Source organism: Roseiflexus sp., from assembly GCF_057785375.1.
Genome location: NZ_JBYNRX010000024.1, coordinates 57672 through 115342, shown reverse-complemented (window position 1 = coordinate 115342; position 57671 = coordinate 57672). Strand labels below are relative to the sequence as shown.

Annotated in this window: 52 protein-coding genes (1 of these 52 only partly in view); 26 read left to right on the top strand and 26 right to left on the bottom strand. The window is 60.6% G+C overall.

Translation table 11 applies throughout. From position 1 onward, the window contains the following. Positions 1 to 10 precede the first annotated feature (10 nt). From AC3EA7_RS04570 to AC3EA7_RS04555, 4 genes are all read right to left on the bottom strand, one after another. Positions 11 to 2680: a penicillin-binding transpeptidase domain-containing protein gene (locus AC3EA7_RS04570; protein ID WP_488612853.1), complete on the bottom strand. Its 2670-nt coding sequence runs from the start codon at positions 2678 to 2680 to the stop codon at positions 11 to 13. Between the two features lie 108 nt (positions 2681 to 2788). Beyond that, a complete protein-coding gene (locus tag AC3EA7_RS04565) occupies positions 2789 to 3328 on the bottom strand; it encodes a hypothetical protein (protein WP_488612852.1) in 540 nt (179 codons plus the stop codon). Beyond that, positions 3292 to 4182: a rod shape-determining protein MreC gene (gene mreC, locus AC3EA7_RS04560; protein ID WP_488612851.1), complete on the bottom strand. Its 891-nt coding sequence runs from the start codon at positions 4180 to 4182 to the stop codon at positions 3292 to 3294. The genes AC3EA7_RS04565 and mreC overlap by 37 nt, the downstream gene beginning before the upstream one ends. A gap of 12 nt (positions 4183 to 4194) precedes the next feature. Further along, positions 4195 to 5271: a rod shape-determining protein gene (locus AC3EA7_RS04555; protein ID WP_488612850.1), complete on the bottom strand. Its 1077-nt coding sequence runs from the start codon at positions 5269 to 5271 to the stop codon at positions 4195 to 4197. Positions 5272 to 5514: 243 nt separating this feature from the next. Between AC3EA7_RS04555 and AC3EA7_RS04550 the strand changes: the two genes are divergently transcribed. The 7 genes from AC3EA7_RS04550 to AC3EA7_RS04520 all read left to right on the top strand — a co-directional run bounded on the left by AC3EA7_RS04550 (position 5515) and on the right by AC3EA7_RS04520 (position 11245). Continuing rightward, positions 5515 to 6522, top strand: a complete 1008-nt coding sequence (locus tag AC3EA7_RS04550; RefSeq protein ID WP_488612849.1) for an ABC transporter ATP-binding protein — start codon at positions 5515 to 5517, stop codon at positions 6520 to 6522. A 56-nt stretch (positions 6523 to 6578) separates the two neighbouring features. Beyond that, positions 6579 to 8030, top strand: a complete 1452-nt coding sequence (locus AC3EA7_RS04545) for a stage II sporulation protein M (protein WP_488612848.1) — start codon at positions 6579 to 6581, stop codon at positions 8028 to 8030. An 84-nt stretch (positions 8031 to 8114) separates the two neighbouring features. Then, positions 8115 to 9449, top strand: a complete 1335-nt coding sequence (ffh, locus tag AC3EA7_RS04540) for a signal recognition particle protein (protein WP_488612847.1) — start codon at positions 8115 to 8117, stop codon at positions 9447 to 9449. Between the two features lie 29 nt (positions 9450 to 9478). Next, positions 9479 to 9754, top strand: a complete 276-nt coding sequence (gene rpsP, locus AC3EA7_RS04535) for a 30S ribosomal protein S16 (protein WP_488612846.1) — start codon at positions 9479 to 9481, stop codon at positions 9752 to 9754. 6 nt (positions 9755 to 9760) lie between these two features. Next, complete coding sequence (locus AC3EA7_RS04530) at positions 9761 to 9988, top strand: KH domain-containing protein (RefSeq protein WP_488612845.1); 228 nt, start codon at positions 9761 to 9763, stop codon at positions 9986 to 9988. Positions 9989 to 9992: 4 nt separating this feature from the next. Next, positions 9993 to 10529 (top strand): ribosome maturation factor RimM, encoded by a 537-nt coding sequence (gene rimM / locus AC3EA7_RS04525; protein WP_488612844.1) that lies wholly within the window; start codon positions 9993 to 9995, stop codon positions 10527 to 10529. Positions 10530 to 10567: 38 nt separating this feature from the next. Continuing rightward, positions 10568 to 11245 carry a phosphatidylserine decarboxylase gene (locus AC3EA7_RS04520; protein WP_488612843.1) on the top strand — a complete coding sequence of 226 codons (678 nt, stop codon included), beginning with the start codon at positions 10568 to 10570 and terminating at the stop codon, positions 11243 to 11245. Here AC3EA7_RS04520 and AC3EA7_RS04515 read toward each other — a convergent pair. Continuing rightward, a complete protein-coding gene (locus tag AC3EA7_RS04515) occupies positions 11201 to 12238 on the bottom strand; it encodes a glycosyltransferase (RefSeq protein ID WP_488612842.1) in 1038 nt (345 codons plus the stop codon). The genes AC3EA7_RS04520 and AC3EA7_RS04515 overlap by 45 nt on opposite strands. Before the next feature lie 322 nt (positions 12239 to 12560). Between AC3EA7_RS04515 and AC3EA7_RS04510 the strand changes: the two genes are divergently transcribed. Beyond that, positions 12561 to 13283 (top strand): Rcas_1661 family thioredoxin-like (seleno)lipoprotein, encoded by a 723-nt coding sequence (locus tag AC3EA7_RS04510; RefSeq protein WP_488612841.1) that lies wholly within the window; start codon positions 12561 to 12563, stop codon positions 13281 to 13283. Between the two features lie 735 nt (positions 13284 to 14018). Here AC3EA7_RS04510 and AC3EA7_RS04505 read toward each other — a convergent pair. After that, a complete protein-coding gene (locus tag AC3EA7_RS04505; protein ID WP_488612840.1) occupies positions 14019 to 14465 on the bottom strand; it encodes a Fur family transcriptional regulator in 447 nt (148 codons plus the stop codon). Between the two features lie 205 nt (positions 14466 to 14670). On the opposite strand from AC3EA7_RS04505, the gene AC3EA7_RS04500 reads away from it, so the two are divergent. From AC3EA7_RS04500 to AC3EA7_RS04480, 5 genes are all read left to right on the top strand, one after another. Next, positions 14671 to 15252 carry a hypothetical protein gene (locus tag AC3EA7_RS04500; RefSeq protein ID WP_488612839.1) on the top strand — a complete coding sequence of 194 codons (582 nt, stop codon included), beginning with the start codon at positions 14671 to 14673 and terminating at the stop codon, positions 15250 to 15252. Between the two features lie 66 nt (positions 15253 to 15318). Next, complete coding sequence (locus tag AC3EA7_RS04495; RefSeq protein WP_488612838.1) at positions 15319 to 16044, top strand: NUDIX hydrolase; 726 nt, start codon at positions 15319 to 15321, stop codon at positions 16042 to 16044. A 17-nt stretch (positions 16045 to 16061) separates the two neighbouring features. Further along, complete coding sequence (locus tag AC3EA7_RS04490) at positions 16062 to 16307, top strand: hypothetical protein (RefSeq protein WP_488612837.1); 246 nt, start codon at positions 16062 to 16064, stop codon at positions 16305 to 16307. 46 nt (positions 16308 to 16353) lie between these two features. Further along, positions 16354 to 18837, top strand: coding sequence for a penicillin acylase family protein (locus AC3EA7_RS04485; protein WP_488612836.1), 2484 nt, complete (start codon positions 16354 to 16356; stop codon positions 18835 to 18837). After that, a complete protein-coding gene (locus tag AC3EA7_RS04480) occupies positions 18834 to 19331 on the top strand; it encodes a DUF427 domain-containing protein (RefSeq protein ID WP_488612835.1) in 498 nt (165 codons plus the stop codon). The genes AC3EA7_RS04485 and AC3EA7_RS04480 overlap by 4 nt, the downstream gene beginning before the upstream one ends. Here AC3EA7_RS04480 and AC3EA7_RS04475 read toward each other — a convergent pair. From AC3EA7_RS04475 to AC3EA7_RS04450, 6 genes are all read right to left on the bottom strand, one after another. Continuing rightward, positions 19300 to 20166 carry a purine-nucleoside phosphorylase gene (locus tag AC3EA7_RS04475; protein WP_488612834.1) on the bottom strand — a complete coding sequence of 289 codons (867 nt, stop codon included), beginning with the start codon at positions 20164 to 20166 and terminating at the stop codon, positions 19300 to 19302. The genes AC3EA7_RS04480 and AC3EA7_RS04475 overlap by 32 nt on opposite strands. Before the next feature lie 36 nt (positions 20167 to 20202). After that, a complete protein-coding gene (locus AC3EA7_RS04470; RefSeq protein WP_488612833.1) occupies positions 20203 to 20892 on the bottom strand; it encodes a PH domain-containing protein in 690 nt (229 codons plus the stop codon). Further along, positions 20879 to 21703: a DNA repair protein RecO gene (gene recO / locus AC3EA7_RS04465; protein ID WP_488612832.1), complete on the bottom strand. Its 825-nt coding sequence runs from the start codon at positions 21701 to 21703 to the stop codon at positions 20879 to 20881. Before recO ends, AC3EA7_RS04470 begins: the two co-directional genes overlap by 14 nt. A gap of 94 nt (positions 21704 to 21797) precedes the next feature. Beyond that, entirely contained in the window at positions 21798 to 23015 is a 1218-nt protein-coding gene (gene tgt / locus AC3EA7_RS04460; RefSeq protein ID WP_488612831.1) for a tRNA guanosine(34) transglycosylase Tgt, read from the bottom strand. Positions 23016 to 23107: 92 nt separating this feature from the next. Then, positions 23108 to 24592 (bottom strand): DUF5667 domain-containing protein, encoded by a 1485-nt coding sequence (locus AC3EA7_RS04455; RefSeq protein WP_488612830.1) that lies wholly within the window; start codon positions 24590 to 24592, stop codon positions 23108 to 23110. 58 nt (positions 24593 to 24650) lie between these two features. Beyond that, entirely contained in the window at positions 24651 to 25253 is a 603-nt protein-coding gene (locus AC3EA7_RS04450) for an RNA polymerase sigma factor (RefSeq protein WP_488612829.1), read from the bottom strand. Between the two features lie 639 nt (positions 25254 to 25892). Here AC3EA7_RS04450 and ychF point away from each other — a divergent pair. Together ychF and AC3EA7_RS04440 are read left to right on the top strand one after the other, a co-directional pair. Next, positions 25893 to 26975 (top strand): redox-regulated ATPase YchF, encoded by a 1083-nt coding sequence (gene ychF / locus AC3EA7_RS04445; protein ID WP_488612828.1) that lies wholly within the window; start codon positions 25893 to 25895, stop codon positions 26973 to 26975. Next, complete coding sequence (locus tag AC3EA7_RS04440) at positions 26951 to 28396, top strand: FtsW/RodA/SpoVE family cell cycle protein (protein WP_488612827.1); 1446 nt, start codon at positions 26951 to 26953, stop codon at positions 28394 to 28396. The genes ychF and AC3EA7_RS04440 overlap by 25 nt, the downstream gene beginning before the upstream one ends. Here the strand turns inward: AC3EA7_RS04440 and AC3EA7_RS04435 are convergent. Then, positions 28371 to 29534, bottom strand: a complete 1164-nt coding sequence (locus AC3EA7_RS04435) for a hybrid sensor histidine kinase/response regulator (protein WP_488612826.1) — start codon at positions 29532 to 29534, stop codon at positions 28371 to 28373. The two genes, AC3EA7_RS04440 and AC3EA7_RS04435, sit on opposite strands and share 26 nt — an antisense overlap. Before the next feature lie 8 nt (positions 29535 to 29542). Next, positions 29543 to 32227: a sensor histidine kinase gene (locus tag AC3EA7_RS04430; protein ID WP_488612825.1), complete on the bottom strand. Its 2685-nt coding sequence runs from the start codon at positions 32225 to 32227 to the stop codon at positions 29543 to 29545. A gap of 207 nt (positions 32228 to 32434) precedes the next feature. Here AC3EA7_RS04430 and argS point away from each other — a divergent pair, with 207 nt between their 5' ends. Next, the gene (argS, locus tag AC3EA7_RS04425) at positions 32435 to 34276 is read left to right on the top strand and encodes an arginine--tRNA ligase (RefSeq protein WP_488612824.1); all 1842 of its coding nucleotides are present in this window, start codon (positions 32435 to 32437) and stop codon (positions 34274 to 34276) included. A gap of 6 nt (positions 34277 to 34282) precedes the next feature. Continuing rightward, a complete protein-coding gene (locus AC3EA7_RS04420; protein WP_488612823.1) occupies positions 34283 to 35092 on the top strand; it encodes an HAD-IIA family hydrolase in 810 nt (269 codons plus the stop codon). Positions 35093 to 35120: 28 nt separating this feature from the next. Here the strand turns inward: AC3EA7_RS04420 and AC3EA7_RS04415 are convergent, their stop codons facing one another. After that, positions 35121 to 35456, bottom strand: a complete 336-nt coding sequence (locus AC3EA7_RS04415) for a hypothetical protein (RefSeq protein WP_488612822.1) — start codon at positions 35454 to 35456, stop codon at positions 35121 to 35123. A 305-nt stretch (positions 35457 to 35761) separates the two neighbouring features. On the opposite strand from AC3EA7_RS04415, the gene AC3EA7_RS04410 reads away from it, so the two are divergent. The 3 genes from AC3EA7_RS04410 (at position 35762) to AC3EA7_RS04400 (ending at position 39652) form a co-directional block, all read left to right on the top strand. Continuing rightward, on the top strand, positions 35762 to 38050 hold the full coding sequence (locus AC3EA7_RS04410) for an RNA-binding domain-containing protein (RefSeq protein ID WP_488612821.1): 2289 nt from the start codon (positions 35762 to 35764) through the stop codon (positions 38048 to 38050). A gap of 13 nt (positions 38051 to 38063) precedes the next feature. Continuing rightward, positions 38064 to 39008, top strand: a complete 945-nt coding sequence (locus AC3EA7_RS04405) for a hypothetical protein (protein ID WP_488612820.1) — start codon at positions 38064 to 38066, stop codon at positions 39006 to 39008. Between the two features lie 83 nt (positions 39009 to 39091). Beyond that, the gene (locus AC3EA7_RS04400) at positions 39092 to 39652 is read left to right on the top strand and encodes a tetratricopeptide repeat protein (protein WP_488612819.1); all 561 of its coding nucleotides are present in this window, start codon (positions 39092 to 39094) and stop codon (positions 39650 to 39652) included. On the opposite strand, the gene AC3EA7_RS04395 is transcribed toward AC3EA7_RS04400, so the two are convergent. From AC3EA7_RS04395 to AC3EA7_RS04385, 3 genes are all read right to left on the bottom strand, one after another. Further along, positions 39612 to 39866, bottom strand: coding sequence for a hypothetical protein (locus AC3EA7_RS04395; RefSeq protein WP_488612818.1), 255 nt, complete (start codon positions 39864 to 39866; stop codon positions 39612 to 39614). The two genes, AC3EA7_RS04400 and AC3EA7_RS04395, sit on opposite strands and share 41 nt — an antisense overlap. A 452-nt stretch (positions 39867 to 40318) precedes the next feature. Further along, complete coding sequence (locus AC3EA7_RS04390; protein ID WP_488612817.1) at positions 40319 to 40651, bottom strand: DUF5615 family PIN-like protein; 333 nt, start codon at positions 40649 to 40651, stop codon at positions 40319 to 40321. A gap of 151 nt (positions 40652 to 40802) precedes the next feature. Continuing rightward, positions 40803 to 40910, bottom strand: a complete 108-nt coding sequence (locus AC3EA7_RS04385; protein ID WP_488612816.1) for a DUF433 domain-containing protein — start codon at positions 40908 to 40910, stop codon at positions 40803 to 40805. Positions 40911 to 41220: 310 nt separating this feature from the next. Here AC3EA7_RS04385 and AC3EA7_RS04380 point away from each other — a divergent pair, with 310 nt between their 5' ends. Then, positions 41221 to 42588, top strand: a complete 1368-nt coding sequence (locus AC3EA7_RS04380) for a nicotinate phosphoribosyltransferase (RefSeq protein WP_488612815.1) — start codon at positions 41221 to 41223, stop codon at positions 42586 to 42588. Here the strand turns inward: AC3EA7_RS04380 and AC3EA7_RS04375 are convergent. From AC3EA7_RS04375 to AC3EA7_RS04360, 4 genes are all read right to left on the bottom strand, one after another. Beyond that, the gene (locus AC3EA7_RS04375; RefSeq protein ID WP_488612814.1) at positions 42570 to 44156 is read right to left on the bottom strand and encodes an ABC transporter ATP-binding protein; all 1587 of its coding nucleotides are present in this window, start codon (positions 44154 to 44156) and stop codon (positions 42570 to 42572) included. The genes AC3EA7_RS04380 and AC3EA7_RS04375 overlap by 19 nt on opposite strands. A 2-nt stretch (positions 44157 to 44158) precedes the next feature. Then, positions 44159 to 45199: an ABC transporter permease gene (locus AC3EA7_RS04370; RefSeq protein ID WP_488612813.1), complete on the bottom strand. Its 1041-nt coding sequence runs from the start codon at positions 45197 to 45199 to the stop codon at positions 44159 to 44161. Between the two features lie 12 nt (positions 45200 to 45211). Beyond that, complete coding sequence (locus AC3EA7_RS04365) at positions 45212 to 46327, bottom strand: ABC transporter permease (protein ID WP_488612812.1); 1116 nt, start codon at positions 46325 to 46327, stop codon at positions 45212 to 45214. Positions 46328 to 46500: 173 nt separating this feature from the next. After that, a complete protein-coding gene (locus tag AC3EA7_RS04360) occupies positions 46501 to 47571 on the bottom strand; it encodes a BMP family ABC transporter substrate-binding protein (protein ID WP_488612811.1) in 1071 nt (356 codons plus the stop codon). A gap of 1280 nt (positions 47572 to 48851) precedes the next feature. Here AC3EA7_RS04360 and AC3EA7_RS04355 point away from each other — a divergent pair. Further along, the gene (locus tag AC3EA7_RS04355; RefSeq protein ID WP_488612810.1) at positions 48852 to 49517 is read left to right on the top strand and encodes a hypothetical protein; all 666 of its coding nucleotides are present in this window, start codon (positions 48852 to 48854) and stop codon (positions 49515 to 49517) included. 259 nt (positions 49518 to 49776) lie between these two features. Next, positions 49777 to 49968 (top strand): hypothetical protein, encoded by a 192-nt coding sequence (locus tag AC3EA7_RS04350; RefSeq protein ID WP_488612809.1) that lies wholly within the window; start codon positions 49777 to 49779, stop codon positions 49966 to 49968. Between the two features lie 89 nt (positions 49969 to 50057). Here AC3EA7_RS04350 and larE read toward each other — a convergent pair whose 3' ends face one another. After that, complete coding sequence (larE, locus tag AC3EA7_RS04345) at positions 50058 to 50894, bottom strand: ATP-dependent sacrificial sulfur transferase LarE (RefSeq protein ID WP_488612808.1); 837 nt, start codon at positions 50892 to 50894, stop codon at positions 50058 to 50060. A gap of 244 nt (positions 50895 to 51138) precedes the next feature. Continuing rightward, entirely contained in the window at positions 51139 to 51852 is a 714-nt protein-coding gene (larB, locus tag AC3EA7_RS04340; protein WP_488612807.1) for a nickel pincer cofactor biosynthesis protein LarB, read from the bottom strand. A gap of 106 nt (positions 51853 to 51958) precedes the next feature. On the opposite strand from larB, the gene AC3EA7_RS04335 reads away from it, so the two are divergent. From AC3EA7_RS04335 to AC3EA7_RS04325, 3 genes are all read left to right on the top strand, one after another. After that, entirely contained in the window at positions 51959 to 53419 is a 1461-nt protein-coding gene (locus AC3EA7_RS04335; protein ID WP_488612806.1) for a glycosyltransferase, read from the top strand. After that, a complete protein-coding gene (locus AC3EA7_RS04330; protein ID WP_488612862.1) occupies positions 53301 to 54605 on the top strand; it encodes a glycosyltransferase in 1305 nt (434 codons plus the stop codon). Before AC3EA7_RS04335 ends, AC3EA7_RS04330 begins: the two co-directional genes overlap by 119 nt. A 763-nt stretch (positions 54606 to 55368) precedes the next feature. Then, positions 55369 to 56151: a tetratricopeptide repeat protein gene (locus AC3EA7_RS04325; protein WP_488612805.1), complete on the top strand. Its 783-nt coding sequence runs from the start codon at positions 55369 to 55371 to the stop codon at positions 56149 to 56151. 25 nt (positions 56152 to 56176) lie between these two features. Here the strand turns inward: AC3EA7_RS04325 and AC3EA7_RS04320 are convergent, their stop codons facing one another. Both AC3EA7_RS04320 and AC3EA7_RS04315 read right to left on the bottom strand, forming a co-directional pair. After that, positions 56177 to 57058 carry a slipin family protein gene (locus AC3EA7_RS04320; protein WP_488612804.1) on the bottom strand — a complete coding sequence of 294 codons (882 nt, stop codon included), beginning with the start codon at positions 57056 to 57058 and terminating at the stop codon, positions 56177 to 56179. Between the two features lie 15 nt (positions 57059 to 57073). After that, positions 57074 to 57671, bottom strand: partial view of an NfeD family protein gene (locus AC3EA7_RS04315; RefSeq protein ID WP_488612803.1) — the 3' portion only. The gene runs 797 nt beyond the window's last position; 598 of the gene's 1395 nt are visible here — the last part of the coding sequence; the start codon falls outside the window, past its right edge; its stop codon occupies positions 57074 to 57076.

Here is a 57671-nt window from a genome sequence, read left to right as displayed (position 1 = left end):
GAGGGTCATCTTATCGCCTTTGACCATTCGGTTGCGGGTTAGCAGCGGGTTCGGAGGATGGCGCACCGAAACGCGGCGGGAGCGGCGGCATACCCTGCTGGCAGCCGCGCGGCAGGGGATCAGGCGGCGTGACGCCAAAATACGCCTGCATAATCTGCGTCACCGCCGGCACCGCGATCGTGGCTGAACCATCATTCATATCACCGGCGCCCTCGACCAGCACCAGCACCTCGATTTCCGGGTCGTCGTAAGGAGCGAACCCGACAAACCAGGCATGGCTCTGGCGCACCTCACGCGTTCCTCTGCCATCGGGTGCGGGAATGGTGATCAGCGGACCAAATTCGGCAGTGCCGGTCTTGCCGGCGATACTGAGACCGGAACACTGATCACGAGCGGCGATGTTCGGTCCCTCGGTGACCGACAGGCGCATCCCTTCACGCACGACCTGGAAATGCTTCGGATCGATCGGGATGCGGCGGATCAGTTCAGGCTGAACCTCACGGATGACATTCCCGTTTGTATCGGTAATGGCGCGAACAATCTGCGGACGGTAAAGCCATCCATCGTTGGCAATCGCGGCTGAGGCCATCACCAGTTGCAGCGGGGTCACCTCCAGGTTGCCCTGCCCGATGGCGGCATTGTAGGTGTCGCCCGTGGTCCACGCCGAACGCAACACACGCTGCTTCCAGGCCGGAGTCGGCACACGCCCGGCTTCCTCACCCCGCAAACGCACGCCGGTCGGCTCGCCGAAGCCGAACCAACCGAGACCTTCTGCCAGAGTGGAAATCCCCAAACCCTTCTCGATCGTCTGATCTTCCGGTTTCAGGTTGATCACATTCTCGCGGTTGCCGCCCGCCACCGACATAAAGAAAATGTTCGACGACACCTTCAGCGCCTGACGCACATCGATCTTGCCGTTGTCGCGCGACGAGGCGTTGACATACTGGTAGACGACGCCAGGCACATACTGGTCTTCCACCAGCAATCTTCCGGGATCGCGGATCGTTGTATTCTCGGCGATCACACCCTGTTGGAGCGCGATGGCGGCATCGAACGGTTTGAGGGTCGAACCGGGCGGATACTGACCGCTGATCGCGCGGTTCGTTTGCAGCGACAGGCGCGCCAGTTCTTTCTGCTTCTCCGGATCGCGGGGGAAGAACAATTCCTGAAGTTCAGCACTGCGCGCCGGGTCCCAGATATTGTTGTCGTAAGCGGGCCAGTTGACCATCGCTAGAATGCGTCCGGTTTTCACCTCGACAACAATCGCCACACCGCTGCGGATCGGGTCGTAATTGCGCTTATAAGCGAAACGGTCAGGCATTGCCTGGCGACGACGCTCGCTTTCATCGATCCAGTTGCGCAGGATCCGCTCGGTCTGATACTGCAATTGCGCATTGATCGTCAATACCAGATTATACCCATTGCGCGGCGCTTTAATTGTCTGTGGCAGGCGAACGGGGCGACCGAGCGCATCCACCAGCACTTCCTGCATGCCGAGTTGCCCGCGCAACTCTTCTTCATAACTGGCTTCGACGCCGAACTTGCCGATGCGGTCATCGAGCAGATAGCGCGGCAACCCCAATTCGTAGGGATTGATCTGCTTTTGAATGATGCCACACTCAATCGAATTGCCAATCGAGTCAAGCAATCCGCTCATCCATGAGCGCGCCGGGTTCTGGCGCACCAGTTCACACTGATTCACGCGGCCGATATACCCCAGAATGTACGACAGCGACGGCGTTTCGGCGCTTAGCGGATAGCGTCGGCGGTAATCCTGTTCGATCACGACACCCGGCAGACTGGCAGCGTTCTCGATCAGCGCCAGTGCAATGGCATGAGGAATATCCTCTTGAATGGTCAATGTCTGATATCCTGGAATATTGGCACGCTCGACCATTGAGGCAACCGGGTTTTGCAGAGTTGTCACATCGCTATACGCCGTCGAGAGACGCAACGCATTCAGCGTCATCTGAGGCGACACGGCGACGCGCATCCACGCGACCGGCGGTTCCAACGGCGCGATCGTCTGTTCGCCGACGACCCGGATGAGTTCTTCGCGCAGCCCCAGATTGAATTGCAGCGCCGATGCCGGTGAAATCGTCAGCGTTACGGTGAGCGGAGAGGACGCCAATGCAGGAGATGTATCGAGCGTTGCCGACGGCGTGGCAATCTGTATCAGGCGATCATAGCGAGTAACCAGTTCATCGATTGCTGCGCGTTGATCGGGTGTGATTGCGAGTGATGCCGTCAGCGGCGGTTCGACACGCTGTGCGCGAGCGACGGCATCGGCGCCGAGACCCCGGATCAGATCGCTGCGCAGCACCGGGTCGCGGTCGAGTGCGGTTGCGGGAGAAACGATCAGGGTGCTGGTAATACCGATTGCCTGACTGAGGTATGCAAAGACCTGCGCCCGCGACGCAGGATCGGCAGGCAGATCGGCGGGACGGACGGCGACGGTGTAGATCGGAACGGTCTGCGCGAGCACGGTTCGTCCATCGCCGGCAAAAATCTCGCCGCGCAACGGGCGCATCGGCAGATAGCGTATAACGCGCACTGCTGTTGTATAACGGAACTGATCCGCCTGCGCCTCGACCAGTTGCAACTGATAGAGCCGCCCGACGAGGATAGCGAAGATCAGAATAACGGTGATCTGGAGAACGAGAATACGGTTGATTCTCATTGGGTATAACCCGTATTGCAGTACCTTGGGGCGCGGTCTCGCCGCCGGGCGCGGGGCGCTGCACCCCTACGTACACCCCTCTTGCCTCACGCCTTGCACCTCACGCCTCTAATACACATCCACCGGCACGCTCCGCCGCACCCGGTCTTCATACCGGCGAAAGAGCAGATAGACCGGCAGAGCGGGGATGGTCGCCATCAGGGTATCAGGCAGGAGCACGTACAGTACATACGCCTGAGGATCAACCGGCGCGACCAGCAGCGTGGAGAGGAGCGCATACACCCCATGATAGACTGCGCTCCCCAGCGCGACCCCGACGACCGGCACAAACCAGTTATCACGGCTCAGACGAACCAGCGCCTGGGTTGCCACAATGACACCTGCAAGCAACGCCAGCGTATGCAGACCGAGGAGCGTCAGGGCGCACAGGTCGAGCGCCAATCCCCCATAGAACGCCCAGCGCGCAGCAGAAGTCGTTCCGGCAATCAATCCATGGACGATCGTCAGCAGCAGGATCAGATTGAACGGTATTCCAAAGGGGCGCGGCAGCAACGCCGTCTGCACCAGCGCCACGACCAGCAAAGCCGCGAGCAACGCCGTTTCGTAGGCAATCACTTCTTCGATTCGTCGCTGGCGAGAATGACCCATGCGTAGCGCACCCGATCCGGATCGACAAACGGACGCACGCTGGCGATTCGATCGTGCCCGGTATCCTGTAACGTTTCGATAATCCCGACCGGCACATTTGGCGGCACGGACGCGCGCGGCAGATCGATTGACAATTCTGCCGAGAGGCCGGCTGTCACCACGGTATTGCCAACGGTCAGCGGCGCATCACGCGCAACCGAATGCAGCAGCAGGCGCGATCCGCGTTGCCACTGCCCCTGCACCACACCGCGCACCACATCGTTTTCGTGATACACCTGGGCGCTCAATGCGCTGCTGTAGTCTGTCACAAGCAGGACGGCGGCGGTACGCGGTCCAACCGCTTCGACGACGCCGATCAGGGCAGGCGGATTACTCCCTTCGCGCGCGATCACTGCCATTCCCGGCTGCACTCCCTGATCGGCGCCGGCGGCAATCAGCACCAGGCGGCGCCCGCTGTCGGGAGTGAGCGCAAGAACATCCACCCCCAACAACTGCCAGGGATATGCCTGCTCGATGCGCACCTGCTCGCGCAGCCGGGCATTTTCGAACTTCACCGCCTCCGCCTCGATCAGGCGCGCCTTGAGGTCGGCGATCTCGGCGCGCAGCGCCTCGTTTTCCGCCTGCAACGCCGGATCATCGTTCAGTTGCCGGGTGGCAGCGCGTATCCAATCACCAACCCCCTGCAACCTGCCCAACACCGGGCTGATGAACGTTTGCGCGTGGGTGCGCAGCGGACCCAGCAACCCCGCCTGATCGGCGGCCAGGATCGCCGCTGCCGCCAGCACGAGCAGAATCACCAGCAACGGCGAGCGCCGCGCCGGTTGGGACAGGCGATACGAGCGATCGCGCAGCATGGGCGGCTCTCATCAATAACGGACACGACGGGTGCGTTGCGTACTGGTCAGGATATCGCGATACACCGGATTTTCGAATTCCTCGACCATTTTCCCTGCGCCGCGCGCCACACACGAGAGCGGGTCCTCCGCGATATGCACCGGCATCTTGGTTTCTGCGGCAATCCGCCGTTCGAGACCGTGCAGCAGCGCGCCGCCGCCGGCGAGCACAATACCGTGCTCCATAATATCCGCCACCAGTTCGGGGGGGGTCTCTTCGAGCGCGGCGCGCACCTCGGCGACGATCGCATTGACCGGACCAGCAATGCCTTCCCGCAATTCGACGCTCGAAATCTCCACCGCTTTCGGCAAACCGGTCAGCAAATCGCGCCCGCGCAGCACAACCCGGATCTCTTCATCGAGCGGGTAGGCGCTTCCGGCGGTGATTTTGACCTTTTCCGCCATGCGCTCGCCGATCAGCAGGTTGTACTCGCGGCGGGCGAACTGGATAATCGCCTCATCGATCTCATCGCCCGCCGTGCGGATCGAGTGATTGATCACGATCCCGCCAAGCGAAATCACTGCGACTTCCGTCGTCCCGCCGCCAATATCGACGATCATCGAACCGACCGGCTCATCCACCGGCAAGCCGGCGCCGATTGCCGCCGCCATCGGCTCTTCCACGACATACGCCTCGCGCGCGTTGGCATTCAGCGCCGCATCGCGCGCCGCGCGCATCTCGACCTGCGTCACGCCCGACGGCACGCCGACGACCACGCGAGGGCGCGGCGACACGATGCCGAGCGAACGGTCGTGCGCCTTGCTGATGAAGTACTTCAGCATCTTTTCGACAACCTCGAAATCGGCGATGACCCCATCCTTCAGCGGGCGCACCGCGATGATATTGGCAGGCGTTTTGCCGACCATTGCCTTGGCTTCTGCGCCGACGGCTTTGACTTCTTTGGTCTTTTTGTCGATCGCAACGACTGATGGTTCGCTGATGACGATCCCCTTGCCACGCACGTGAACCAGGGTGTTGGCAGTTCCGAGATCGATGCCAAGGTCGCGGCTGAGCGCGCCGAAGAATGAATTGAGCGGGTTAAACCCCACGCGGCCCTCTTCCTGAATCTCTACCGGCTTACACCAGAATGGCTATGTTATGTCCATCCCTCTGCTGGCGCGCATTATACCACACTGCGTTGTTACAAGGTTGCATCGATATTGCAATCATCGACGCCTGTCGATCACACGCGCAGGCTGGTATACTTAGACATAGAGACATCGTCGGTGCGCCGGGCGCCCTGCGCGATGCCGTACCATCGCACTCCATTCGGGTTCCAGCCCGCATCAAGTATGATCGAAGCCTCCAATCTGCACAAAGTCTTTGGCGCATTTCACGCTGTGCGCGGCGTATCGCTCACCATTGATCCGGGCGAAGTCGTTGCCCTGCTGGGACCAAATGGCGCCGGTAAAACGACAACGGTTCGTATGCTGGGCGCGATCCTCCGGCCATCGGACGGGTACGCGCGCGTGGCGGGATACGACGTGGTGGAACAGGCGCGCGAGGTGCGCCGGGTCGTCGGATTGCTCACCGAGTTCCCCGGTCTTTATTTGCGCATGCGCCCACAGGAATACCTCTGCTTCTTCGGCGCATTGCAGGGCATGGCAGCCAGCGACAGCGCGCGGCGCGCCGAGCAGTTGCTGCGCCAGTTTGGGCTATGGGAAGCGCGCGACAAGCGACTCGACAGTTTTTCAAAAGGCATGAAGCAGAAGGTCGCCCTGATTCGGGCGCTCATTCACGATCCGCCGGTGCTCTATCTGGACGAGCCGACGACAGCGATGGACCCGCACAGCGCCCGTCAGGTGCGCGACGCAATGCTGGAACTGCGCGCGGCGCGCCGCACCATTTTGCTCACAACCCACAATCTGACCGAGGCGGAAGAACTTGCCGACCGGATTGTAATCATCCGGCATGGCGCGATCGTGGCTGAGGGCACGTTTGCCGAGTTGACCCGCCAATTCCTGGGAGCGCCACGCTGGGAATTGCGCCTGGGAATTCCCGCACAACGCGCCACAGCCGTACTCGATGGGCTGGCGCCGATCGAGCGCATCGATGGTGAATGTGTGTACTACCATACCGACGATGCACGGCACGTCAATCCACAGATCGTCGCGCGGCTGGCGGATGCCGGAATCCCAATCGTTGCCCTCAATGAACTGCCACGCCGCCTGGAAGATGTCTACCTCGAAATCGTCGCCGGCAACCGGCGCGCCGATGCAGCGCCCTTCGCGGAGCAACCTGCCGAATACAATGGCGCGCCGGTTGGCGGGGAAGCGGTAACGTTGAAGGTTGAAGGTTGAAGATTGATTGACCTCCGATGTTATTAAGGACCGCAGAGGATGCGGAGGTTGAACGTATGTCGGGAGCAAGCGCAATTCGCATCATTGTTCGCCGTGAAGTCAATGATACGTTGACCGACTGGCGCATTCTTGTGCCGATCTTTATTCTTACGTTTGTGCTGCCGCAGTTATTGATCGCCGCATCGAGCGTGGCGATCGAGTTCGTTGGCGATCGCGGGTCGGTCATTCGCCTCATTCCCTTCGCCATGCTGCTGGTCGGCTTCATTCCCGCATCGTTTTCGCTGATCACGGCGCTCGAGTCGTTCGTGGGCGAGCGAGAGCGCAACAGCCTGGAAGCGCTCCTGTCGATGCCACTCTCCGATAATGCGCTCTACCTGGGGAAACTCCTTTCCGCGCTCATTCCGCCGCTCATGTCGTCGCTGCTGGCGATGACGATCTTTGGCATCTCGCTGCGGGTGCGCGAACCAGACCTCTTCTTCGAGGGTCTCACATTTGAGTATCTGGTCGTGGTGCTGCTTCTGATCCTGATGAAGTCGGTGGTAATGGTCGCCGGCGCCGTGATCATCTCCAGCCATACGACGAGCATTCGCGCCGCCAACCTGCTGGCAAGCTTCGTGCTGCTGCCGACGGCGGCAACCATTCAACTCGAAGCGCTGCTGATCATTGCACGCCGCTGGGATGTGCTCTGGCTGGCAGTCGTGCTCCTGCTTGTCATCGCTGCGGTGCTGACGCGCACCGGGATGGGGGCGTTCAACCGCGAAGAAATCCTGTCGCGCGAGCACGAACAACTGAACCTGCGCCATATCGCCCAGACGTTCATGACATTTGTGCGCGAATATCGCCCGGCAGGCACGCCGCCGGAAACATATGCCGGAACGCCGTTCTCATTGCGGCAGTTCTACCGGCATGACCTGCCGGCGCTGCTGCGCGACTACCGTCTGCCGTTGCTGGTGGCATTGCTGGCGGCGGTCGCCGGCGCACTCTGCGGGCCGTTTCTCGGCGGCTTCTTTGACCGAATCGGACAGTCGCCGGGGCGCGTCGGCATCACGCCCGAACCGGATCTGGCGCTCGGCATCCTCACCGGCATTGCCAACAGCGCGCGCCTGCTGATCACGGCGCTGCTGGCAACCTTCACGTTTGGCATCTTCTCGCTGATGGTGCCGTTCTTTGCCTTCGGCGGCATCGGGTACGTCGCCGGGGCGCTGATGGCTGGCGGCGGCGATTGGCTGACGCTGGGATCCAACAGCCCGCTTCAGTTCGTGATCGGTTATGTGCTGCCGCATGGCCTCATCGAACTGCCGGCCGCCATCCTCGGTGCGGCGCTCGGCATCCGTATCGGCGCCGCCGTGATGGCGCCGCCGAAAGGATTCACCGTCGGGCAGAATCTCCTCTGGTCGCTGGCACAGTTCGGCAAGGTGTGGCTGTTCGTGATCCTGCCAATGTTTCTGCTGGCGGGAATTGTGCAGCAACTGATCACAACCCGCATCCTGGCGGCGCTGTACGGATGATTTGACGCAACGCCAAAATCTGACTACAATGTGCAAGTTAGAGCGGTGGAGCGCCGCTTTTTTGCGTGAAGTGCGAGTCGCGCCATGTTTGAGAGTCTCTCCGACCGGTTGCAGGCGGTCTTCCAGAAACTCGGCGGCAAAGGCAAACTGACCGAGGACGACGTGCGCGAGGCGATGAAGCAGGTGCGTATCGCGCTGCTCGAAGCCGACGTCAACCTCAAAGTGGTGCGCGAATTCGTCGCGCGCGTGACGGAGAAGGCGGTTGGCGAAGAAGTCACCAAGAGCCTGACGCCGGCGCAGCAGGTGATCAAAATTGTGCACCAGGAATTGATCGACCTGCTTGGTCAGGCGAATGTGCCGCTCGCCGAAGCGCGCCCGGGTCCGACGATCATCATGCTGATCGGCTTGCAGGGTTCCGGCAAGACGACGACTGCCGCCAAACTGGCGCTCTGGCTGCGCAAGAAGGGCAAACGTCCGCTGATGGTCGCCGCGGACATCTATCGCCCGGCAGCCATCACCCAACTCGAGTCGCTGGGGCGGCAACTCGGCATTCCAGTGCATTCGGCGGGAACTCAGGTCCGCCCGCCAGAGATTGCGCGCAATGCCCTGCGCCGTGCGCGTGACGAGAGCATCACGCACGTCATTATCGACACCGCTGGCCGGCTCCAGATCGATGAGCCGCTCATGGTGGAACTCGAGGAGATCAACGCTGCGGTCGAACCGGTGGAGCGCCTGCTGGTCGTCGATGCGATGATCGGGCAGGAAGCGGTGCGCGTCGCCGAAGAGTTCAACCGGCGCGTCGGGTTGACCGGCATTATCTTCACCAAGATCGATGGCGATGCGCGCGGCGGCGCCGCGCTGTCGGTGCGCGCGGTCACGGGCGTGCCGATCAAGTTCCTCGGAGCGGGAGAGAAAGTCGAAACCAGCACGATTGAGCCGTTCCATCCGGATCGACTGGCGTCGCGCATCCTGGGGATGGGCGATGTGCTATCGCTGATCGAGCGCGCCGAAGCGATCTACGATGAAGAGCAGGCGCGCAAGATGCAGAAGAAACTGACCAAGGGATCGTTCGATTTCGAGGACTTCCTGGTTTCGATACAGCAGATGCGCAAACTCGGTCCGTTCCAGCAGATTCTCGCCATGATTCCGGGGCTCGACAAACTGGCACGCGAAGAGATCGTCACCGAAAAGGACCTGAAGAAGATCGAGGCGATCATCTTCTCGATGACGAAGGAAGAACGCCGCAACCCGGACCTGATCAAGGGGCGACGCAAAGAGCGTATCGCGCGTGGCAGCGGCACAAAGGTGCAGGAAGTGACGCAACTGGTCAATCAGTTCCGCCAGATACAGCGGATGATGAAACGTATGGGCGGTAAAGGCGGCATCGACCCGCGCGAGTTGATGCGCCGACTGCGTTAGTCAACAGGAGTGGAGGAAGAATCAGCGCAATGGTTACTATTCGTCTTCGTCGCATGGGCAAAACCAAAAAGCCGAGTTATCGTCTGGTCGTCGCCGATTCGCGCTCGCCGCGTGATGGCAGGTTCATCGAAATTGTCGGGCACTATAATCCGGTGCGCCAGCCGAAAGAATTGAATGTGAAGGCGGATCGCGTGCGTTACTGGCTTGGAGTCGGCGCTCAGCCATCGGAAACGGTCGTGCGCCTGCTGAAACAGGTCGGGGTCCTTGATGCCGACGGCAAACCGGTCGCACCGGTTGAGGGGTGAATCCGTATGAAGGCGTTGCTGGAATACCTGGTGACCAGCCTGGTCGATCACCCGGAAGCAGTGACGATCAGGGAACGCACCGGCCGCTATACCGTGACCTATCAACTGACCGTCGCGCCCGACGAGACCGGCAAAGTCATCGGGCGCAGCGGGCGGGTTGCCAAAGCTATCCGCGACCTGATGAGCGTCGCAGCAGCACGGCGGCATAAGCGCGTCCACGTCGATATCGAATAAAACAATGGAAGATCGTCCGTCTGCTGATGAAGTGCTGCTGATCGGCACGGTGATCGATGCGTTTGGGCTGCGCGGCGAGATCAAGGTTCGATCAGCGACGGATCGCGTTGATCACCTGCGTCGTCACGTGCAGACCGTTTTCGTCGGCGCAGAGCGTCGCCCTTTTGCATTGCAGCACGTTCACACGCCCAAAGCCGGGGTGCTGATCCTGACGCTGGGCGGCGTGACTGACCGGACGGCTGCCGAGGCGCTGCGCGGCGCAGAGGTGAGCATCCGCGAAAGCGATGCCGCACCGCTCGATGTCGATGAGTACTTCATTCATCAACTGTATGGCTTGCGGGTTGTCGAGAGCGGTGGCGCCGAGATCGGCTTTGTGCGTGAGGTGCTGCAAACCGGCGCCAACGATGTGATCGTCGTCGAACGACGTGGGCGCTCCGATACGCTGCTGCCAATGATCCACGAGGTGGTCGAGCGTCTCGATGTGGCCGCCGGGCAGATTGTGGTGCGTCTGTTGCCGGGATTGATCGATGATGACGGTTGACCTCTCGCCGATTTGCCGACCCGAAGGGTCCACCCGCTATGAGCAACAATGACCGCGCGCCAGAGGCTATCCTGCGCATCCCGGGTTTTGATCCGGCAGCGACGCCCATTGTCAGCCTGGGATTAGGTATTGCGGGCGTCCTGCTGCGCTTCCGCCCGCGCCTGGCGCCATTGCCGCTGGCGCTTACGGCGGTTGCGGCGCTCCTCTGCCGCGATCCTGAGCGCGCAACGCCCGAAGACGCCGATGCGCTCTTCGCACCTGCCGACGGGATTGCACACGGCACGAATGAACTCTACGAGCATCGCTTCCTGCATACCGACGCCGTTCAACTGACGATCGACGTCTCGCCGTTCGATGTGGCGGTGCAACGCAGCCCGGCATCGGGCATTATCGACTATCTGGAGCATCACCCGACAGACCTGCTCCCCCTGCGCATCCCACACGACGCGGCCCGACGCGCTGAACGACTCTTTCTTGGCATTTCAACGGCGTGGGGACCGCTGCTGCTCGTCATTACCACGCACCTCCCCGGGCAACATATCACGCCGCTGGTGCGCCTGGGCGATCGGGTGCGCGCCGGTCAGCGATTGACGCGCGTGCGCTTTGGCAGCCGTGTCGAGCTGCTGGCGCCACGTGACCTGATCGAATGGCAGCCTGCGCCTGGAGCACGACTACGCGCCGGAGTGTCGCTCATCGGGCAGGTCGTGCTGCTGTAGCGCGCCGCTCTTCCAGTATTGCGCGACCGCCCTGCGCAACGATGCCGAACGCAGACGTTGCGCCACACCAACCGGGTAGCCAATCATCTTGGCAACATCGCCGACCAGTCGGATCACCGGAATGAGCAGCGCAACCCGCAGCGCACCGGTGGCATCCAGTGCAGGCGCGCGTCGGTGGAGTCGCCACAACGGTGTGCGCACATACGCACCCACGCCCGCCGCGATCAGCGCCAGTGCCCAGGGATGTCGCCGGCTTGCCAGCAACAGCATTGCTGCAACGCTATACGTCGCGTAGCGAACGACGTGGCGCAAAGTCCACAGACCGGCGACGCCGTCGCCGCGCGCGTAGAAGTAGTATTGCCTCGCAAAAGCGGTAAGCGACGAGCGCGGGCGAAAGAAGACCAGCGCATCGGGAGCGAAGGCAAAGCGAAAACCAAGGCGTTTGAGCGCCAGCGCAAACAGCACATCCTCGCAGTGATTCGCCCACTCCGGATAGCCGCCTGCCTGTTCCCATGCCTCACGACGAAAAGCGCACGATTTCCCGAACGGCAAAAAGCGCGCCGGGTCGATCTCTTCCGCCTCACGGTAGTTAGTGGCGCCAAGCGTGAGTTCAAAGAGACTGGACGGCGCGGGGCGGAAGAATCCCCCAACCACATCAGCAGCGCCCTGCCGGATTGGCGCCGTGATGCGTTCCAGCCAGTGCGGATCGAGACGCAGCCCGGCATCGGTACAGGCAATAATTGCGCCGCGCGCATGGCGAATGGCATTGTTGCGCCCCGAGGGAATATTGTGCCCCCCCCGCACCAGACGAATGGGCGCTCCTGCTGCAATGTAGCGGGCAATGATCTCTGGTGTTGCATCCCGGCTCTGGCAGTCGTTGATCACGATCTCGTCCGGTAACAGCGATTGCGCCAGCATGGAATCGATCAGTTCAGCAATGTTGTCCGCCTCATCGCGGACGGTGCAGATCAGGGAGATACAGAGAGCATCCATACCTGACAAGACTCCGTTTATCTAGAGGGAGGCGACCGGCGACCATCGCCAGCCCGCGGCGTATGGAACCGGCATACCCTGGCTGGCGGTTGAAACCGCCCCTTGGGGGCGCGTGCGCGCCAGGCGTCGGCCTGCGCCGATGCTGTCCCACCCGCGCAGGCGGGCTTCGCAACCGGAGCCCGCGGCTTCAGCCGCCGGGCTACAAGGCGGATAGCGGAATAATTTCTCAAACTCCGTCAGCCGCCGGACGCAATGCGAATACGGATTATGTTGTAAATATTCACCAACCCGAAGCATCTAATGAGCGGAAGGACCATCATCCATGATCCAGCGACATCTTATCCTTCTCCTGATCATACCGGCAGTGATCGCTGCGTGCAGCGGAACGCCATCTGCCGCACCTGCGCCGGAACAACCGGCGAGTATTGTTCCCGCTGCTCCAGATGCCACGCAGACAAGCGCCATAGCGACGCCAGCGCCGGACGCTCCGGCGTCAGCGACCGACGCGACCGCGCTGGAACGAGGGCGTACACCGGAAGGATACCACTATTTAGGGAAAGCCGATGCGCCGGTGACTATTCTGGAATTTTCGGACTTTCTCTGCACTGCCTGTGCGTTTCACGTGGAAGAGACCGAACCGGCGATCATCGAGGCATACGTTGCAACCGGAAAGGCGCGGATTGTCTATCGGCATCTCCTGCAACTCGGCGAGGAGTCGCTGCGCGCCGCAGAGGCGGCGGAATGCGCCGGCGATCAGGGCAAATTCTGGGAAATGCGCGATGCCATCTATCGCAACCAGGTATCACTCTATACCACTGATGACGTTGGCGCAGCGCTGGCATATCTGGCGCAGACGATCGATCTTGACTTGACCGAGTACAACGTCTGTGTGCAGTCGCGCAAGCACCGTGCGCGCATCGAAGCCGATTTCCGCGCTGCTCAGGATGCTGGCGTGCGTTCGCGTCCGGTGTTCGATATTGCTGGCGAACGACTGGTGGGAGCACGACCGTTCGAGGACTTCCAGGCGATTCTCGAGAAGCAGTAGGACGCTTCCGGCAGGGCACAGGGAGCGGGTTGACACCTTACACATGGAGCGTTTCTGGCAAGCCTTTCGATCGCATCGCCCGCTTCAGGGCGCGAGGACGCTGGCACGTGCGCGGTTCGACAGGCTCACCGCAGGCGGTTCGACAGGCTCACCGCAAGCGGCAGCGTCTCGCTCCTATGCCTCTGCACCTGAAAATCTCCCCATCTTATAGAGCGATCACCCAAAATCTGGACAATCGAGGACGTGGAGTGGCTGACGTTGGCTTCGACAGGCTCAGCCAACGTCAATCGCCAGACGGTCAAATTGTGTAATACTCACTTGCAGTCAGTCAGACAAGATGTTCGCGCGTTGGTTGTTCAAGGCGTAACGGTCAACGCGCACCGGCAATAATGGTTTTTGAATACGTATTCCGCTATCCGCTCGTCCGCCCGGCGACTGAAGCCGTGGGCTACGGTTGCAAAGCCCGCCTGTGCGGGCTGCACCGGGCGATACCGAATTCTTTTCTCAGAAACCATTATTGACTTCACTGCAACAAGCGGTAACCACGAAGGTCACCAAGGGACACCCAGGCAATGCGCTTTATGTTTCTTCCCCTTCGTGCCCTTGTTCGTGCCCTTGGTGGTTAAGCCTTTGTGCAGTGGTCTCATGATTGTCCAAATGACCGCGTATTAGTATGACATCCGGTCATTCGCTCTATTCGAGGACCCCTGCTCTCCCTCCGTACCGTCATTCAACTCACTGACAGGCTGGACACAACCCATACACCTCGAGCCAGTACCCTTCGATTTTGAAGTTCAGCCGGCGCGCCAGATCGCCAAGAAGCGTCTCGATGTCACATCCATCGAACGAAACAACCGACCCGCACCTGCGACAAATCATGTGGTGCTGGTGACCGGGTTCGACCGGCACATACGCATGTTCGCTTGCGGCATGCGCTTCCTTCGCGGCGCTCCAGTGAACGCGCGAGAGCCAGCCATCCTCAACCAACAAATCAACGGTGCGATAGATGGTCGCGCGCCCAATCGGACCCGACTCGCCACCAAGATCGCGGAACAACTGCTCGGCGCTAAACGGCTGTGAGTATTGCATGATCCGCTCAAGGATGGCGCGACGCGGGGCGGTCACTCGATGTCCGTGCGCACTCAGGTCTTTGAGCACGTTCTCAGCCCACGACATAGCCATATCCTCCTTCTGATACCAGTTTTCTCAAGGACGCCGCCGGCAGTTGTCGGCTTCCGGCATTCCACAGGAAAATGGTGTAAGATATATCCTTGATCGAACATTATATCACTGTTACGAACTGAGCGATAGTATGAATAATGCATCAAACCGCCCACCAACGTCATCATTTTTGATCATCACAACAATAGTGGGCCTGAGTGCGGTTATGACGTTGCAAACTCTGACCGGTTCACCGCCACAGACGACTGCCCAGCAGGGATACCCGGCGCCTGCAACCGCAACCAATCTGGCCTACCCGCCGCCAGAAACATCGACCGCGACCCGCGCCCCTGCCACAACAACGCCGGTCGCGCCAGCCAGTCCGACGGTTTCTGCCACAGCAACCGGCGCGCCGGTCACGCCGACAGCCACGCCGGTCGTCCGTCCAACGCTGACGGCGGCGCCTCCACCGACCCGTATTCCGCCGACAGCGCCGCAATTCTCACAATCTGCTGAGGTCACGCCGACGATGCCAGGCATCGTGGAATGCGCGCCCGGTCAAACGATTATTATCAACGGCGTCGCCGCGCCATATGCACCGCTGTTGCTCTCTTTCGGTCCACGGATCGTCAGCGGAGGAAGCGCGCGCGCATCCGGCGATTTTGCAATCCCGCTCATCATGGGAATGGAGCGCGCGGGGGAGTATCAGGTAACCGTGCGAGTGCGCGGCACAAATCAGATCGTTCGCTCGCTGACGTGCCGGGTTCCGCCAACGACCCCGACGTCCGTGCCGCGCCAGTTACGGTAACCATGTATGATAGAAGCAGCGGCACGCAAGTCGCATACTCATTTGCATCTTGACATGGTTCGTGCTATGTTCTATCGTACGGCAGATGCAGGAGGAGCAGTGCAGGCAGTGGACATTGCCCACAATGATGCGCCCTGGATAGAATGGGAACACCTTTTGCGCAGGGCGCTCAGCGTCGTCGTCTCCCTGTCGGACGATCAGTTGCTGCTGATTCGCGATCTCCAAGGTCGCTCCTTCCGCCCACGCGAACCAGCGCCGGGAGTGACGCCGCGCATCGGCGCTGTGCTGATGGCTCTGTACCCTGATGACGCCGATTTACGCCTGCTGTTGACCGTGCGCAGCAATCAGGTCGCCAGTCATCGGGGGGAAGTATCGCTGCCCGGCGGCGCTACCGACCCGGAGGACGACGGACCGGTGGCGACGGCATTGCGCGAATGCGCTGAGGAGTTGGGAATCACGCCTGAGACAGTGAACGTGCTTGGAACGCTGACATCGATCTACATTCCACCGAGCAATTTTCGCATTACACCAGTGGTAGGATTATTGCGCACATTGCCGCACCTGACGATCAACCATCATGAAGTGGATCGGGTCATTACGGTCAGCCTGCCGGAATTGCTCAATCCTGCAACGGTTGTCGTCGAACGCTGGACACTGCACGGACACGAGGTTCTTGTGCCATACTTTGCGATTGCCGGATACAAAGTGTGGGGCGCAACTGCGCTCATGCTCAGCGAACTCACAGCCCGGATGCGAATTGCCAAAATCGCGTATAATGCAGGAGCATCCTGAGACAGAAGGAGCGAACCATGACTCTGGATGAAGCGATTGCCGATCTGTCGCAGCGGATCAAAAACGTCAGCCCCGATGCCGTGCTCAAGGTGCAGCGGCGTTCTGCCGAAGAGGCGGCAATTCGCGCGTATGCGCCAGCCGATCACGAGGAGGCGATCCGCTCGGCAACACAGGAAATAACGCTCAAATTGCTCACCGAAGACGGACTGGACGTGCAGGTGTTGGTCTACGACATTGCCACATCGTTGCCCAAGGAACAGTAGTAGAATGACGTGAGCGCTTCTGGAATAACGAGAAACGGGTGTTGGCATGATCTCGCTTGGTCAATTGGGAAAAACCGCCGGCATTATCATCGGAACAGCGGCAGGGCTTGCCGGCGTTGGGGCGATCGCAGCGTTGCGTCGACCGCTGCCGCGCACATCCGGCACCCTGCCGCTTCCGGGGTTGCAGGCGCCGGTTAAGGTGATTCGGGATCGCTGGAGTGTGCCGCATATCTATGCTTCCACCAGCGAAGACCTGTTTATGGCGCAGGGGTATGTGCATGCCCAGGATCGGCTCTGGCAGATGGAGTTTCAACGCCGCGCCGCATCCGGGCGACTGGCTGAGTTGTTAGGCGCAGTTGCGCTCGACTCCGACCGACTCGTGCGCGTCCTGGGCTTCCGACGCGTTGCAGAACGTGAGGCAGACTCGCTGGATGATGAAACACGCCGGCTGGTTGAAGCATATGTTCGAGGAGTGAATGCTTTCATCGAACAGCATGCCGGCAATCTACCGATTGAGTTTACCGTCCTGCGCCTGCGCCCTCGTCCCTGGAGCATTGCTGATGTGCTGGTGTGGGGCCGGATGATGGCGCTGCAACTATCGCGCAACTGGCGTGAAGAACTGGTGCGCGCGCGCCTGATTGCCGCCGTCGGCGCTGAGCGCGCAACCACGCTCGAACCACGCTACCTGGATGACCATCCCATCACTGTGCCTCCCGGCGTCCAGTACACCCCGACAATGGGGCAATCCGCCATGGACCGGGCGGACGCCGCCGCTCGTTTCTTCCCGGATGGCGCAGGGCAGGGCAGCAATTCGTGGGCAGTCGCTGCGCATCGCACTACAGGCGGCGGACCGCTGCTTGCCAGTGATCCGCATCTGGCAATTACCATGCCGTCGCTCTGGTACGAAAATCATCTGAGCGGCGGCGATTTCCATGTGACCGGCGCCAGTATTCCGGGGACGCCTGGCGTTGTTATCGGGCACAATGAACATATCGCCTGGGGGATTACCAACAGCGCCAATGATGTTCAGGACCTCTACCTGGAGAAATTCGATCCGACCGATCCGACCGGGCTGCGCTACGAGTACCAGGGACAGTGGGAGACCGCCGACCTGGTGCGCGAAGAGATCGTCGTGCGTGGTCAGCGCGAAGTGGTGATCGAAGAGGTGCGCATTACCCGCCACGGTCCGATCATTAATGCGCTGACCCCCGAAACCACACAAGGCGGCTCGAACGGGGAGGCGCTGCGTGCCGAGCAACCGCTGGCAATGCGCTGGACGGCGCTGGAACCTTCTCGCCTCATGCGATCAGTCTTCAAACTGAACCGCGCACGCGACTGGGAGAGTTTTCGTGAGGCGCTGGCAGATTGGACCGTTCCGCCGCAGAACTTCACCTATGCCGATGTCGAGGGGAATATCGGCTATGCACTCGGCGGCGATATTCCGTTGCGCGCCAAAGGCGACGGACGTCTGCCTGTGCCCGGCTGGACGGGTGAGTATGAATGGGTGGGCATCATTCCGCATGCTGAACTGCCACACGTGCTGAACCCGCCGGAGGGGTTCGTAATCACCGCCAACAACCGGATCGTCGGCGACTCCTATCCCTATCCGTTCCCGGCAGAATGGCTCAATGGCTACCGCGCCGAGCGCATCCGGCAATTGATCGAACAAACACCCCGCCACGACGCCGAGTCGTTTGCGCGTATCCACGCCGACGTGCGCAGCCTGCCCGGACTGGAACTTGCGGCGCTCGCCGGGCGCCTCCCTGCCGATGAACCGCTGGCGCAACAGGCGCGCGATGCGCTCGCCACCTGGAACGGGGAACTGAGCGCCGAGAGCATTGGCGGTACGATCTATTCACGGTTGCGCGAGCGTCTGCTGAGCACGATCTATGCCGATGCCGCCGCAGCATTCGATTGCGTGGTCGGGTTGGGCGCGTTCGCAACGCTTCCCGGACGTGATATGGCGCATCGAACGTTTCCGCGCCTGCTTCGCCGCCTGATCGAGCGAGATGACCGTTTCTTCGGCGAACGCACCACCGATGAGATCCTTACCGCCGCCTGGAACGCAACGCTGGCGGAATTGCGCGCTGAACTCGGCGACGATGTCACTGCCTGGCGCTATGGGCGCATCCATTCATTGACCATTCGCCATCCGCTCGGTGCGCTCCCTGCACTGGCGACGATCCTCAACCGCGGACCATTCCCGACCGGCGGCGATCTCGATACGGTGAACATGGGCTATCTGCCGCGTGAATTCGCCGGTCCGCCATTCTATATTGCACCGTCGTATCGGCAGATTTGCGATACCGCCGATTGGGATCGGAGTCAGAGCATGCACCCAACCGGTCAATCGGGGCATCCGGGCAGTCGCCACTACAGCGACTTTATTCAACCCTGGCTCAATGTGCAGTATCACCCAATGCCCTGGAGCCGCTCGCGAGTCGAAGAGGTTGCGGCGAACCGCATGACGCTGCAACCGGCGGAGGAACAGGTTACGAGCGCTACCGTGCCAGCAGGGAGTGCGCTATGAGACCGATGCGTCGCATCCCTCCAGGTCCAGGGCAGGAGTCGGTGTGGGACTACCCGCGTCCGCCGCGGATCGAACCGACATCGCGCCATGTGCGGGTAGTGTTCGGCGGCGTGACGATTGCCGATACCCGTCGCGCATTGCGGGTGCTGGAGACGAGTCACCCGCCAACCTACTACATTCCGCCTGAAGATATTCGGATGGAGTATCTGACGCCAACCGGCAAACAGTCCTTCTGTGAATTCAAAGGCATGGCCGGCTACTACACGGTGCAGGTCGGCGAACAGCGCGTTGAGAACGCAGCGTGGTTCTATGCCCGGCCTTCGCCCGGGTATGAGGCGCTTGCCGGGTATGTTGCGTTCTATCCGAGCCGTATGGACGCCTGTTACGTCGATGATGAACAGGTGATCGCGCAGGAGGGCGACTTCTACGGCGGCTGGATCACCTCCGACATCGTCGGACCATTCAAGGGCGGTCCGGGAACGTGGGGATGGTAGCGGTGTGATCCATGTGCGCGAGAATGCTACGGATCAACGCCGCAATCTTTGGCCGCGCTACAACGCCGGCATCGAGCACTTCCTGGTGATTGGCCGGCGGGCCATCAGGCAACGCCAGGTTGGTAATCAGTGAAAGCCCCATGCAGCGCATCCCCATATGCCGCGCCACGATAACCTCTGGAACTGTCGACATGCCAACCGCATCGGCGCCGAGCAGACGACACATGCGCAACTCGGCGCTGCTTTCGAACGCAGGACCCGACAGCATCAGATAAACCCCTTCACGGAGCACGAGATCCAGACTCTTCGCCGCGCGATGCGCCAGCGCCAGCAACTCACGGTCGTAGGCGCCGACCATTGCCGGGAACCGCGGACCCAGACGATCCTCGTTTGGTCCGCGCAACGGATGATGACCTGCCAGCCCGGGGAGGAAGATATGATCGGTAATGAGCATCAGATCGCCAACGCGCCAGTCGGCGTGCAACCCGCCGGCGGCATTGGTCGTCAGGAGCGTAGTACAGCCGAGGGCATGCAGCACACGCACCGGAAATGTCACCTGCTGCATGGAGTGCCCTTCGTAAAAATGGAACCGTCCGCGCATCACCGCGACCGGTTGGCCCGCCAGCATGCCGACGACCAGTTCACCGCGATGACCGGCGACCGTCGTGGGCAGGAAGCCGGGGATTTCGGCATAGGGCATAACGACGGGATCATCGAGATCATCTGCCAGTTCGCTCAACCCTGAGCCAAGAATGAGCGCAATGCGTGGCGCCAGACGTGTTTGAGCTGCGATAATCGAACGCGCACGTTCGATCTGAGACATAAGGTCGTTCACGTTATTCTTCCTGTACGAGCAGCCTGTATTGAGACATTATATACGGTTGAGCAATTCACGTTTTTTCTCCTCGAACTCTTCACGCGAGATCAACCCACGATCACGCATATCCGCCAGACGTTGCAGGGCGTGCGACACACGCTCAACGGCAGGCAGCGGCTCTTCCAGATCGAGATACGCATCGATGTCGTGCTGATCGATATAGGCATACCCGTGCTCAATATCATTGCGGGCATCATTCATTGCACGCTTGAACCCCTGCGGATCGGCCAGACTGTGGCATTGGCTGACACCCGACTCAGAGGCAGTAATGATCTCGATATCACCAAAATTCAAGAGCCGCCCTATCCAGCTCTGGCGCAGTTCCACTTCGTTGATCTTCTCGACAGGGATATCGATCGCCGTGGTGTTGAAGATGCCACGCAGCAGAATAACACGCCGATCAGTCACCACGCACTGTTCATTCGACCAGCGCAGGTAATCGAGAAAGGCGCTGCCAAGCACGAGGAGGCTGATAATCACACAGACAATCAGCACCAAAACGCCGACTTCCATCCCTGCCAGAGTTTTATCGGGAAATGCCACCTGTGAGACGACGCCAGCGGCGATCAATACGCCAATCAGCAACAATTCGGTCAGAATGTTACCGATCAACACAAACACATGTTGCCGGCCAATGTAGCGCACACGTTCACCACGCCCCAGGAGGGAGTCAATCGTGTTCATGGTCAACTCCTTGAGCGAAATAACGCATATCGATTGATCCGACGGATCGTGAGGCTTCGTGAAGATGCCGAACATCGTCGAGGAATGCGAGCGAACGCAGGTCACGTTCCAGGATATGGCGCAGATAGGCGCGCAGCAACGACTCCGCCTCGGCGCATGTGGCGGCTGATACACGCAACTCACCTGCAATCTCCGGCGGCTGTATCTGAAGGTAACGCAACACCTTAAACGCCGGCAGGCTCATCGGCAGCGCCCGGCGATCAGCGCCGGCGCACTGCGGGCAGAGTGCGCCACCCGCTGACGGACTGAACCGATCCGTCGCCTCGGTCAGCGCCACCCCGCACGAGGCGCACTCGTGCAACTGCGGACGGTACCCCAACGCATCAAGCAAATGCAACTCATAGGCGCGCAGGGTCAGATCGACGGCGGCGCCAGCGTCGAGTGCGCGCAAGACGCCGAGCAACAGATCGAAGGCACGCCGGTTCTCACTCTCTTCCTCAATCAGACGATCAGCCAGTTCGGCGGCATAGTACGCAGCGCCGATCCGTTCCAGATCGGTGCGCAGGCGCTCGAAACGATCAAGCGGGCTGCTCTGGGTCACAATGTGCAGATTGCGCCCAACTGCCAGCATGAGGGTCGTGTGGGTAAACAGCTCGATATGCCCTGCCAGGCGACTATGTATCTTGCGCGCACCTTTGGCGACCACACGCCGTTTACCAGACGGCGTCAGAGTCGTCAACACCCGATCCGCCTCACCAATATCGGATCGCCGGATGATAATGGCTTCACAACGATAAACTCGATCTCGCAAAGCGGCACTCACTTATACGCATTGCCAAAATAACATCCAGGCGCCAGATTGTCATTATAGACCCCGCAGCGGGTTCTGGTCAATGAGCAGATGGTCATCCTCCAAGCCATTCAGCACGCAGTTGTGCGAAGCGCCCCTCCCGAATACTCTGGCGAATGTCGCGCATCAGTTTCAGCAGGAAGGCGACATTGTGCAGACTGACGAGCCGAATGCCGAGCAATTCCTGCGCCCGAAACAGATGGTGAATGTAGGCGCGCGAGTAGTTCCGGCACGTATAGCAATCACACCACTGGTCAAGCGGTTCCGGGTCATCCCGCAGCGCGGCATTGGTCACATTCAGTTTCCAGCGACGCTCCGCAGGATACGCCGACGTATCGCGCACCAGCGCCGTCCCATGCCGGCCAAGGCGAGTCGGGCTGACGCAATCGAACATATCGATACCGCGCGCCACACACTCAATCAGATCATCGACATCGCCAATGCCGAGCAGATGGCGCGGCAGATGATCGGGCATATGCGGCACAGTCATATCCACGACTGCACGCATCTGTTGCTTATCGCCGCCAAGCGACCCGCCGATGCACAACCCATCAAACGGCAGATCACGCAGATACTCAGCGCTTGCGCGCCGGAGATCGGGAAAGACGCCGCCATGGACGATACCGAACAACGCCTGATCAGGATTCGGCGGCGCAAACGGCAACCCTCTCGTGCGGGTTTCCTGATGAAATGCCAGGCAACGTCGCTCCCAGGCGTGGGTGCGTTCCAGCGAGCGAGCGGTATAGTCGTACCCGGCGTGAAATGGCGGCAATTCATCGAAGCAGAGGATAATGTCGGCGCCAATGCCCTTCTGGACCTCGATGCTGCGTTCAGGAGTAAAGACGTGGGTCGAACCATCGATATACGATTTGAATACGACGGCATCATCGGTGACTCTGACCATACCAGGCTGCACCTGCTGCGTCGGGCGTCGGCCTTTGATCTCATCGGCAATGCCGCCATACACCAGGCTAAACACCTGGAACCCACCGCTATCGGTCAGGATTGGCCCATCCCATCCCATGAAGCGGTGCAACCCTCCCATGCGCGCAATCAACTCGTGACCGGGTTGAAGGTAGAGATGATAGGTGTTCCCGAGGATAATCTGCGCGCCGTGGTCGCGCACCTCATCAGGAGTCAGCGATTTGATCGAGCCGCGTGTGCCAACCGGCATGAACACCGGCGTCTCAATGGTTCCATGAGCGGTTGTAATCCGTCCGGCGCGGGCGCGACTATGCAGATCGCGCGCCTCGATTTCGAATGTCAGCGTCATAAACGTGTAAAAGAAACATCGCGAGCAGTAAAAAGAGGCTCTATTATACAGGGTTCCGCGCTACCCGGGCGAGGGTGAGGACAACATGCGCCTTACGGCGCCGCCGGGTTGGACGAAGCGCCATTGTACGCATTTTCGTTGCCGCTGCCGGAAGCGCCTGGAGTTTTGGTTGGAGTGCTGGATGCTTCGGCAAGATCAGGCGGCGTGTTTGGTTGATCCGTCGGCGACGGGGTTGGCGTCTCGGTCGGCACCGAGGTTGGCATCTCAGTCGGCGTCGGGGTTGGCATCTCGGTCGGCGCCGGGGTTGGCGTCTCCGTCGGCGCCGGGGTTGGCGTCAGCGTCGGGCGCGGCGTCGCTGTTGGGCGTGGCGGACGAGCAGTTGGCGGCGGTTGCGGCGTCGAACTGGCCGACGGCGGTTCTGTCGGAGGAATACGGATCGCCGTTGGCGGCGAGGTCGGGGTTGGCGATGGAGTATGCGTGGGCAATGGCGTATCCGTCGGCGGAACCTCTGTCGACTCTGCCGTATATGTTGCGGTCGGCGAGGGCGACGGTGCAGACGTAGGAGACGCGGACACAGGCGTGCGAGTCGGCAACGGCAGATTGGTTGCAGTTGGCGCACCCTGCGCGGGGGTTGGCGTCGGGCGTGGCGGGCGCGCAGTTGGCGGCGGAGTCACCACAGCCTGAGTGGAGTCCCCGCCGGATGCAGGATTTGCCTCAATAGCGGGAACAGGCTCAACCGGATCCACTGCCGGCACATCGACGGATGCCGGATTCGGCGCACTGGCGGATTCGGGAGTTTGCGTCGCTGGTGCTGGCGATGACGACGGGACTGTGGTTGCAGGCGGCGCTACCGTCGGTTCCATAACCGAGTCGATCTGCCCTTGCACGGCGCTAATCAGCGAATTGGCGCCCGGCGCCTTTGACGCGAGTTGTGATAGCGTCGCCTGTACCTCATCGATCAGCACAGCCACATCATCTGACACAGCAGCGATGCCGATCTGACGACTTTCCACCACCGCACCACGAACGTGCACGGAGAGCAAGGCAAAAGGTTCTTCAAGCAGTTGCGGGTCGATGGCATCACCGCTGGCAAGCAACGTTTCGATTTCCAGCATGCGACAGCGCGCATAGTCAATGTGCAATTTACTGCGCTGCACCGGGTCGGCAGCAATGGAGAGCGTCAAATCCTCGCGCGCAACTTTCCAGGCATACAGCGGATCACCGGGCAGGCTTTGCGCTGAAGCGGTGTCAACCGACGCCAGCAGCACCGTCACCGCCAGAGCGCCCACCAGCACACGCTGCACCGCTGCTTTGCGCAGAGGGCGCAGCAGATGCCGGGTTCTCTGCTGCTGTGCGAGCATCTGAGCGGCAATTGCAGAAAACTCCTGAGCGCCGGTTGGAAGCCAGCGTTCCAGTTCGGGCGGCAGCGGCAGCGTCGCTTCCTCGCGCACCATACCAGCTATCTGGAGCAACGGTTCGAGTTCTGCGGCTACATGCGGATAGCGCGCCAGACATTCATCGATGTGTGCGCCGCTCAACAAACGATTGAGCGCCTCATCGAATATATCGAGAACCACAGATTGTTGACCGTGACGAACCATTATTCACCACAACCGCAACGAACGCAGACAGCAATCAGGAAGCATCTGCACCGCCGACGGCACGAGCCATCAACGACTCAGCAGATGCATATTCCTGGCTGAGGATCTGCTGCAATGCTTGGATGGCGCGGTGTTGCAGGGCTTTGACTGCACCTTCCGTTTTACCAATCGTTGCTGCAATCTCCTGGTTGGTCATATCGCCAAAGAATTTCAACACCAGTACATTCTGCTGTTCAACCGTAAGTTGTGCAATGGCGTGTTGCAACGAAAGACGCTCAAACAGTGATGAAACTGCTTCCTGCCCGCGCGGATCGGTGACATCCGGCGAATCGTTGAGTGATGAAGCGGCTATCTGCCGCCGCCGCGCTTGACCGATCAAGACATTTCCTGCAATTGTGTACAACCAACCCAGAAACATTTTCTCGCCGTGATACTGTAACCCACCAATACCCTTTATCACGCGAATGAATACTTCCTGCGTCAGATCCTGCGCCAGCTCCGGTTCGCGCGTGCGAACGTACATGTAGCGCAAGATGTTCCTGGCATATCTGGCGTACAACTCGCCGAACGCCGCCGCATCGCCCGCCTGAGCGCGGACAATGACGGTTGAAAGTTCGACGTTTGCATCAGCAACCATATTCCCCTGTCGCCCGGTAGACGCACTGACGCTTCTGCCGCGCTGGTAAGAACAGGTTGCCTATTCAATACCAACGCGACGAAACAACTCGAAGTTACGCGCGATCTACATTAGAAAGTTAAGAGAACTTCACCTGCGTAGTAATCTGCCGCCCGCCATCGCCATTCCATCAAATTATAGCCGAACTGCACGCGCGGTGAAAGTAGTAAGGAGTTAAGGTTCAGTCAAAACTCAGATGTTCTACAGGCATGCACTACGACACGACGTTCTAAATGTTCAACGTTGTGACAATCCTGCCAGGCGGGAGGACTGGTCACGGTTTCTCTTCCCATATCTGAATCGCCGGAGAAGGGGAGTTGCTCACGCTGAAGCCGCGGACTACGATTGCCAAGCCCGCCTGCCCGACCCGCGCCCGGGGATGCGCCGACCCGCCTGCCTGCGTCTGCGCCTGTGCAGCCCCGCAGGGACCGGGGTGTCCTCAGCGAGGGCTTCAGCCTGCAGCGCCGCCTGCCTGCGCAGGCGCGACCTAGCGAGAGCAGAGAAACCGACGCCTGTGAACCCGCGTCACGCCCTTGCCGCAACTGCACAGACATACTATACTGATGCTGATCATGTGCAGAAACGCAGAGTATAACTTCTATGAAAATTGCAATCATCGGCCTTGCCAACAGCGGCAAAACCACCGTCTTCAACGCGCTGACCGGCGGTTCGGCGGAAACGACCGCCTATAGTTCCGGGCAGTTGACCCCGAACCTGGCAACCGTCAAGGTGCCCGATCCGCGCCTCGATGCGCTGGCGCTGATGTTCAAGCCCAAAAAAGTCACGCCTGCCGATGTGCAGTATATCGATATCGGCGGGTTGAGCAGCAGCGCGCGTGAGAGTGGCGGGTTGCCGCCAGCAGTGCTTAACTATATCAGCGGCGCTGATGCTCTCCTCCATGTCGTTCGCGCATTCGAGGACGAAACCGTGCCGCATCCAGACGGCAGCGTCGATACACTGCGAGACATCGAGGCAGTGGATCTGGAACTCGCATTCTCTGATCTGGCGATCATCGAGCGTCGCCTGACGCGCCTGAACGCCGAGATCGGCAAGATGTCGGCGAAGGAGCGCGAGATGCGCATTGTTGAACGTGATGCGCTGGTGCGCATTCAGGCCGCGCTGGAAAGCGGCACGCCCATTCGTGACATCGACCTGAGCGCTGAGGAAGAACGATTGCTGCGCGGCTATCAGTTTCTGACGGCGAAACCTTTGTTGCTTGCCATCAATATTGGCGAGGATCAACTGAAACATCCGCCGGCGATCCGCTACGAGCATCGGCGGAGCGGCGTGGCGACGCTCTGCGGCAAGATCGAGGCTGAACTCGCCCAACTCGATGAGGCAGAGGCGCGCGCCTTTATGGACGATCTCGGCATTACCGAACCGGCGCGCAACCGGGTCATCGCGCTTTCCTACGAATTGCTTGGTCTGGTCAGTTTTCTCACCGCCGGTCCCGACGAAGTGCGCGCCTGGACGATCCGCCGCGGGACGCCGGCCGTCGAAGCCGCCGGCGTGATCCACTCCGACATTCAGCGCGGCTTTATTCGCGCCGAAGTCGTCGCTTTCGACGATCTGGCGCGTGCAGGCAGCATGGCTGAAGCCCGCAAACACGGACACGTGCGCATGGAAGGGAAGCAGTACATCGTGCAGGATGGCGATGTGTGCCATTTTCTGTTCAACATCTGACCATGTTCCGACGTCCGTGGCGCCTGCGCAGCGCCGAACTGCGGCTTTTGCTAATTGCGCTGATCTTCTTTGCGGCCGGTTACACCCTGGTAGCGCTGGCAGTCGATAGCGGCGAACCCATTTCATCACCCACGCTCCGGGGGATCGCGCGTATCCTGTGGCCCTCAGTTCTGCCCTTCCTGCTCTTCCTGGCAATGTCGCTTGGGCTGAGCTGGCGTCTGCCCAACGCCGATCAACTGACGCTTCCGCTGGTGGCGTTGCTCAGCGGGCTGGGATTGATGCTGATCGCCCGCCTCGAACCTGCGCTGCTCTCGATCATGTGTTCGCAGCGCGATGGATCGCTGGCGCCCTGCTTTGCTGGCATCGACGACCGGCAGACGCTCTGGGTGATGCTGGGAATTGTCATCTGCACCATTGTGCTGTTCGTTCCCTGGGATGATCTGTTACGACGATATCAGCGCACTTCGCTGATGGACTGGCTCGATCATCATCGATACGCCTGGCTGACGGCGGGGGTGGCGCTGATTCTGGCGACTTTCCTCTTTGGCGTCGATCCCAACAATAGCGGTGTGCGCGCCTGGTTCAACTTTGGCTTCTTCCTGTTCCAACCGTCTGAACTGCTCAAGATCGTGCTGGTTATCTTCCTGGCTTCCTACCTGAATGAGCATCGTGAGGTGGTCGCCGCCGGCTACCGCCTTGGTCCCCTGCCATTACCGCCGCTGCCGTATCTTGCGCCGTTGATCGCTATGTGGGGACTGGCGATGGGGTTGATTATTGCGCAACGCGATCTGGGGGCTGCGTTACTTCTGTTTAGCGTGTTTCTGGCGATGCTGTACGTAGCCACCGGGCGCGGATGGTACGTCGTCGCCGGGTTGTGCGCCTTTGGCGCCGGCTCGTATGTGCTGTACAACATTGTGGCCGTGGTGAAAACGCGAGTAGCCATCTGGCTCGATCCATGGGCAACGGCACAAGGGAGCGGGTATCAAATCGTGCAGGCAATCTATGCGCTGGCATCGGGAGGGGTGCTCGGCGCGGGGCTTGGTCAGGGCCTCCCAACCGTCATCCCGGCAGTGCACACCGATTTTGTCTTTACCGCACTGGCGGAGGAACTGGGGCTTGCTGGCAGCCTGGCAGTCCTGATTGCATACCTGCTGCTCATCTTTCGCGGCTACCACATTGCCATGCGCATTCCCGGGCGTTTTCGCGGGTTTGAGCAACTCCTCGCCGTTGGATTGACCACGATCCTGGCCACACAAACCTTCATCATCATCGGCGGGAATCTGCGCGTTATTCCGCTGACCGGCATCACGCTGCCGTTCATTTCGTATGGCGGTTCATCGGTGATCATGAACTTTCTGATCATTGGGTTGCTGTTGCGCCTCTCTGCGAGCGCACCTATTCCCGCGGCAACACAACCGTAAACGTGCTACCGGCATTGACGATGCTCCGCACCGTCAGTTGCCCGCCGTGCGCTTCGACCACATGTCTGGCGATTGCCAGTCCAAGCCCGGCGCCGCTGTAGGGGCGCGCCAGCGTGTCATCGATCTGGTAGAACGGCAGAAAAATCTTTTCCTGCGCTTCCGCCGGAATGCCGATCCCCGTGTCTTCCACCCGCACCAGCACCCGCGATGGCTCGTCGATCAGCGTTACTTCAACACGCCCGGAAGCGGGCGTGAACTTGATGGCATTGTCAATCAGGGCGCGCAACGCCTGACCAATGCCAATCGGGTCGCCTTTGTACACTGCGGTCGGATGAAGGGAAGCAGACAGTGTCACATTCGCAGTGCGCGCCAGTGGCTGCATTTCTGCAATGACTTCCTGCAACACCTCGTGGATAACGACCGGCACGCGCCGGATCTCGTTCGAACGCACTTCTTGCAGATAGAGCAGGTTATTGAGGATGCGCGAGAGAGTCCGGGCATTGCGAGCGACCACGTTAATTGCCTGTCCCTGCACGTCGTTCAACGGTCCGAGGGTGCGCCGTTCGAACAGTTCCAGGTATCCGAGGATCGCGGTCAGCGGCGTGCGCAACTCGTGCGAGAGGGTGGCGAGGAAGGTGTTTTTGAGGCGATCAAGTTCTTGCAATTCGGCATTGCGGGCGCTCAGTTCACGCACCTGCCGCTCGAGCCGCTCGACCAGCTTCGCGTTGTACTCGCGCAGCATGGTCGTTTCCAGGCTTTTGGGCAGCAGTTCACGCTTCCCTCCCAAAAACTCGGCAATCTGATCGGGGAGCAGGCGCGGATCGATCGGCTTGGCGAGGAACCCATCACACCCCGCAGCCAGCGCACGTTCGCGCGTCCCAGGACGGGCATCGGCGGTAATGGCGATGATCGGCGTCGCGCGCAGATGCGGCAGGCTGCGTAAGCGGGTCGTCGTCTCATAGCCGTCCATGCCCGCGATGTTGATATCGACCAGGATGAGCGCCGGCTGGCTTTCACGCGCCAACGCAATGCCGGCGGGTCCGTCTTCGCACACCTGTATCGCATAGCCGCGCGCCTCCAGAATACGGCGCACCAGCAACTGATTATCGTGGTTGTCTTCGATATACAGAATAGTCACTGGTTCGGTCATTGGTCAACAAGATTGGTTTGAACCTCGATATGCCGGACGGATGAGAGGTCCGCAGTGTCGGCGTTGCCCTCACGACGATTGCTGCGCGACACAACGGCGCACGGAAGGATAAACGTGAACGTGCTCCCCTTGCCCGGTTCGCTTTCCGCCCAGATCCGCCCGCCGTGCGCTTCGATCAGGCGTCGGCTGATCGCCAGTCCCAACCCGCTGCCGCGTTGCCGATCACCGGAGCGCACCTGATGGAACGCCTCGAAGATGCGCGTCAGGTCGTCCGGCGCAATCCCAATGCCGGTGTCGCGGACGCTGACGGCGATGTAGGGGTGAAGGCGCTGCCCATTGCGCACGATCACAAGGGAAGAACTCGCCGAACCCAGATGATGGTCGGGCGCCGCCACACAGCGCGCGCTGATGGTAATACTCCCCTGCCGCGTGAATTTGACCGCATTCGACAGCAGATTGAGGAGCACCTGACAGATTCTGGCGGCGTCGGCATAGGCATACGGCAGGCGTTCGGGCAACGACAGGTTGAGCGTGATCTGCCGGTTGTGCAGCAACCCCTGGATGGTTTCGGTCACTTCGACGATCAGGGCGCGCACATCGAGCGGCGCAAGTTCCAGGTCGATTTTTCCGGCTTCGATGCGCGCCAGATCGAGCAATTCATCGATCAGGTGCAGGAGAAAACGACCATTCCGATTGATAATCTTCAGGTCCTCACGCTGCAGGGGCGTGATTGGTCCATCGATCTCATCGAGCATGACGGTTGAGAAGCCGATGATCGCGTTGAGCGGGGTGCGCAGTTCGTGCGACACCGCTGCCAGAAATTGGCCTTTCAGGCGATCAGCCTCCTGCGCCCGCGCCAGAGCGGTGCGCAATTCCGCCGTGCGTTGCGCCACCTGACGTTCGAGATCGGCGTACAGCATCGTGTTTTCGAGCGCCAGACCCGACATGCCGGCATAGGTCATGAGTTGTGCAACATCACGCGGCGTCGGCGTATGCCCTGACGCATCGAAGGAAGCGACCAGCAGACCAATGACCCGTTTCTCGCGTCCAAACAGCGGCGCCTGCACCGCGCTGCCCACCGGAGACGGCGCGGACACATCGTTGATAATCACCGCCTGCCCGCTCCGCACCACATCAGTCGCCACTGTGTCACTTTCAAGCGAAATGGGCGTCGCGTCCGCCAGCGCCTGCGCGACCTGATCCGCATCGCCTGGACTCACCCAGGCGCTCACGGGGCGCAAGGTCTGCTGCTCGATCAGGTACAGGACGGCGCGATCAAACCCCAGACATGCACACACTCCCTTCGGAATGGCATCGAGTTGTTCACGCACCGATCCAATCGTGCGAAACTGGTTCGACACCTCATTCAATGCGGCCAGTTGACGCAGGTTCAACTCCAGTTCGCCAATCTTCTCGCGCAGCGCGTCGGTCATGGTGTTGAATGAGTGGCCGACATTGGCAATCTCATAATCGCCCGATTCGGGGACGCGATAGGTCAGATCACCGGCGGCGACGCGCTGCGCCGCCGCCTGCAATTCGCGCAGGGGGCGCGTCAGGATCAACGCAGCGGGCATGCTCAGAATGGAGACAACAATCACGCTCAACATAATGACCAGAATGATCTGCCCGCTGAGCACATCCTGGCGAAGCGTAATGACTTCGCTGACCTGCTGCGCCAGTCCGGTGACTTCGGCAACCGGAATAACAATACCGACGCTCCATCCTGCGCTGGGGATCGGCGCAAATGCCAGATACACCTCGTCATTCTGGAGCATCAGGCGCTCGACTCCCTGTTCCGCGCGCGTCATGCGCCTGGCAATCTCGCGCAACTGCGGATTGGCATCGTTCAAGAGGTTATCGGTTGCGATCGGTTGATCCCATCGACCCTGACGACTCAGAAGCGTGTTATGCAACAGCACATCACCGCGCTGATTGATCAGGAACGCCGAGCCGCCGGGGGGAATGTCGATCGACAGGATATCCTGCTGGATCGTTTCCAGCAGCACATCGAACCCGACGACGCCGATGAATGCGCCATTCTGGTCATAGAGCGGCGCGGCGCAGGTCGTGGTCAGTTTCTTGGTATTGGCATCGACATAGGTATCGACCCATACCGCCCTGCCCGCCTCGCGCGCAGCAATGTACCAGCTGCGCTGGCGCGGATCGAACGGCTTGATCTCCTCCAGCACGTCGATAATATCGTGATCGAAGGCGATGACCCCGCCTTCTTCAAATGCGACATACCCCAGGCTCACCATGCCTTCCTGATCGATCGATGCGCGCAGGAGCGGAATGTACTGACGAGCCAGCGCAATCGTATTGGCGTGGGTGCGCACTGCAGCAGGCGTCGGACCATCCGGCGCGATCCAGAGACGATCTGATACGGTCCTGGCAGCACCGGGTTCGACCGGCTGGTACCTGACGATTGACTCGACCTGATGGTAAATGCGGTCGAGTTTGGCATCGTAGAGGTTGGCTTTGTCGGTCACCCAGCGCGTCAGGTCGGCTTCGGTCTGCTCACGCAGAGCGTCCGACGCAGTTTGCACCGCAATACCGCGGGCGCGATCGAGCGCCGAGAGGCTGAGCGCACTCACGAAGATCAGCGGCGCCAGTGCGAGCACGAGCGCCACCAGCGTCATTTTTGAGCGCACTGTCAAACGAAATGGCTGACGAACCGACATACATACACGCTGCTGTAAACGATTGTTTTACTGCTTCTTCATCGTACCACAGGTTGTCACATGCGCTCAAGCGGCGCAGATGAACATTGTCTTACAGGGGCGATGCGTCGGCGGGTATCATGCGCGTGAGCCGCGCGGATCGCACGATTTGCATCAGAAACAGGTTCCCGGTATACTGCCGCTGGTTCACATCACACTGAGGACAGTATGGAGTACGCGCTTGATCGTTTCGTGCGCGAGGCGCACGCTGTCATCGCCGGAACCAACCTGGTGGCGGATCAGATGATCGAACTCGTCACCCCCAAGCCGAATATTCCGGCCGATCTGGCATTTCCGACGTTTCGCGCCGCAAAGGAGGCGGGCATCGCGCCACCGCAACTGGCGCAACGCATTGTCGCGCAGGCACAGGCGCCGCCGGGATCGTTGATCGGATCGATTGTCGCTGCCGGTCCTTTCGTCAATTTCAGCCTCGACGCCGGGCGCCTGGCGACGACGGTGATCGAGGAAGTCGAACGGTTGGGCGCGCGGTACGGCAGCGACGATCAGGGCGAGGGGAAGACGATTGTCATCGATTATTCGTCGCCGAACGTGGCGAAAACCATGCACGTCGGTCATATTCGTTCGACGATCATCGGGCAATCACTGTACCACATCTTCGCCTTTCTTGGCTATCGCATGATCGGCGACAATCATCTGGGGGATTGGGGGAAGCAGTTTGGCATCAACATCGCCGCCATTGTGCGCTGGGGGAAGCCGGAAGGTGACGATGAAGACGCAATTGCCGCGATTGACAAACTGTATGCGCGGTACAGCGCGCTGGTCAAAGAGGATGTGGCGCTGCGCGAAGAAGCCGCCAGGTGGGCGAAGCGCCTCGAACAGAACGACCCGGAGGCGCTGGCGCAGCGCGAATGGATCGCGGAATTGCAGGCGCGCGCGGCGCAACCGAACCACGACGACGAGGCGCGCGCGTGGTCGCTCAAACTCGAGCAGGGTGATCCGCTGGCACGCGACCTGTGGCAGTGGATGGTCGATCTGACCCTCAAAGCCAATCAGCGCAATTATGATCGCCTGGGAGTACGGTTCGATTATACGCTTGGCGAAAGTTTTTACGCGCCGATGCTCGATGGGCTGATCCAGGAAGCGATTGAGAAAGGGGTCGCCTACCGCGACGAAGATGGGGCAGTGGTGGTCGATGAAGTGGCGCCAGGGCTGCCAACCTTCCTGCTTCAACGGAGAGACAGTGGCACGCTGTACCACACTCGCGACCTGGCGTGCATCGTGTATCGTGAGCGCGAATTTCATCCGGCAAAGATTATCTATGTGGTCGATGCCCGCCAGGAATTGCACTTCCGGCAGTTGTTTGCGCTGGCGCACGCGATGGGATACGCGCAGGGCACGGAACTGATCCACGTTAAGTTTGGGACGATCTTCGATCAACAGGGGCGTCCGCTCTCGACGCGCGCCGGCAACATGATCTACCTGGCGGATCTCCTCGACGAAGCGCATGCCCGCGCGCGCGCGGTTGTCGATCAGGCAAGCCCCGATCTGCCGGAAGCGGAAAAAGACGCGATCGCCGAGGCGGTTGGCATCGGCGCGGTGATGTACAATGACCTGTATCAGGACCCGCGGCGTGACATTCGGCTCGACTGGGATCGTATGCTGGCGATCGAGGGAAACAGTGCGCCGTACATTCAGTATATGCACGCTCGCTGCTGCTCGATCCTGCGCAAGGCGGCAGAAGAACATATCGACGCGCACGGCGGGGATGCCGCACTCCTGACGCATCCCTCGGAAACGGCGGTAATCAAGCAGATCGCCAGACTGCCCGGCGCTGTGCGCGAAGCGGGTGAACGGTACGCGCCGTTCGTCATCGCTGAATGGTGCTATGAGACGGCGCGGGCGCTCTCGGCATTCTACCGCGATTGTTCGGTTCTCAAGGCGGAAACGCCCGCTCTGCGCGCGGCGCGTTTGCGCCTGACGGCAGCCACAGCGCAGGCGCTGCGGAACGGTCTGGGATTGCTCGGCATTAAAGCCCCCGAACGAATGTGATGGAGCATGATGACACCTGAACTGAACCGCTTCACTGCCGTGCTCTTCGATATGGACGGCGTTCTGTATCGTGGATCGCGGGCGCTGCCGGGGGTCGGCGAGTTGCTGGCATTCCTCGATGCACGCGGCGTCGCTTATGCCTGCTGCACGAACAACGCCACCATGACCCCCGCTCAATACGAGGCTAAACTTGCACAGATGGGCATCTCCATACCGGCAACACGGATCGTCACCTCATCGGTGGCGACGCGACGCTGGCTCGAAACGCAGGCGCCGCGCGGCACGGGCATTTTTGCGGTTGGCATGGATGGGCTGCGCAGCGCGCTGTTCGATGACGGCTACTTCGTCGAAGATGAGGAACATCCGGCGTTTGTCGTGGTTGGGATGGATTTCGAGGTGACGTATCGGCGGCTGCGCAAGGCATGCCTGCTCATCCGCGCCGGCGCGCGTTTCGTCGGCACCAACCCCGACACCACCTTCCCGGCGGAAGACGGCATCGTGCCGGGGTGCGGCGCGCTGCTGGCGCTGCTGCGCGTCAGCACCGACATCGAACCGTTCGTCATCGGCAAACCAGGACCAACCATGTTCCACACTGCGATCGAGATTCTGGGCGCCGACGCAATGCACACTCTGACGATCGGCGACCGCCTTGACACCGACATCGCCGGCGCGCGCGCGGCGCGTCTTGCCGGCGCACTCGTGCTGACCGGCGTCACAACGCCAGAAATGCTCGAGCAGAGCGCCATTCAGCCCGACTTCATCTTCCGCGATCTTGTGGAACTGCGCGAGGCATGGATGCTGGCGCCCGGCGGCTAAGAGCCTATCCGAAAAGATGACCGTCACCTTAAAACGGCTCGATGCCCGCCTCCGACAGTTCATCGGCAAACTGCTCGACCTCGCGGTTGTTCTTCAGCGTATCGATCTTGCGCAGCAGCGCCTGACGATCAACCCCCTCGGCAATCATGGCGCGCGCCACGTACTGGCGCAAATATGAGCGCAACAAACGCAGATCCTCCGGCGATAGCCGTTGACCGCTGAAATACCGTTCGACTGCCGCCGACAGTCTGCCGGTCTGTTCCGTCATCCAGAAATGCGGCGGCTGCGGAACCGGGAATGGATAGGGATAATCACGATCGGGCGCATAGATCAGATCGTCGATCTGTTCCAGAACATCGGACATAGCATATGCTCCTGAACATGGCACTCGCATTGCAGGATAGCAGGCTTTGGGGTATGATAACAGTTGAAGCAGAACATGAGCAAATCAGAGAGGAGGTGGACCAGTATATGTGACGCGGTCGAAGAATGGCGGAAGGAAGAGCGACGACCGTTGTCACCGTTGTCACTGAAGCCTTGATGTTCAACCAGGCATCTGTCGGCGCACATTGGCCGTGTTAGCGCAGAGACAGACCATCAAAACAAAGGATCATATCATCTCTTGGAGTATTCTTTATGTCGCAAAACGGGAATGGTTCGTCTGGAGGAATGCGGTGGTTTCGAGCAGATTTACACATTCATACTCCTGCCTCAGAAGACTATGCAGAACCAGAAGTCGCTTTTCTTGACATTCTGCAGGAAGCGGAGCGACGAGGTCTCGATATCATCGCATTTACCGATCATAACACGGTTCATGGATATGAATTGATGCGTCAGGAGATCGAGTTTCTCCAGACGCTCGAACGCCAGCAGCGCATCACTGAGGAGGAGCAGAGTCGTCTCAACGAGTACCGGCGTTTGCTGGCGCGGATTACGGTTCTGCCCGGGTTTGAATTCACATCGCATTACGGTGCGCATATTCTGGGAATTTTCGCCCCTGATCGACCCATCAGCCTGATCGAGGCGACGCTGCTGCAACTTGGCGTTCCGCCCGATCTGCTCAAGAAGGGCGCATGTTCGATTGCCGATACGCGCCACGTAACGGACGCCTACGAAATCATCAATCGCGCCGGCGGGATTGTCATTGCGCCACACGCCAACGGACCAAATGGCGTCATCACCGAGACCCTGCGCATGGGCACGAGCGGTCAGGCGCGGGTCGCTGCCACCCAGCATCCATCGTTGCACGCGCTCGAATTCGTCAATTTCTATACCGACCACGAGAAGTTTACGTCACCGACGTTCTACAACGGGAAAACCGAACATTATGAGCGCCGCATGTTTTGCCTCCAGGGGTCCGACGCCCATCGGCTGCGGCGCGTCAATGCCGGCGAAGGGAATGGCTGGCATCGTCATGGCATCGGCGATCGTTATGTCGAATTTCTCCTGCCTGCGCCGACGTTTGCTGCGCTGAAGGAACTGTTTGCGTCGAACGATTTCGACCGGGTGCGCGTTCCCAAGCGTGACCAGAAACAGTGGGAGATCGACACGCTCCGATTTGGCGCTCAGAACGATCGTCAGGTATTGCGCCCGGGGTCGGCTGCCGACACGCTCTGGCAGGACGTGGCGGCGCTGGCGAATGTCGGCGGTGGAACGCTGATCATCGGCGGCACGGAAGCCGAACTGACCGGTGTCGAACACCCGGAGCAATTGAGTGAGACGCTGCGGTGCAGTGTGCAGGAACGTCTGAATCCGCAACCGTATCTGACATTCGAGTTGATCGCGTATGAAGGACGCGACCTGCTGCGCGTCGAAGTACGCGCTACCAGTTCGCCGCCGTATGTCGGGAACGATGGCGTGATCTACACGCGACATGGCGGCGAGACGGTCATTGCCGACCGCACCGAAATCATTCAATTGTGTCGGCGCGCACTTGCGGAAGGCGCCGCCACCCCGCTCGACAACGGCCAGGAACTGGACCTGCCACGCAGCGGCGTCGAGATTGTCGAAGCCCAAAAGCGCGCCGGCGTCTGGTTGTATGAGGTGCGCGACCTGCGCACAACCTCGGGAGTGACGCGCGATCATGCCCAGGGATTGTGGGCATACGCCATCAGCCGCTACGAGGACGTGCGCGAGGGGCGGATCGATCTCCAGAGCCAGGTGAAGTGGAAGGGGCGCCTCGGTCTGTGGCGCGCCTACCGGCAGGGCAACCGCACCAAATACGATCTGGTGCATCGTGATGCCAACGGTGTGATCGACCATATCTTCTTCGGCGTCTCCGACTGGGGGTTGAGTCCTGCCTGGCAGTCGCTCATCAATGACCGCGCGAGTGACACGCTTGAGCATGAGCCGCGCTCATTCGGCGACGATACGCCGGGAGACCCGGATGTGTTCGAGGAGCCGGGCAACAGCGCAACGCCATGGAGCGACCGACGTCCGCGCTGGCGCGGGCGCGGCGGCGTCTGGCGCATTGGGCGCGACGCCCAGGGGAACGTGTACTTCGACCTGATGATGCGCAGCAAGGAAGGGAATGAGATCAAGGAATATCCGGGCGTGCCGCGCGAGAAATTGACCGAGGCGTGGATGAACCTGATTCGCGTGCCGCGCCCGCGCACCGGCATCGAGGTCGTTGAAGTCATCGTCGATGAGTTCGGTGAGCGCCGTTTCGTCTTTCGCAACCTGCGCACCAGCGAGTTGAGCAATGCGCCCTGGCGTCTCCAGGATATCGAGGAAGGAACCGTCCGCCAGTACGCCGCGCGGATGTCGCTTCAGGATATGCCACTCGATGAAAGCAAGGTGCGCTGGTGGGGCAACCTGGGATATATGCGCCCGATGCGCAAGCAGGTCGATCTGGTCTACCGCGATGAAAACGGCATCGACCACATCTACTATGCAGCACGTCGCGATGAACTGTCGGGCGAGTGGCGCGAACTGCTCGATGAGTACGGAGAGTTATAAACAGGTGGACAGTGTGCTGAAACGTCTTTTCCTGGCATGGGCTGCGCTGGCGGCGCTGATGGCGCCTGGCGCGTCACACACGGCAGCGGCGCAGTCGCCCATTCTGCCAGCGACGGTCTATCCGTCATCCGGGCAGGCAGGGACGCGCTTTGATTTTCTGGCAGAAGGGTTCGCAAGCGGCGAACGGATCGATATCTGGGTCAACACGCCCGATGGTCGCGCCCTGCCTGCCCGCCCCGACAGTGAACTCCAGCGGCGCGTCGCCCGTGATGGACGCGCCGCCTGGAGCTGGACGGCCCCCGACAATGCGCAACCCGGAACGTGGTCGCTGGTGGCGCGCGGTCAACGCAGCGGCGTCGTGTGTGTCGGGCTGTTTACTATCGAACCGCCGCCGGCGCCGACCGCACCGGAGGTCAATGCGTTCCCCGCTACCGGGCGTCCCGGTACGCGATTCGTCTTCTTTGCCGCCGGGTTCGCCCCTGATGATCCTATAGCGTTCTTCCTGACCGCGCCCGACGGCGAAGAAACGCTGACCGGGGTCGAGCAGCCGCGCATCTCCAACGGACGGGTCGATTGGGCGTGGACGGCGCCCGACAAGGCGGCGCCCGGCGTTTGGCGCTTCCGTGTGAGGGGCGGGAACAGCCGATTCGAGCAGATCGTGGCGGTGACTATCGAACGACCGACGCCTGCGGTCGGCGTGACGCCGGGGCGCGGACGGGCGGGGACGCTCTTTCGGTTCTTCGCAGAAGGTTTGCAGGGACGCGAAGGGGTCATTTTCTGGGTCAACCGTCCCGATGGTCGCGCCGAAAAGACAACCCCGGAAAAGGTAGGAGTGAACGACGGGCGGGTGGATTGGTCGTGGATTGCGCCTGATGACGCACCATCTGGCCAGTGGTCAATGGTGGTGCGCGGCGTCAGCAGTGGCATCGAGCGGGTGGTGTTGTTCGAGATCCAATGAACTATCGCCTGACCATTCGCGCCTGAACCGTGATGAGCACAGGGCGGAACATCGGGCAGAGCGTTCTGTTCGAGAGGATTCATATGAATGACATCGAACTGGCACGATGGCTGTATGAAGGTGCGCTGGCGGCGAGCGAGGGGCGACGCGAGGAAGCGCGCCGCCTGCTTATGCAGGTTATCGAACGCGATGAACAGAATGAACAGGCTTGGCTCTGGTTGAGCGGCGCAGTCGACGATCCGGCGGATCAGCAGATTGCGCTGGAGAATGTGTTGGCGATCAACCCGAATAACGCCGCCGCCCGGGCTGGACTCGAATGGTTGCACACCCAGGGTCAGGTTGACGCCGCCAACGCTCCCTCAGCGACGACAGCCGCCTCAACGTCGCAGGACCGCTCGGGACCGTGGGTTCCACCGCCGCCCTACGACGAGAATGAGGTGGTAGAGATTATGTGCTGGCAATGCCAGGCGACGCTCTACAGCGTCGCCCCCTTTTGCTGGCAGTGCAACGCACCGGTGCACTCCTGCAACAATTGCGCTTTCCGTGACGACACGCGGTGCAAGCAACTTCAGGGGTTGACCAGCCCGGTAGCGTGGGCGGCGGTCAACGAGTGCCCGTGGTGGCGACCTGTGCCGCTGCGTTGATTGTTGCTGCGTCTTCCCAACCCACCCAGAAGTTGTTGCGCTGAACGTAAGCGGCGACCTGCACCCGGATGCCTGGCACATCGATGCGATCCGCTTCATTGACCAACACGACATTCGGGCGCGTCTTGAAATGCCGCATATACGCCGCAACCGCCTCGTCAATCTTCCGTGCGACCGGCTTCTTGGTGTTATCGTCGAACCACATCATGTACATCGGAGCGCCTCCATTACCTGCGTGGATGCATATCCGAATGCAGTGTATCAGAACATACGTTCGGCGTCAAGCGCCAGAAGAACTGAGAACTGAGAACTGAGAACTGAGAACTGAGAACTGAGAACTGAGAACCGAGAACTGAGAACTGAGAACTGAGAACTGAGAACCGAGAACTGAGAACTGAGAACTGAGAACCGAGAACTGAGAACTGAGAACTGAGAACTGACACCAAGTGGCGTTCAGCCAGAAAAGATGTCCGAGCGCCCGGTTCGCACGGCGTACCGATCCACACCGCGCGTTGGCGGTCGTGGACGTATAACGGCGCATAGCATCAGCAGCCCCAACGGGGCTTCCATTTGCCTCAGCGAGGGCTTTTGCCCGCAGCGGACCTGTGGAAGTTGGCACGGCGCGAGGACGCCGCAAGGAGGCTTTTTCAGGCGAAGGCGGAACAGTCACTCCGGCAACAGTGGCAGTCGACGGACCCGCAACCGCCGCTCGTGAACGGTGACTACGGCGCCCTGATTCAGGTCTGACTGGCACTGGGTCAGCACCGTCTGTAACAGGCTGACAAGCGCTGCTGCCCACAACCCTTCGATCCGAATGCGAATGACCGATGGAGCAGCGACGCATGAGAGAGCAAGAAGTTCGCGGAAGTCGGCGTCAAAGGTAACGACGACGCGCTGCTCATCGCGGGCAAGCCGCAAGATGGTCGCATCCTCGGCTGTAGCATATCTAATGCCGCCAACATGAACAGCATCAATGCCGGAAGCGCGGAGTAGTTCCACTGATGTGCGCGGCAGACCCTATCAAGCAGCAGTTTCATACGTTACCGGCAACTCGACGACCCGATCATCGAGGCATGCAGCAGCATAGAGCAAGGACTGTCGAATATCGTCGTCTTCAAGTTCAGGATATTCCCGGCGCAGATCTTCACGGTTAGAGTGCCAGTAATTCAATAACACGGCGGACCGTCAATCGCAAATTGCGGATCGATGGTTGACCATTCATGCGTGCGGGGTTAATGGTGATACGGTCCAATTTCATGACGCCTTGCCTCCTGCTTTTCAGGATCGCATGGTCCATACCCAGGTACAATGAGCTCAGAGGACAATGCTCGGGTTGTATTGTACTTCTGCGCCTGACCGTCAACAACAGGACTTACGCAGTGGCGCGTTTTTGGCGCCGCTCTGCCGAAAGCAAAAAGAGCCGTCACGCGGCTCGTCCGTGAGACAACCGCGTAACTCCTGTCAATCAAACGATCTTTCCCCAACCCCTTGCACTTGACAAATTGGCGCTCTTCTCATATTATACCCATAATAGTGTCAATATAACAATAATATCTGGGGATACTGCCATGAGCATCTTCGACAACCGTCGTCTGACGAACGAGACGTTCAAACTCGATGCCGAGCGCATGCGCACCGGATGGTATTCGGACAAGTATTTCGAGAACATTGTCGGGATGCTGAGTGCGCTCGCAAAGCGCGGCTACCGGTTCGGCGGCGTGTCGCCCCGCCTATCGAATGCTGGCATTCCGCTCGACGAGGTCGATATTGGCAACATCGAAGTCGAGATGCAATGGTTCACCCGCCGCCGTCCGTTCTCGGTCGTTGCCGGCGTTGACAAGGCGCTGGCGATGCTGCAACTCTGCACTGGCTATTTCGACGACCAGGGCGCCTTTGTCAATACCTACGATCACCTTGAAGTCGATGCCGTTCACGATGGGGTGATCGTGCGTTACGACGGCGACCCGATGAACGTGCAGCCGGTGCTGCGCGTGCGCGGTCGGTATCGGGACTTCGCGCTGCTGGAGACGCCGACTCTCGGAACGCTCACCCGCGCCACCCGGATTGCCACCAATGTCTACAATGTGCTGGTTGCGGCGCGCGGCAAACCGGTGCTCTTCTTCCCGGCGCGCTTCGATGCGCACGAGGTGCAGGCGGCTGACGGGTACGCCTACAACATTGCCGTGCAACGCTTCAACCTCGACTACGGCAAAACGCTTGGCGCATTCATCTCAACCGACGCGCAGGGCGACTGGTGGGGCGGATTCGGCGGCGGCACGATTGCACATGCCGCAATTGCGGCATTCCTCGGCGATACGGTCGAATGTATGCTGGTGTTTGCCGAAACCCGCCCGGTTGAAATACCGCGAATTGCGCTGATCGACTTCGAGAACGACTGTGTCGGCACGGCGCTGGCGGTGATGGACGCGATGTTCCAGCGCTACCGCGAATTGATGGACAGCGGACAGACGACCGAGGCGCGGCGCTACAAACTGTTCGGCGTGCGCCCTGACACGAGCGACAAACTGCGCGACATCAGCGTGCCGCCGCTCGGCAACCGCAAACTGGATATGGGGGTCAATCCGCGGCTGGTCTTCTACTTGCGCCAGGCGATTGACGATGCCTGGAAACGCTGGTCGCTGTCGCCGGAGTGGGTGGAACCGGCGCAACAATGGTGCCGCGATGTGAAGATCGTCGCAACCGGCGGGTTTGGTCCGAAGAAGATCCAGCGCTTCGAGGAATTGGGGGTGCCGGTGGACATCTATGGCGTCGGCTCATCGCTCTTCTCCAACAGCGACGAGGAGGGCACCAACAACGACTTCACCGCCGATGTGGTGCGGGTCAAAGTCGGCGGGACATGGCACGATATGGCGAAAGTCGGGCGGCGCGCCTGCAATAACCCAGACCTTCAGCGCGTTCAGATGCCGCGTTGTTGAACGTTCACCGGCGCACGCCCGTCCATCGGCGATTTGCCGGCGGCGTTCAGCGGTTGTGCGCCTGCCATGAGCAATCCCAGCTCTTCGCGCGTGGCGCTGGCAGCGGGCAGCGTCGCCGCGATCCGTCCGTGATACATCACGGCGATCCGGTCGGAAAGCGCCATAATCTCATCGAGTTCCGCCGACACGAGCAGCACGGCGGCGCCCCGGTCGCGTTCAGCGACGATCTGCTGGTGAATGAATTCGATCGAACCGACATCGATGCCGCGCGTTGGTTGGGCTGCAATGAGCAGGCGCCCTTTGCGCGACAGTTCGCGCGCGATGATCACTTTCTGCTTGTTGCCGCCGGACAGCGCCGACACGAGTGTAAGCGGGCTGGGCGTGCGCACATCGTACTTTTCGATCAGAAGGTTTGCATGCTCAAGGATCGCGCGGTCGTCGCGGACGATGCCGTGGGCGAATGGCGGCGCGTAGTAGGTGTTGAGCACCAGATTATCGGCGACGCTATAGGTCAGCACCAGCCCATCCTCCTGGCGATCCTCGGGAACGTGCGCGCAACCGGTTTCGCTGATGCAGCGCGGCGAGACGTTCGTCACGTCGCGCCCGTTGATCAGCACCCGCCCGGAACGCACCGGGCGCAAACCGGTAATCGCCTCGACGAGTTCGGTCTGACCATTCCCCTGCACGCCGGCAATGCCCAGGATTTCGCCGGCGTGGACTTCGAGCGATACGCCATTGACCACCTGCTGACCGCGATCGTCGAGGACGGTCACCTGATCGAGGACCAGCACCGGCGCAGCGGGGTGCGCTTCACCTTTTTCGACTTCCAGCATCACGCTGCGACCGACCATCATCTCCGCCAGGCTGCGCTCGGTCGCTTCGCGCGGCGTCGTTTCACCAACCACGCGCCCACGTCGGAGCACCATAATCCGATCGGCAATTGCCAGCACTTCTTTCAGTTTGTGCGAAATAAAAATGACCGACGCTCCCTGTGCCGTCAATGAGCGAATAATGGCGAACAGTTCTTCAGTCTCCTGTGGCGTCAGCACCGCCGTTGGCTCGTCGAGGATCAGGATATCGGCATTGCGGTAGAGCGCCTTAATAATCTCGACCCGCTGCTGCTGACCGACCGACAGATCCTTCACATAGGCGTCGGGATCGACATCGAGACGATACCGCTGCGACAGTTCCCGGATGCGCTGACGGGCGACATTGAGATCGAGGAAGGGACCGCGACCCGTTTCGGCACCGAGGATGATATTTTCGGCAACGGTGAAGACCGGCACAAGCATGAAGTGCTGATGGACCATGCCGACTCCGCGTCTGATCGCGTCGCTTGGTCCGCCGATGCGCACTGGCTCGCCGCGGATCAGCACTTCACCTTCGTCCTGGTGGTACAAGCCATAGAGAATGTTCATCAGCGTCGTCTTGCCGGCGCCATTCTCGCCGAGGAGCGCCAGCACCTCGCCGCGCCGCAACGTGAGGCTGACGTGCTCATTGGCAACCACGCCGGGGAAGCGTTTCGTGATATTGCGGGCTTCAAGAACGATCTCAGGCTCGGCGGTCATCGTCATTCCTTCTGGTACACTTTGCCGATTGCGGCGGGTGGGCGGGCGCGCCCGACGAAGCCGGCCAGAACGGCGATGGTCAACACATACGGCAGCATTCCAATGAACTGCGGCGGCAGATCGCCGATCCATGCCAGCCAGGGGGGGAGTTGATTCTTGAGGAACTGTATCTGTGATTGCAGCGCATTGGCGAACCCGAACAGGAGCGATCCGCCCCAGGCGCCAAACGGCGTCCATTTGCCGAAAATCATCACCGCCAGCGACACGAAGCCGCGCCCGTTGGTCATATTCCGCTCGAATGAACCGACCGATTCGAGCGTCAGGAACGCGCCTGCCAGCCCGGCGAGCATACCGCCGACAATCACATTAATGTACCGCACGCGATTGACCGCAATGCCGACCGTATCGGCGGCGGCGGGATGTTCGCCGACGGCGCGCGTGCGCAATCCCCAGGCGGTGCGGAACAACAGCACGTGGACAACGACGATCAGGATCAACGACGCGAACGTGATCGGCGGGTTGCTGAAAAATACCGGACCGACAACCGGAATGTCCGCCAGCAGCGGAATGCTCACCGACGACCATTTCCCGCGAGTTGTCAACCCCTGCTGATAGAAATAACCGGTCAACCCCACGGCAAGAATATTGATGACGGTGCCGGCAATAATCTGATCGACCTTGAGCGTAATCGACATCAGCGCGTGGAACGCGCCAACCGCCGCACCGACGAGCAGCGCTCCCAGGGTCGCCAGGAGCAAGTCGCCCGTCCACACATTGAACAGAAAGCCGAGGAACGCAGCGATCAGCATCATACCCTCGATGCCGATGTTAATCACCCCAGAGCGCTCACACATAATGCCTGCCAGCGCACCGAGAATGATCGGCGTCGACTGACGGATTGTCGACGTCAGCACCGCTGTCGTCGCCAGCGGCGCGCGCGCATAGGCGACCAGCACCAGGATCGCCAACCCGCTCCACACCCCAATCGTCACCCAGGGAATCCGCGCCGCCGACGGTCGCGCCATCCTCTTCGTGATCTGCATGCCCCATTCCCCTTACGATCCCCAACCGCTACTCAGGGTCACCCGTTCACCCTCTTCGGCACGGAGGCGCAGCACCCAGCGAATGATGCTCTCAGCGGCGACGAAGAACAGGATCAGCGCCTGAATAACATCGATGATCTCCGATGCCACACCCGAATTGAACTGCATTCGACCTGCGCCGGCCTGCATGAGGCCGATCAGCAGCGATGCCGGAATGACGGCAATCGGATTGGTGCGTGCCAGCAGCGCGATGGTGATTGCCTGAAAGCCAAGACCGACGTTGAACCCCGGCTGAAACCGCCCGACGACGCCGAGCGTTTCGACGGCGCCGCCAAGCCCCGCCAGGAAGCCGCTGGCGACCATCGCCAGCACCGTCATCTGGCGTACTGAGATGCCAGCATACTTTGCCGCACTGGCATTCTGCCCGACGGTGCGCAACTCGAACCCAATCGTCGTGCGCCAGATCAACCACCAGACCGCGACCGCCGCCAGCACCGCCAGGATCATTCCCAGCGGCACGCCGGCGATGTCGGGCAGACGCGCTTCGGGCGCCACTGCCGGGGTGCGCGCCACAATATTCCCCGGCGACCGATCCTTCCAGGGTCCGTCCGCCAGCCAGTCAGTCAGGTTGAAGGCGACGAAGTTGAGCATAATGGTGGTAATAACCTCGTGCGCCCCGGTGAATGCCTTGAGCGTACCGGCAATCGCCGCCCACAGCGCGCCCATCAGCGCACCGACCAGCAGCGCCAGCGGAATATGCACTACAGCTGGCAAGCCCTGCAGGCTGAAGCCGATGAACGCTGCAAACACGGCGCCGAGCAGCAACTGGCCCTGCGCACCGATGTTGAACAGACCGCACTTGAACGCCAGCGCCACCGCCAGACCGCCAAAGATCAGCGGCGTCGCCTTTTCGAGCGTGCGCCCGATTGCCCGACTGCTTCCCAACCCGCCTTCGAACAAAGCGCTGTACGCCACGAGCGGATTCGCGCCAGAGACGACGATGATCACCGCGCCAATCGCCAGCGCCACAACGACCGACGCCACCGGCACAATCATGGCGCGCGACAGGCTGCGCACCGACGCCAGGCGATCCGCCTGCGGAGAAGATTGCGATTCAGCACGTTTCATACGATGCAGGCTCCTGATGGGGTGAGCAGAGTAGAGGAATACCGCACCATCCCGGAGTCCTGGCGGCTGAAGCCACCGGCTATAGGACATTGCAGCCACATGCGACGGGATGCTGCACAGCGCACGAAAGAAAACGGGCTGCGTCCCCAGAAGACGCAGCCCTCGACCGCACCTTACGGCGTGTATCCCGTCGAAATCGAACCGTCGCGCAGACCTTTATCGACCTCGGCGATCTTCGCCTTCAATTCTGCCGGAACCTGCGCCTCGAAATCGTGGAACGGCGCCAGCCCGACCTCGCCGACGTAGTTGCCGGACGGGAAGTTGCCTTCCTGCGCCTTCTTGATCAGGTCGAACACACCCGGCGTAATCAGCTTCATGGCGCTCGAGATCAGACAGGGATGCGCTTCGGGAACCGTCTCCCACTGATCGGTATCGACGCCGATGCAGTACACACCCGGATTCGCCGCCGTCTCGATCAGCGCGCCGTTGCCGGTCTTCCCGCCGGCGCCGAAGATCACATCGGCGCCCTGGTCAATCGCCAGTTTCGCCTGGTCGGCGCCCCACTTCGGGTCGGTGAACGCCGTGTCGAGACCGCCCGGATGGTAGGTCGAAATCACCTGGATGTCGGGCTTGAGATACTTCGCGCCGTTCTCGTACCCCTCTTTGAAGGCAACGACCGGCGGAACCAGGTTGGTGCCGAGCACAGCGGCGATCTTATTGCTCTTCGACATTCCCGCCGCCAGCACGCCTGCCAGGAAGCCTGCCTTGTCCTCGGCAAAGATCAGACCGGCAACGTTCGGGATTGCCGTCGCCTGAAACTGATCGACACCGATGAACTTCACGTTCGGATTTTCCTCGGCAGCCTTTGCCGTCGCCTCGCCAAGCGCAAAGCCGACGGTGACAATAACGTCATACCCCTTTTCGGTAAACAGACCGATGTTCGCGGCGTAGTCCTTCGCGTCCTTCGTTTCGACATAGTTGACGATCGCGCCCAATTCGGCTTCGGCGCGCTTGACGCCTTCCCAGGCGGACTGGTTGAAACTCTTATCGTCGATCTCGCCCACATCGGTCACAAGACCGACACACAGCACTTCGGGCTTGGGGCAATCTGCTTCGGTGGGTTGGGCTGGCGCGGCAGTCGCGCCGGTTGGAGCAGCCGTCGGTGTAACCGTCTGCTGCCCGCCACATGCGGCAATCAACGCCGAGACGAGCAGCAGGATGATGAGAGAAACCGAGCGTTTCATTCTCGCCTCCTGTCCTGATGCGCCCCGCAGGGCGCGGGCAAAGAATCTGTACACGGCTTCAGCGACGCACAGTGATCGTGTGGTGGCCACAGCACAGCAATCCGCGTTTTGAAGCCATTCCCCGGAGTTGGGCGGATTATAGCATAGCCGTGGTTGGATGCCAAATGGCAGGGGAGGCGCATAGGGTGCAGGCATTAAGTGTCGGAAACCTCCGTTTCGCTGCGGGCTGAAGCCCTCACTAAGGACAGAAAAGCCCCTGCGGGGCTGGTGAGAATGATGTGTCCACTGCACACCGGCTTCACCGCCAAGGACCCGAAGCGCACGAAGGGGAATAATGAAGCGCATGTCCTTTGTGTCCCTTGGTGACCTTCGTGGTTGCTTGTTGCGGTGAAGTAACCACCAAGGACACGAAGAGCACGAAGGTGCATAAAAATGAAGCGCATGTCCTTTGTGTCCCTTGGTGACCTTCGTGTTGCTGCACACCGGCTCAACCGCCAAGGACCCGAAGCGCGCGAAGGGGAAGAACCATGAAGCGCATGTCCTTTGTGTCCCTTGGTGACCTTCGTGGTTGCTTGTTGCGGTGAAGTAACCACCAAGGACACGAAGAGCACGAAGGGAAATAAAAATGAAGCGCATTTCTTTTGTGTCCCTTGGTGATTGCGTAACGCGGAAGTTATTCCGCCCGTCTGCCGATAATGAAGCGCATGTCCTTTGTGTCCCTTGGTGACCTTCGTGGTTGCTTGTTGCGGTGAAGTCATGGAGGGCTTCACCACCAAAGACACGAAGTGCACGAAGGGGAATAAAAATGAAGAGCATTTCTTTTGCGACCTTCGTGGTTACCGCTTTTTGCAGTGAAGTCAATGATGGTTTTTGAATAATTGTTCCGCCATCCGCCTGACCGCCCGGCGGCTGAAGCCACGGGCTACGGGCGCCAAGCCCGCCTGCGCGGACGGGACTCGGCGAGACCGAAGGATCCGCTCAAGAACCGTAAGCCGCAGGCGACGGTTGCGAAATTTACCTTTGCAGGCTACACTGTTCAATATGCTCTGGTTTAGGTCGGGCAAACCCTGCAGAGATGTCACGTGATCGGGATGCAGGCGAATGCGCAAGAGAGCCACAACTTCACCCCAGGGACCGAGCGACGCCGGGCGTGCAAGCCAGCCCTGAAGGGACTTTCACTCGCGGTAAGCACGGTCAAACCGCGTCCTCAGCGAGGGCTTTAGCCCGCAGCGAGATAGTGTTTCCCGGAAAGCACCGTATCACAGCGCGAGGAGAACGCTATGACCACCATTTCCTTTACGGCGAAAACCTGCATCGTCTGCCGCGCGGAACACGAATATACCGAAATCGACAGCACGATGGTTTTCGGTTCGCCCGATCTCGACTCACGCCCGCCTGAGATGATGCGTTCGACGATCTTCGCCTGGGTGCAATGCTGTCCTGCGTGCGGCTATTGCGCCGAAGACGTCAGCAAAGCGCCGAAGCAGGCAAAAGTTATTGTCAAAAGCACACAGTACCAGGCGCAACTCGCGGACCCCGCCATGCCTGAGCTGGCGAACCATTTTTTATGCCAGGCGATGATTCATGAACATGCAGGCGACTATGCCGCAGCAGCACGGGCAATTGTCCATGCCGCCCGGGTATGCGACGATAAGGAGAAATCTGAGTCGGCGAAGACCTGTCGGATCAGAGCGGCCAATATGGTTTTGCGTGCCATTGCAGCCGGGCAGGAGTTCACCGAGCAGCGCGGAGCGGAGACCGTTATCCTGGCGGATCTGCTGCGTCGTGCCGACGCATTTGCTGAAGCCAGGACAATCATTGCGCGCAGACGCCCTGGTATCACAGACAGTACGATCTTGCGCTTGCTCGCTTTTCAGGACTCGTTAATTGCGCGCGGCGACGTAGCGCGCCATACACTGGACGAAGCGATGGGAGAGGACGAATAGACGAACCATTCTCCCATTCACTGCTTGCCAGATCATATCCGGGAGGCGCTCGACGGTAAGCGCCTGTATCTCCGCCTCGTTACAGCCATAATCTGGTTCAACCCCGCCTGTCGAAGAAGAACTGTTATGAAGCTACTGCAATGTGTTATCGTCCTGTGCGTCATCCAGTCGCTGATCACCTGTAGCACAGCATTTCCCGCACAGCAATCGTGTGATGAACTCCCATCCGTAAAAGCGATCAAGCATGCTCTGGAGCAACATGCAGGTACACGGAGCGCAGGTCGAACAACTGAACCCAAATGCTATCGTGTTCGCTATTGAAGAAAGCCAACATTGCCCTGGCAGGGCGACGCTTGTTATCTACCATGCAACCACATCCGAGGGGAAGCAAATCCGACAGTTGCTCGGCGATACTTTCTTCGAGATACCCTATAAACTTCGCAATGTGTAGAATGCCAGCTTCTTTCGAGTCGCTCCCCTCGTCCTATACGGGGGCGCTACTCTTTGCGCCATTGCACCGTTGCGTCAGTCTTTTCGAGACTATTCAATCAACACAATATCAGCGAGTGACGACCGGCGCGCTTCGTTCATGCTGCCACTGCGGAACCCCTGGAGATCAAGGGTGACATAGACGTACCCCAGCGCCTTCAACCGCGCCACGATCGCTTCACGATGCTCGATGACGGCGGGCAGGTCGTCGAGCGGAACTTCGATGCGGGCAATCGTATCGTGGTGGCGGACGCGCAACTGAGTGAACCCCAGGTGACACAGAAACCGTTCGGCTTCGTCGAGAATGCGCAATTTCCCGGCGGTCACCCGTTCGCCGTAGGCGATCCGCGACGAGAGGCAGGCATACGACGGCTTGTTCCAGTTCGGCAATCCCAGGCGCCGCGCCAGTTCGCGGATCTCCTGCTTCCCCAGCCCTGCCTCGATCAGGGGGCTGCGCACGGCAAACTCCATCGCTGCACGATGACCAGGGCGATGCGTGCCGATGTCGTCCGCCATGGCGCCGTAGAGGATGGCAGCGACGCCAAGTTCGGCAGCCAGCGGCTGAAGTTCGGTGAACAGCGTGCGCTTGCAGTAGTAGCAGCGGTCTGGCTGGTTGCGCGCATAGTTTTCATCAGACAATTCATTGGTGCGCACGACGATATGGCGGCAGCCGATCAGCGCTGCCAGTGCGCGCGCCTGTTCGAGTTCCTCGCGCGGGTAGGTTTCAGAGTCGGCAGTGGCAGCGATGGCGCGATCACCGAGCGCATCGTGCGCCACCTTCAGCAAGAGTGTGCTGTCCACGCCGCCGGAAAACGCGATCAACGCCGAACCGATCTCGCGCAGGATCGCCTGGAGGCGTTCGTATTTGAACTCAAGCGTTGTTTCCATAGATGATCGTCACCTTCGCCAAACTACCCGCTGATGGTCAACTGCTCCAGATGCGCCTGTCCCACAGTTGCTGCCCCACCCGCCCGGGTGACGGTCATCTCCGCCAGGCGACCCATTCGCAATTGACTGCCAGGAGGCTGCCGCTCATCCCTCGTTCGTCGCCCCACCCGCCCAAATGACCGTCACCGCCGCCAGCGGGGTTACGCTGATCCCTCGTTCGTCGCCCCACCCGCCCGGGTGACCGTCATCTCCGCCTGCGAGCAGCCGCAGCCCGGTTGGCGATCCGCCCCGCAATCGCCCCCGCGCCGATGCCATTGTCGATGTTGACGACCGCCAGTCCCGGAGCACAGGTCTGCAACATGCTCGTCAGCGCACCGACGCCGCCGCCGCCAAAACCATACCCGACCGACGTCGGCAGCCCGATGACCGGCACATCGACCAGCCCCGCCACCACCGACGGCAGTGCGCCGTCCATTCCGGCGGCGACAATGATAACATCGACTGATGCATCGAGCATAACCCGCAGCGGATCGAACAGACGATGCAGACCGGCGACGCCGACATCACCGGCGCTCCAGATGTCGCACCCCATTTCGACGCAGAGCGCGATTGCCTCGTCGGCAACGGGAAGATCGCTGGTTCCGGCGGTCAGCACACCGACGCGCCCGCCACGCTGCGGCGGAGCGATCCCCGGTTTATTCAGCGTCAGCGTGCGCCCTTCGCTATAGACCGTCCACTCAACCGTGTCGGCAAACGCCGCCTGGAGCGCCATCCGCGTCTCCGGCGGCACGCGACTGATCAGGACACGCCCCACATGATCGAGGATGTGCCGAACAATAGCGATGGTTTGGTCGGAGGTTTTATGCTCAGCAAGCACAACTTCCGGCACGCCGCTGCGCGCAGCGCGTCCCGGGTCGAGATTGGCGAACTGTTCGAGATAATCTCGCGCGGATGTCATCGCTGTATTATTACTCCACTGTTACCATGATGTCACATGAAGTTTAGCATCTTTTTATGCCAGTACCATACAATCACGCTCAGATTGATATCGAAGACGGTTCGTTATGAACATTCTCCTGCTAACCCAGATCGTTCCCTATCCGCCCGACAGCGGTCCGAAGGTCAAAACCTATTACCTGCTGCGCCATCTGGCATCGCGCCATCGAGTCACGCTCGTCTGCTTCACGCGCAATGCGCAGGAAGAAAGCGATGCGGCTGCACTACGCGACGCGGTTGCCGAGGTGCATACCGTCCCGCTCTCACGTTCCACAGCGCGCAATGCGCTGACTCTGGCGAGCAGCCTGATGCACGGACGCTCGTGGATCATCGAGCGTGATGATAGCGCCGCTATGCATCAGTTGCTGGCGCGCCTGGTGCGTGAAGCGGAGATTGCCGGACGACCGTATGACCTGGTGCATGCCGATCAACTCAACATGGCGCAGTTTGCCGAGCGGTTGCCATTACCGCGCCTGCTCGACGAACACAATGCAGTCTGGACGGTCTTCCGCCGGGTGGCGATGCAGGAACGTGGACTCAAACGCCTCCTCTGGGAGCGCGAGTGGCGACGGCTGCGCGTGTACGAAGGACGGGTCTGCCGCGAATTCGAGGCGGTCACAGCGGTCAGCCGCGAGGATCGTCAGGCGCTGATCGAAGCAATGGGAACGGAGCGTGATATTCCGATCATCCCGATTGCGGTCGATGCTGAACGCGAACAGCCGATTGCGCGCCAACCGAATGCACGCGGCATTCTCAGCCTGGCAACCATGATGTGGCCCCCAAACGTCGATGGGGCGCTCTGGTTCGCTCGCAGCATCTACCCGCTGATCAAGCAACAGGTCGAGGGAGTGCGCTTCTTCGTCGTCGGGCAGCGCCCGGTAGCGGAAGTGCGCGCGCTTGCCGAGCAGGACCCGACGATTGACGTGACCGGGTATGTGCCGGACCCCACGCCATACATCGCCGCCTCCGCCTGCCTGATCGTCCCGTTGCGCAGCGGCGGCGGCATGCGGGTGAAAATCCTCGAAGCCCTGGCGCGCGGCATTCCGGTGGTTTCGACAACGATTGGCTACGAAGGCATCGACCTGGTTCCCGGCGAACATCTGCTGGTCGGCGATACGCCAGAGGCATTCGCTGACGCCGTTGTGCGCCTGCTGTGCGACCCGGCTTTCGGCGAGCGACTGGCGGCAGCCGGACGAAAGCGCCTGCTCGAACGCTACGACTGGCGCGCCGTGTGCCCGGCGATGGATCGGGTGTATGAGCGGATGAAGAACCAAGAACCAAGAACTAAGAACCAAGAACTAAGAACTAAGAACCAAGAACCAAGAACCAAGAACCGGGAACCAAGAACCGGGAACCGGGAACTGAGAACTGCAAGCCTATCCAAAGCGCCGAAGAGGGCTGACGATGAATATTCTGTTTATCTCCGCATATGTTCCATCTCCCATTCGGGTGCGGCCATACGGCTTCATTCGCGCACTGGCAAGGCGCGGTCATCACATCACGCTGGTGTGCGGCGCCAATGCCGATGACCGACCGGCGCTCAACGCGCTGCGCGACGTGTGCGCGCGGATTGTCACCGTCCATGTGAGTAAAGCCGAGATGCTCTGGAATGCGTTGCGCGCGCTTCCCGGCGACCTGCCGTTGCAGGCGGCGCTCAGTTTCGGGAAACGCTTGCGAGAGGCGGTGCGCACCGAAGATCGCAGCAAACGGTACGATGTAGCACACATTGAACATTTGCGGGCATCAGCCCTTGGCTATGCGCTTCTCCACACACCTGCCGTACTCGACTCAGTAGACAGCATCAGTTTGTTGTTCGAGCGCACACTCCGTGGCAGCCCATCGCTCAAGAGCCGTGCGCTTGCGCTGATCGACCTGGCGCGCACCCGCGCCTACGAAGCGCGCTACACCCGCCACTTCGAGCAGGTCATTGTCTCGTCGCCGGAGGACGCATGGGCATTGCGCACCCTCCGTCACGACCTGTATCCTCCTGCACAACCGGCGGCGCAGCGCCGGTTCGACGGCGTTGCCGACGCCCCGCACGACCAAGATGCGATAACAGTCGTGCCTAACGGCGTTGATCTGGACTACTTCACCCCGCAGCCAATTGCGCGCGCGCGCGCCACGATCGTCTTCAGCGGCAAGATGAGTTACCACGCCAATGAAGCCGCAGCGCTCCATCTCGTGCACGACATTATGCCGCTGGTCTGGGCATGCCGCCCCGAGACGCGCGTGGTAATCGCCGGAAGCGCACCGCCGCCATCGGTGCGCGCACTGGCAGCCGACCGGCGCGTGACCGTCACTGGTTACCTGGATGACCTGCGCCCGACGATTGCCGGCGCCACGCTGGCTGTTGCCCCGCTGCGCTACGGCGTCGGCATTCAGAACAAAGTGCTCGAAGCCATGGCGCTGGCAACGCCGGTCGTTGCAGCGCGACAGGCGTCGCGCGCGCTGCATGCCGTTGAAGGGCGCGACCTGCTGCTGGCGGAACAACCGCATGAGTATGCCGACGCCATCCTCAGCCTGATGGACGATCCGCAATGCGCAGCCGCCATTGGTGCAGCAGGACGGCGGTATGTCGAGCAGTATCACACGTGGGACGCCGCTGCTCAACGATTGGAGCAGGTCTATGCCAGCGCCATCGAGTCGGCGCTGGACGATCACGTTGCCGCATCCGGGTGTGCGTCCGCAGGACATGCAGTTCTGAGCCGAACATAGCGTCGCATCCGCTGCGCTGCGTCGCCTTCCTGGTCTCCAGCACGTGCGCAGACTTATGCACGTTATGCAATAAATCTGGTATATCCATGCCGTCACGTCGCGCATTCCCTGCCCTGCAGGCGAAAGATCTCGCTCAGGACGCGGTTCGACGGTGCTCACCGCAAGTGGAAGACTCGCAGGGGCTTGCGCGACTCAGCCCGCAGCATCAGCGTCAGGACGACATCTGAGACCAACGCGCGGTCATTCGTACAATATTTTCGAGAACAGAATCCGGTATCGCACGGTTCAGCCCGCGTAGGCGGGCCTGGCGCCCGTAGCCCGCAGCTTCAGCCGCCGGGCGGACGAGTGGATAGCGGAATACGTATTCAAAAACGATTATTGACTTCACTGCAAAAAGCAACCACGAAGGTCACCAAGGGACACAAAGGACATGCGCTTCATGGTTCTTCCCCTTCGCGCGCTTCGGGTCCTTGGTGGATAAGCCTTTTTGCAGTGGACTCATTATTGCCGGGGCGCGCAACGGGACGCCAGGGCACTGCGGGCTAAAGCCCTTGCTGAGCAAGTGCAAGCCCCGTTGGGGTTGCTGATGCCGAGGCGCAGTCAGCGTCCACGACATGTCCGCCGATGCGCGTTGAGCGTTGCGCCTGACACAACGAACGCTCGAACATCGCCCACGACACCCCAAAAAAGTGACGGTTGCTGTCACAACCTTCTGGTATGCTGCTGATGAGCCCGGCATCAGATCATCGAGGAGTGTGTGACAATGGCAACCTTCACACCCACTGGTCATTCTGCGACGCTGAAGCACCGACTGATACAGACGCTGCTGATCGCACCCGAAGGTCCGATCATTGTCGTCCTGCTGGCTATCAACGCCATCGCCCCATCGATCTGGATCGGAGCGGGAATTATGCTGCTGGTGGTGACCTTTACCAGCCGCATAATGGCGCTCTACCTGACCAGTCGCGCTCTCATCAATGCACGATGGGATACTGCCGATGCGCTGGCGGCGGTAGCATCCGCGCTGCATCCCTGGTCGCCGGATGCCCTGGCATTGCGCGGCGCCATTGCGCTGGCGCGCGGCAAAAGCGCGCTTGCCGTGCGTCTGTTGCAACGCGCGCAGCGGCTGGCGCCAAACCGATCGTCAATTGCCGCAGCTTTGAGCGGCGCCCTGCTCGAACAGGGAGAGGCACAGGCTGCCGAAACCGCTGCACGTCGGGCGCTGGAGATGGAACCTGGGAGTGCCACAGCGCGTCTCTACTTGGCGCAGGCGCTGGCTGCCGTCGGAGCGCAGGCTGAACTGATCGAAGAGCAACTGCGCGCAGGGCTGGCGCACCAACCAGAACCGGACGCCGAGGTGTCACTGCGCTGTGCACTCGCACAGCACCTGGCGCAGGAAGGAAGATGGGCAGAAGCGGCGCTGGCGCTCAGCGCCGCGCGTGCGGTACTGCCCCATTGCAGCGCCGCTCAATGCTCAATTGTGATCCAGCGTATCGCGGACATTGACAGAGCAATACGTTCAGGGCGCGAAGGCTACGCCGCCTGACCGTCGTGCGCAGGCGATTGTATGTTCACGATCTCAAGGCATCGTCACTATCGCTGTGGCGCGCCACTGCCTGACCGTCGTGCTCGTGTGATTGCTCACCGACTTCTTCACGGCGCACAACGGGTGCAACGCCGTTGCGCCGCATCTGCTCCAGACCATCCATAAAGACCTTGATCGTATCGACCGGCAGAGGAAAGATGATAGTGCTGTTCTTTTCGACGGCGATCTCGGTCAGCGTTTGCAGATAGCGCAACTGAAGCGTCACCGGCTCGCTGGCGATCACGGTGGCTGCTTCGGCAAGCATGCGCGACGCAGCCAGTTCGCCGTCGGCGTGGATGATCTTGGCGCGCTTTTCACGCTCGGCTTCCGCCTGCTTCGCCATCGCGCGCTGCATCCCTTGCGGCAACTCGACATCCTTCACTTCGACAATCGTGACCTTGACGCCCCACGGTTCGGTCTGTTCATCGATAATCCGTTGCAACCGTTCGTTGATCGCTTCGCGGCGCGCCAGCAGTTCGTCGAGTTCGACCTGCCCGACCACGCTACGCAGCGTCGTCTGCGCAATCTGCATGGTCGCCCGAATGTAATCCATCACCTTCACAATCGCCTTTTCGGGGTCAACAACCATGAAATAGAGCACGGCATTGACCTTGATCGTCACGTTATCGAGCGTAATGACTTCCTGCGGCGGCACGTCCATCGTAATGACGCGCTGATCGACCCGCACCATCCGCTCGATGATCGGGATCAGGAAGAACAACCCCGGTCCGCGCGCGCCAACCAATCGGCCCAGGCGAAAGACGACACCGCGCTCGTACTCTGGCACAATCTTGACTGCGGAAAAGCCGATCATTAGAATGGCGAACAAAAGAACGCCAAGACACAAGAATAACGCTCCAGAACCCATGACTTGCTCCTTTGCCTAGACGACGCGCCCTTCGGAGGGGGATTGCGCTTCGCGCGCCGTTGACTCCTCACTGCCAAGCGGTCGCACGATCAACTGAAGATTGTGTACCGCAACCACGCGCACCCAATCGCCCACTTCCACCGGATCAGTCTCGCTGATCGCCTGCCACAACGCACCTTCGACGAACACCATACCGCGAGGGTCAAGCCGTTGCCGCACCTGCGCCAGGCGCCCGACGAGCGCTTCGACGCCGGTAGCGGCTGGGCGCTTGCGGCTGCGCAGGGCAAGCGCCAATCCCAGCGCAGCGGTTGCCGCGATCCCGCCAATGACGATCAGCAGCGCCCACCAGGCGACACCGGCGCCGGGCGCCTGCGTCGCATCGATCAGATTTCCTCCGCCAATGCCGAGCATCACCAGACCTGTAATCATCAAACCGCCATGAGTTGGCGCCACAAACTCGGCGCCGATCAACACCAGACCGAGGATGACCAGCGTCATTGCCCACCATAGCACAGGAAGCGCCAGGAATCCGGCAGCCGCGCCAAGTAGCAGCAGCAACCCGGCGCCGGCGAATAATCCAACCCCTGGCGTACTCAACTCCAGATAGATCGCC

Bases quoted from the DNA above. Each gene is read 5' to 3' on its own strand.
- ffh (WP_488612847.1), top strand. From the start codon at position 8,115: ATGTTTGAGAGTCTCTCCGACCGGTTGCAGGCGGTCTTCCAGAAACTC.
- AC3EA7_RS04370 (WP_488612813.1), bottom strand. From the start codon at position 45,199: ATGCAGATCACGAAGAGGATGGCGCGACCGTCGGCGGCGCGGATTCCC.
- AC3EA7_RS04490 (WP_488612837.1), top strand. From the start codon at position 16,062: ATGACTCTGGATGAAGCGATTGCCGATCTGTCGCAGCGGATCAAAAAC.
- AC3EA7_RS04400 (WP_488612819.1), top strand. From the start codon at position 39,092: ATGAATGACATCGAACTGGCACGATGGCTGTATGAAGGTGCGCTGGCG.
- larB (WP_488612807.1), bottom strand. From the start codon at position 51,852: ATGACATCCGCGCGAGATTATCTCGAACAGTTCGCCAATCTCGACCCG.
- AC3EA7_RS04415 (WP_488612822.1), bottom strand. From the start codon at position 35,456: ATGTCCGATGTTCTGGAACAGATCGACGATCTGATCTATGCGCCCGAT.
- mreC (WP_488612851.1), bottom strand. From the start codon at position 4,182: ATGCTGCGCGATCGCTCGTATCGCCTGTCCCAACCGGCGCGGCGCTCG.
- AC3EA7_RS04325 (WP_488612805.1), top strand. From the start codon at position 55,369: ATGGCAACCTTCACACCCACTGGTCATTCTGCGACGCTGAAGCACCGA.
- argS (WP_488612824.1), top strand. From the start codon at position 32,435: ATGGAGTACGCGCTTGATCGTTTCGTGCGCGAGGCGCACGCTGTCATC.
- AC3EA7_RS04320 (WP_488612804.1), bottom strand. From the start codon at position 57,058: ATGGGTTCTGGAGCGTTATTCTTGTGTCTTGGCGTTCTTTTGTTCGCC.
- AC3EA7_RS04410 (WP_488612821.1), top strand. From the start codon at position 35,762: ATGCGGTGGTTTCGAGCAGATTTACACATTCATACTCCTGCCTCAGAA.
- AC3EA7_RS04430 (WP_488612825.1), bottom strand. From the start codon at position 32,227: ATGTCGGTTCGTCAGCCATTTCGTTTGACAGTGCGCTCAAAAATGACG.
- AC3EA7_RS04450 (WP_488612829.1), bottom strand. From the start codon at position 25,253: ATGGTTGCTGATGCAAACGTCGAACTTTCAACCGTCATTGTCCGCGCT.
- AC3EA7_RS04375 (WP_488612814.1), bottom strand. From the start codon at position 44,156: ATGACCGCCGAGCCTGAGATCGTTCTTGAAGCCCGCAATATCACGAAA.
- AC3EA7_RS04510 (WP_488612841.1), top strand. From the start codon at position 12,561: ATGATCCAGCGACATCTTATCCTTCTCCTGATCATACCGGCAGTGATC.
- AC3EA7_RS04500 (WP_488612839.1), top strand. From the start codon at position 14,671: ATGACGTTGCAAACTCTGACCGGTTCACCGCCACAGACGACTGCCCAG.
- AC3EA7_RS04530 (WP_488612845.1), top strand. From the start codon at position 9,761: ATGAAGGCGTTGCTGGAATACCTGGTGACCAGCCTGGTCGATCACCCG.
- AC3EA7_RS04395 (WP_488612818.1), bottom strand. From the start codon at position 39,866: ATGTACATGATGTGGTTCGACGATAACACCAAGAAGCCGGTCGCACGG.
- AC3EA7_RS04515 (WP_488612842.1), bottom strand. From the start codon at position 12,238: ATGGATGCTCTCTGTATCTCCCTGATCTGCACCGTCCGCGATGAGGCG.
- AC3EA7_RS04335 (WP_488612806.1), top strand. From the start codon at position 51,959: ATGAACATTCTCCTGCTAACCCAGATCGTTCCCTATCCGCCCGACAGC.
- AC3EA7_RS04485 (WP_488612836.1), top strand. From the start codon at position 16,354: ATGATCTCGCTTGGTCAATTGGGAAAAACCGCCGGCATTATCATCGGA.
- AC3EA7_RS04365 (WP_488612812.1), bottom strand. From the start codon at position 46,327: ATGAAACGTGCTGAATCGCAATCTTCTCCGCAGGCGGATCGCCTGGCG.
- AC3EA7_RS04470 (WP_488612833.1), bottom strand. From the start codon at position 20,892: ATGAACACGATTGACTCCCTCCTGGGGCGTGGTGAACGTGTGCGCTAC.
- AC3EA7_RS04380 (WP_488612815.1), top strand. From the start codon at position 41,221: ATGAGCATCTTCGACAACCGTCGTCTGACGAACGAGACGTTCAAACTC.
- rpsP (WP_488612846.1), top strand. From the start codon at position 9,479: ATGGTTACTATTCGTCTTCGTCGCATGGGCAAAACCAAAAAGCCGAGT.
- larE (WP_488612808.1), bottom strand. From the start codon at position 50,894: ATGGAAACAACGCTTGAGTTCAAATACGAACGCCTCCAGGCGATCCTG.
- AC3EA7_RS04385 (WP_488612816.1), bottom strand. From the start codon at position 40,910: ATGAAATTGGACCGTATCACCATTAACCCCGCACGCATGAATGGTCAA.
- AC3EA7_RS04360 (WP_488612811.1), bottom strand. From the start codon at position 47,571: ATGAAACGCTCGGTTTCTCTCATCATCCTGCTGCTCGTCTCGGCGTTG.
- AC3EA7_RS04480 (WP_488612835.1), top strand. From the start codon at position 18,834: ATGAGACCGATGCGTCGCATCCCTCCAGGTCCAGGGCAGGAGTCGGTG.
- AC3EA7_RS04420 (WP_488612823.1), top strand. From the start codon at position 34,283: ATGATGACACCTGAACTGAACCGCTTCACTGCCGTGCTCTTCGATATG.
- AC3EA7_RS04355 (WP_488612810.1), top strand. From the start codon at position 48,852: ATGACCACCATTTCCTTTACGGCGAAAACCTGCATCGTCTGCCGCGCG.
- AC3EA7_RS04495 (WP_488612838.1), top strand. From the start codon at position 15,319: ATGTTCTATCGTACGGCAGATGCAGGAGGAGCAGTGCAGGCAGTGGAC.
- AC3EA7_RS04350 (WP_488612809.1), top strand. From the start codon at position 49,777: ATGCAGGTACACGGAGCGCAGGTCGAACAACTGAACCCAAATGCTATC.
- ychF (WP_488612828.1), top strand. From the start codon at position 25,893: ATGAAAATTGCAATCATCGGCCTTGCCAACAGCGGCAAAACCACCGTC.
- tgt (WP_488612831.1), bottom strand. From the start codon at position 23,015: ATGACGCTGACATTCGAAATCGAGGCGCGCGATCTGCATAGTCGCGCC.
- AC3EA7_RS04565 (WP_488612852.1), bottom strand. From the start codon at position 3,328: ATGGGTCATTCTCGCCAGCGACGAATCGAAGAAGTGATTGCCTACGAA.
- rimM (WP_488612844.1), top strand. From the start codon at position 9,993: ATGGAAGATCGTCCGTCTGCTGATGAAGTGCTGCTGATCGGCACGGTG.
- AC3EA7_RS04505 (WP_488612840.1), bottom strand. From the start codon at position 14,465: ATGGCTATGTCGTGGGCTGAGAACGTGCTCAAAGACCTGAGTGCGCAC.
- AC3EA7_RS04520 (WP_488612843.1), top strand. From the start codon at position 10,568: ATGAGCAACAATGACCGCGCGCCAGAGGCTATCCTGCGCATCCCGGGT.
- AC3EA7_RS04570 (WP_488612853.1), bottom strand. From the start codon at position 2,680: ATGAGAATCAACCGTATTCTCGTTCTCCAGATCACCGTTATTCTGATC.
- AC3EA7_RS04550 (WP_488612849.1), top strand. From the start codon at position 5,515: ATGATCGAAGCCTCCAATCTGCACAAAGTCTTTGGCGCATTTCACGCT.
- AC3EA7_RS04545 (WP_488612848.1), top strand. From the start codon at position 6,579: ATGTCGGGAGCAAGCGCAATTCGCATCATTGTTCGCCGTGAAGTCAAT.